Genomic DNA, 54,920 nt, shown 5'->3' on the forward strand with positions numbered 1-54,920 from the left:
TCTGACGGCTGTCGGGCTCGGCGTCGGCGCTGTGGTGGAGCGCTTTCCTGCGCTCCACACCCTGCTCAAAGTCGTGGGCGGTGCCTATCTTCTCTATCTCGCCTGGAAGATCGCAATGTCGCGTGCGCTGCACGAGGAAAGCGCCGGGCAGGGGCCGCTCACCTTTCTGGAAGCAGCGCTCTTCCAATGGGTCAATCCGAAGGCCTGGATGATGGGGCTCGCGGCCATGGCCGCGTACACCGACCCTGACCATTATGCACTGACGCTCGCCATCGTCGTCTCCGTCTTCTGCCTCGTGGGCATTCCTTCGGCGTCGATCTGGGCAGGTTTCGGGTCAGCCCTGAAGGATTGGCTCAACCATCCCGTCCGCATCAAATGGTTCAACATCGCGATGGGGCTCGCGCTCGTCGCCTCGCTCTGGCCGATGCTGAAGTGAGGGCCGCAGTGTCATTTTGAGAGTAAATGTCATCTTGAAAGCGAATTTCTCCGGCATCACGCTTCGAGCGATCGGCGCGCCCGGCATGGGTGGCGGCTGTGGGGGAATGACATGCGCAGTTCTTTCGGCAAGATCTTTTCGCCAATCATAATCAGGGGAGCGGTTGCGGCGGGCAGCATCGTTGCTGCCGCTCCGGCGCTTGCGGGTGATCCCTGCCTCGACATCGCCTTCACCTGCCGCGGGGCGGAGCCTTTTTGGAGCTTCACGACCGGTGTCGATGCCGCGGGGCGCGAAGTGGTGCGGTTCTCCGACCCGGAAAATCCCGGCTATCAGGAGAGCCCGCTCGTGATGGAAGGCTGCGTGGAGCAAGGCGCGCCGAACGATTTCGAGCTGACCACAGACGAACCTCTCGATCTCATCGCCAGCATCGTCGGCCAGAGCTGCACCGAACCGAGCGGCGAGACGACCGACTTTTCCGTGATGGTGTCGTTCAAGCAGGGTGCGCAGACGGCCATGCCGCGAGAGGTAACCGGCAAGGGCTGCTGCGTGCGCGAGAAATAAGAGGCGCGATTTTCACAGCTCGCGTGTTCTTATTGTGTTCTTGTTGATGTCGGGCTAGCCTCTCGCCGTTGGGGTCGTTTTCTGTCCAGCGGCATGCGAGTGTCCGCGGCAGAATCCCCCGAGAGCACGACACCCGAAAGACGATGCAGTTTTCCCCGCAGCAGGAACAGGCGCTGAAGGCCGTTTCGAAATGGCTGAAGAAGCCTGACCAGCAGATTTACCGGCTGTTCGGCTATGCCGGCACCGGCAAGACGACGCTCGCCCAGCATCTCGCCGAAGGCGTCGACGGCGAAGTGCTGTTCGGAGCCTTCACCGGCAAGGCGGCGCAGGTTTTGCGCGCCAAGGGCGCGGAGAACGCCCGCACCATCCATTCGCTCATCTATCGGCCCCGCGGCGAAGAGGCCGTCGAGGACGAGGAGAGTGGAAAAACCAAAGTCTCGCCGACCTTTTCGTTGAACCGCGGCAGTCCGGTGGCGCAGGCGGCCCTCGTCGTCATCGATGAATGTTCCATGGTCGACGAGGCGCTCGGGCGTGATCTTCTTTCTTTCGGCACGCCGATTCTGGTGCTCGGCGATCCGGGTCAGCTGCCGCCGGTCAAGGCGGGCGAGGGGGGAGGTGGCTTCTTCACTGAAGCCGAGCCGGACATGCTCCTCACCGAGGTGCATCGCCAGGCGCGCGACAACCCGATCATCGATCTCGCCATGCGGGTGCGCGAAGGCGAGCGCATCGATTACGGCTCCTATGGCGAAAGCCGCGTCATCTCCAAGAACGATGTCGATCAGGACATCGTCATGTCGGCCGATCAGGTGCTTGTCGGGCGCAATCGCACGCGCCGCCTCTACAATCATCGCCTGCGGACGCTGAAAGGCTTTGACGGCGCGTTGCCGGAGGCGGGGGACCGGCTCGTCTGTCTCAGGAACGATCCGAAGAAGGGCCTGTTGAACGGCTCGCTGTGGGACGTCGCCTCCGTCGGCACGCCGCGCGGTCCCGGTCTGCAATTGATGGTGAAGGCGGTCGATGAAGTGCCGCGCTCGCCGACGGCGAAGATCAAGGTCTTGAAATCGGCTTTCGAAGATCCCGATTCCGATCCCGGCTGGGCTGTGAAGCGGCGTTTCGACGATTTCGATTACGGCTATGTCCTGACCGTGCACAAGGCGCAGGGGTCGCAATGGGACGAGCTCGTGCTCTTCGACGAGAGTTTTGCCTTTCCCGATACGCGCGAGCGCTGGCTTTATACGGCGATCACCCGCGCGGCGGAGAAGATCACCATCGTGAAGTGATGGCGCTGGAACAGGGGCGGTGCCCGCCGGTGTGAGAGCTGTCGGCGGGGCGAGGGGTGGCTGCCTATTGCGGCACCTTCTCCGAGCATGGCGGCAGACAGAAGCTCGTTTCCTTGTCCACCTTCTGCACGCCTTCCACCTTGGCAAGGCTCGCCAGCAGCGTTTCGTCGCCCGAGCCGTAGATGACGCCGATCTCAGGCACGATCGATTCCACGCGCATGCCGGCCTTGACGGCCGATCGGCTCACCATATCGGTCTTGCCGATATGCGCCTCGTCGACAACGACTTTCAAGGCAATGTCCGCCATGGCGACCTCGTATCAGATGGCCGTCTCGCCACCTGTCTTTCGCTACGCACTAACATAGGGCGGCGGCAGCTCAGACGCCAGCTTGGCCCTGCGGCGCTTGAACGAGGCCCGCACCGACGTCGCGCGCCGGAGCGTCGAGCCCGCGGGCTGTCCCCGTTAGCTTGTCCCACAACGCCTGGCCGCGCAGTTCCGGGTCGGTCTCGGCCCAAAGGGCTGCGACGCCCGCAACATGCGGGCACGCCATGCTGGTTCCCTGCATCTTCCTGTAAAGCTCGGGCTGCGGGGTCGCGGAAAGGATGCCGACGCCCGGGCCGGCGATATCGATCTCGCCGCCACCCGGGTTGATGGCGCCGCAGGAAAATTCCGCCACCTCCAACGACTGGTCGACGGCCGCCACGGCCATGATTGAGGGCGCATTCGCAGGCGCGCCGACGGGTGCGATGAAGCCATAGCGGCGGGAGCTTTCGTTGCCCGCCGCGGCGATGAGGAGCGAGCCCTGCTGAAGCGCCAGCCGGCCGATGCGCTCATATTCGGGGGCCGGTTCTTCGCCGGGCTGGACGGGGCGGCCGAGCGACATGGAAACGACGGCGCAGCGCTGCTGAATGGCCCAGATCATGCCTGCGATGATGTCGCGCTCGCGCCCCGAACCGGCATTGTTGAGCACCTTGCCGACATAGAGTTCGGCATTGGAGGCAATGCCATAGCGAAACTGGCTCTGTGCGGCCCGACCACCCGCAGCCGTGCCCGCGCAATGCGTGCCGTGGCCATGGCCGTCCTGCACGCCCTGTCCCGGAACGAAGCTCCGCTGGACGATGTTGCGGCCGGCAAAGTCGGGATGCGTCAGATCAAGGCCGGTGTCGAGAACCGCGAGGCGGATACCTTCGCCTCTCTCTTCGATCCTCTGCGGGCTGTCGAGGGCACCGACCGCACGGACGCCCCAGGTCGCTTCCGCCGTGTCTCCGAAGGTCTCGATCGCGAACATATAAAATTCCGGCCGCACGTTCTGCACGCATTCGGTGTCCATCAGCTTGGCCCGGATCGAGCTCGTCGCCTCCAGCCCGAAGCGTTCGGAGACGAAGGCGACGCCGAGTTCCTCGAACACAAGGGCAGGTTCGCTGTCGAGCGCGTTGATCTCGGCCGCATCCGACAGCCCCACGGAACGCACCCCCGAGCCGATGGCATTCTCCAGGGCCGAAACCTCGTCGCGGCCGGCGCGCTCTGCAAAGGAGACAACAAGGCCGCCGGTCGCCTTGGGTCGCAGAAGATCGAGGACGGAGTTGCCATCCGTCGCTGGTTCGTCCGTAGCTGCCATGTTTCCCCCTCGTGTCATGGCCCGCGCTTGTCGTGCGCATGTTCACGGAGAGGAATCTAGGAGCATCCAGACTTCGATCAAAGTATAAATGAATGGAGTCGGCTATTTGAGGTGTGTTTTCATCTAAAGAGTATTTGATGCAATCGGTTGAGGTACGAGTCCGAATAGAGATTGTATTTTTTGTTTTGTTTTATGCGAGTCTTGACTCGCCTGGGGTGGTCGCCTTTGCGGGGAAGGTCGCCGTCGTGACGTGAGGACGGGCGGCGCATGATCTGTCCTCCACTCACTGTTGCGCAAAATTCCGGGTCGTGCCGATGCCGGGGCGACCCTTCCGGTCTCTCCCGTGCGGTGCAGAGGAGGTCCGCCGCTTTTTTTTCGGGGCGCTTTGTTCTATGCGGGGAGGGGGCGGCCTTTGGGCCGTCGCTGGTTCAAGACCCCATCGCCGGACCCCGTCTTGCCTTCGTTCTTCTCGCCCAACCCCTGGATTTCGTTGCCTGCCCTGAGAGGGCGGTGGGGGTGACGTTCTTTCTCCTGACCTGTGTCCTCGTCTTTCTGGGTGGTGCTATCGGCGGCCTCGGCCGCTTTTATGTGTCGGGTCTCGTGGCGCGACGGTTCGGTGAGACATTTCCGTGGGGTACGCTCACCGTCAATGTGATCGGCTGTGCGGTGATCGGCATCTTTGCCGCCCTGTTTTTCGATCCGGCGAGCGAGGGTCCGTCGGACCTGCCGCTCTGGGCGCTGTTCGTCACGGGCGGCCTCGGGAGTTTCACGACCGTCTCTTCCTTTGCATTGCAGACATTGGCGCTGGCGCGGGCGGGCGAGCCGCTCGATGCCGTCCTCAACATCGCAGTGTCGCTTGCCGCCTGTCTTCTCGCGGCCGCGTCCGGCTTCGGCGGCGCCTATGCGCTGCTGGGGAGCTGAGGTCATGCCGCGCCAGGCGCGCCTCCTCATGGCCGTGGCGCTCGGCGCCGGCAGCGGCTCGCTGTTGCGCTATCTCTCATCCTTGGCCGCGCTTGCGCTTTTCGGCTCGGGTTTTGCGTGGGGGACGCTCTTCGTGAACGTCGTCGGCTCGTTTCTGATCGGGCTTTACTCCACCCTGACGGAGCCTGACGGGCGCATCATGGCGGGGCCGATCCTGCGCCAGGGGGTGCTGACCGGCTTTTGCGGCGGCTTCACAACCTTTTCCGTTTTCAGCCTGGAGACGTTTCTCTTCCTTCAGGCGCATGCTTTCGGATTGGCCGCGCTCAACGTCGCGGCGTCCGTCATTCTCTGGCTCGTCGCCGTTTGGATAGGTTACCGTATCGGCGTGCGCCTCAACCGTCTGAAAGGAAGCTGAGCCATGCCTGATACCAAGGATGCGCGCATCCTGCGCCTTTTCATCGGCGAAAGCGACGAGCATGAAGGCCGCCCACTTTATGAGGCGATCGTTTTGAAGGCGCGCGAGATGGGGCTCGCCGGCGCGACGGTTCTGCGTGGGCCGATGGGGTTCGGCCGGTCGAGCCGGCTGCACACGTCGAAGATCCTGCGTCTTTCCGAGGATCTGCCGCTCATCATCGAAATCGTCGACACGGCTGAGAAGATCGAGAGCTTCGTTCGTGCCGCAGAGCCGATGCTGGGCAGCGGTCTCGTCACGCTGGAGAAGGTCGAGGTCGTGCGCTACGGCCACGACGCAGGGCTCGAGTAAGCCTCTTCTTTCCGCCGTTTTCGGTTTGGCTCGAGCGCCCTTGCGACGTAAGGGAATGCTGGTTCTGCGGGGCTCTTCGCCGGTTTATTCGGCGCAGACCCGGCATCGGGCGCGCGCGTGGTTGCCCGCCGCCCTTCTGCCCGCTAGAACGCCGCGATTATCTTTTTGAGGCTCGCCGCGACGCGAGCCCCTCTCATCTGCAGGAAGGGTGCCGGAAATGCGCGTTTACTACGACCGCGATGCGGACGTGAATCTCATCAAAGACAAGAAGGTCGCCGTCGTCGGTTATGGCAGCCAGGGCCATGCCCATGCGCTCAATCTGCGCGATTCAGGCGTCAAAGACGTGGCGATCGCTCTGCGCGAAGGCTCCTCGTCCGCCAAGAAGGCGGAAGGCGCGGGCCTCAAGGTCATGTCGGTTGCCGATGCCGCCGCCTGGGCCGACCTCATCATGATGTGCACGCCCGATGAGCTGCAGGCCGACATCTACAACGAGCACATCGCCGCCAACATCAAGGACGGTGCTGCGATCGCCTTCGCCCACGGTCTCAACGTGCACTACAATCTGATCGAGCCGAAGGCGAGCCTCGACGTGATCATGATCGCGCCGAAGGGCCCGGGCCACACGGTGCGTTCGGAATATCAGCGCGGCGCTGGCGTTCCCTGCCTGGTCGCCGTCCAGCAGGACGCAACCGGCAATGCGCACGACGTTGCGGTCGCCTATGCGTCGGCCATCGGCGGCGGACGTGCCGGCATCATCGAGACGACCTTCAAGGAAGAGTGCGAGACCGACCTTTTCGGCGAGCAGGCCGTTCTGTGCGGCGGTGTCGTGGAGCTGATGCGTGCCGGTTTCGAGACGCTGGTGGAAGCCGGCTACGCGCCGGAGATGGCGTATTTCGAATGCGTCCACGAGATGAAGCTCATCGTCGACCTCATCTATGAGGGCGGCATCGCCAACATGAACTACTCGATCTCCAACACCGCCGAATACGGCGAGTACATGTCCGGCCCCCGGGTGATCACGGACGAGGCCCGGCAGGCGATGCGCGCGGTCTTGAAAGACATCCAGACCGGCAAGTTCACCTCTGATTGGATGACGGAGTGCCGCGCCGGCCAGCCCCGCTTCAAGGGCACGCGCCGCATGAACGACGCGCATCAGCTCGAGGCGACCGGCGCCAAGCTGCGTGAGATGATGCCCTGGATCAAAGAGAACCAGCTCGTCGACAAGGCGAAGAACTGAGGCTGCGGCGAGGGGGATACTCCTCGCCTTGCGTCACGGTTTCGAGGGGGTCGGCATGCCGGCCCCCTTTTGCTTTGGTCTCTCGTGCCTCAGTCGGCCTGTTCGCGGATGAACTGCACGCCGACCTGGTCGCCCTTGCGCCAGATCACTTCGGCCTTCAGCATCACATTGTCCGATTCCAGGAGAAGCTCGAAGCTCTCCGGGACGGCGACAGGGTTGGTCACTTTGAGTTTTGCCCCGCCCTTCGACAGGTCCCGCACCACACAATCGATCGTCGAGTGGCGGTCGTTCAAGACGATTTTCGCGGATTTGAGGGCCCGTTTGCGGTGCTCGGACCGCTTTTCCTGATCTTCCATCCTTGTCAACCCAGGGTTTCTCCGGCCAAAAATACCTTTCACCCGTTCATCAGGCGTAACGCAAGCCCTCTCGCGCGACGATCTGAAAGGGGTCTGGCTGACCGGATCGGGGTTGCGATTGCCAGGAAAACCGATGCTCAGCCTCTTCGACATTTCTGCCCTTCTGCTCGTGCTTTCGGCCCTCTTCGGATGGGTCAATGTGCGCTTCATCCGCTTGCCGCACACGATCGGAATGCTGCTGATGGCGCTTTTCGCCTCGCTCGCCATCGTGGCCTTCGACGTGGTGATCCCTGGCTCGCATGTGCGCGAAGCCTTTACCCAGACGATCCGGCAGATCGATTTCTTCGATACCTTGATGCACGGCATGCTGGCGTTTTTGCTTTTTGCGGGCGCGCTGCATGTCGATTTCGGGCTTTTGAAGTCGGAACGCTGGGCCGTCGGTCTGATGGCGAGCCTCGGCGTCCTCATCTCGACCGTCATCATCGGCTTCGGCTTCTATTTCGGGGCGAACCTTTTGGGCGTCGACCTCTCGCTTCCCTGGGCATTCGTCTTCGGCGCTTTGATCAGCCCGACCGACCCGGTTGCGGTGCTGTCGTTGTTGAAGTCCGTTCGCGTGCCCGAATCGCTCGAGGTCAAGATCGCCGGCGAGAGCCTCTTCAACGATGGTGTCGGGATCGTCGTGTTTACCGTGCTTCTCGCGATTGCGGCCGGGGGAGGCGAGATCGAGCCGCTCCATATCGGCGAGATCTTCCTGCTGGAGGCGGGTGGGGGCGCGCTCCTCGGCTTCGTCGGCGGGTGGATCGCCGTCCGGCTGATGCAATCGATCGACCATTATCCGGTCGAGATCCTCTTAAGCCTCGCGCTGGTGACCGGGCTTTATGCCGTAGCGCTCGCGCTTCACATGTCGGGACCGATCGCCGTCGTCGTGGCAGGCCTCCTCGTCGGCAATCGGGGCCAGCGCACGGCCATGAGCGAGGAGACGAAGACCTATCTGTTTCATTTCTGGGAGGTGATCGACGAGCTTTTGAACTCGGTCCTGTTCCTCCTCATCGGGCTTGAGGTTCTGATCGTTGCGATGGATCCGGAGCTTGCGCTTTTCGCCGTGGCCACGATCCCGCTCGTGCTTGTGGCACGTCTCATCTCGGTCTTCCTCCCGATCACGCTCCTGTCCTTGAAACGCACCTTCACGTCCGGGTCGATCGCCGTGCTCACCTGGGGCGGTGTGCGCGGTGGTATCTCAGTTGCGCTTGCGCTGTCGTTGCCGGACGTGCCCGCGAAGCAGCCGATTCTCCTGACCACTTATGCGGTGGTGATTTTCTCCATCGTGGTGCAGGGTCTGACGATCAGAAGCCTCATACGCCGTGTCGTGTTCACTTAGGAGGGGATGTGGAACGCCGTTACAAGATCTACGACGTCTTTACCGACAAGGCCTTGGCCGGAAATCCGCTGGCGATCGTCCTCGATGGGGACGGGCTGGAGACCGACCAGATGCAGGCGATCGCGCGCGAATTCAATTTGTCGGAGACGGTCTTCATTCTCTCTGCGGACAATCCGGCGCATTCGGCCCGGGCTCGCATTTTTACGCCTTTCAGCGAATTGCCCTTCGCCGGACATCCGACCGTCGGTGCGGCCGTCTGCCTCGCCTCGGCGCGTTTCGGCGAACAGCCTGCGGGCCAGGACGCCGTCGTCGTTCTGGAAGAGGGCATTGGGCCGGTGCGTTGCGGCGTCAAGCTTTCCGAACAGGCAGGCTTCGCCGAGTTCGACTGTCCGAAGCTTCCCGTGGAAATGGGGCCTGCCCGTGAGATCGACGAAATCGCCGCGGCCTGCGGGCTGACGACGGGCGAATTGCTGTTTGAAAATCACAAGCCGATGGTGTGGTCGGCGGGATTGCCGTTTCATTTCGTGCCGGTGCAGGACCGCGCCGCACTCGCTGCCATCGATCCGGCGCATCCTGCCTGGGCCGAAACCTTCAGCCAGGACGGCGTCTATCTCTATTGCCGGGATCCGGAGGGGCGGGACAACCAATTTCGGGCGCGCATGCTCGCCCCCTCGCTCGGGATTGCGGAAGATCCGGCGACCGGTTCGGCCGCGGCGGCCTTCGCCGGCCAGCTCCTCAAGTTCGACCAATTGCCGGACGGCGATCATGCCGTGCGCATCGAACAGGGTTTCGAGATGAGCCGGCCTTCCATCATCCGCCTCGAGGTCAGCGTCACGCGTTCCACCATCACGGCGGTGCGAATCGGCGGGTCGGCCGTGCAGGTGATGGAAGGTATGCTTCAGGTTTGATGAGGCCCCGCGTGCGTACCAAATTCGCGGCACCAATGCGCGGTTTCGATGTGGGTGGGGCCCGGCGGCCTCACTGGTATTTGCTTTTGCTCGACGCTGCGGTTAAAAAGCCAGCTGTGTTGACGTTGTGGAACGCCATTCGAATGCGCTCGCCGACGAAGCATTGCGACATTTCCTTCTCCCGTGCCCCTTCGGGCGCGGCGCTGTCGCTTACCCTCCTTTCCCTCGACCTTCTCCTTAGGCGCCCCTGAGCGTCGACAGCCCGGGCCGGTTTCGACCGAGCCGCACAGGGCGGGCACTCAGGGGAGACGCGAACAAGCCGAAACGTTCAGCGCCTCGATGAGGCCAGCCGGGAGACCGGCAAGGAGAATTTCAGATGACCATTACCGACGAAGTCCGATCCGAAGGCGACCGCGTCGTCATTTTCGACACCACTTTGCGCGACGGCGAGCAATGCCCCGGCGCGACGATGACGTTCGAGGAAAAGCTCGATGTCGCCGCCTTTCTCGACCAGATGGGCGTCGACATCATCGAAGCGGGTTTTCCGATCGCCTCGCCGGGTGATTTCGAGGCGGTCTCGGAGATCGCCCGCCGCTCGAAGAATTCCGTCATTGCAGGTCTCGCGAGAGCCAATCCGGGCGACATCGACCGGGCGGGAGAGGCTGTGCGGCATGCAAAGCGCGGGCGGATCCACACCTTCATCTCCACCTCGCCGGTGCATATGAAGTTCAAGCTGCAGAAGGAGCCGGAACAGGTTCTGCAGCTCGTCACCGATTCCGTCGCTCGTGCGCGCAATCTGGTCGACGACGTGGAATGGTCGGCCGAGGACGGCACGCGCACGGAGTTCGATTTCCTGTGCCGCTGCGTCGAGGCGGCGATCCGCTCTGGCGCCGGGACGATCAACATCCCCGATACCGTCGGCTACACCACGCCGGACGAATACCGTGATCTCTTCATTCGCCTGCGTGAGGCGGTACCCAATTCCGATCAGGCGGTCTTCTCCGTTCATTGCCACAACGATCTCGGCATGGCGGTGGCGAATTCGCTCGCCGGCGTCACCGGCGGCTGCCGCCAGATCGAATGCACCGTCAACGGCATCGGCGAACGGGCCGGCAATGCGGCGCTGGAAGAGATCGTCATGGCGATCGAAACGCGCCGGGACGTGCTGCCCTATCACACGGGCATCGATACGAAGATGCTGACGCGCGCCTCCAAGATGGTGTCGTCGGCCACCTCGTTCCCCGTGCAGTTCAACAAGGCGATCGTCGGGCGCAACGCTTTTGCGCATGAGAGCGGCATCCACCAGGACGGCATGCTGAAGCATACCCAGACCTACGAGATCATGACGCCGGAATCGGTCGGTGTGCAGAAGACCTCGCTGGTCATGGGCAAGCATTCCGGCCGCAATGCCTTCCGCTCCAAGCTGAAGGAGCTCGGCTACGACCTGGGCGACAATGCCTTTGAGGATGCCTTCAACCGCTTCAAGGCGCTGGCCGATCGCAAGAAGCATGTGTTCGATGAGGACATCGAGGCGTTGGTCGACGAGAAGCTGGCGAATGCGGCCGACCGTATTCGGCTGGAAGCATTGACGATCATCGCCGGCACGATGGGCCCGCAGGCTGCGACCTTGACGGTCAGCCAGGATGGGCAACATCGCACCTTCCAGGCGACGGGCAATGGCCCGGTCGATGCAACCTTCAATGCGATCAAATCGCTCGTCCCGCATGAGGCGAGCCTGGCGCTCTATCAGGTGCATGCGGTGACCGGCGGCACGGACGCGCAGGCGGAGGTTTCTGTGCGTGTTGAAGATCGTGAGGGCCGGGCGGTGACCGGCCGCGCCTCCGATCCCGACACGCTCGTGGCCTCGGCAAAAGCCTATCTCGCCGCGGTCAACAAGCTGATCGCGCGCGGCGAACGTCTGCACGCGCAGGCCGGCTGACGCGGCTGCCCTTGGCACACGAACACACGCACGAAAGCATCACCGGTCCGGCAGAAACGCCGGACCGGATTGTTTTGGACGAAAAGGGCGCCTCGATCGGCGAAAAGGCCGGGCGTATCGATCCGGCGGCTGCCGGCGCGCGGCTGCCTCGGCTTGTCTGGATTGACGTTTTTCGAGGCATCGCTCTCGTGGCGATGGCCGTCTACCATTGCTCCTGGGATCTTGCCTTCTTCGGGTTTTCCGATGCGGGCGTGGCAAGTGCGCCGGGCTGGATCCTGTTCGCACGCATGATCGCCGGATCGTTTCTCTTCCTCGTCGGCGTGAGCCTCGCGCTCGCCCATCATTCAGGGCTTCGCTTTCGGCCTTTCCTCAAGCGTCTTGCGATGGTCGCGGGCGGCGCCGTGGCGATCACCGTCGTCACCTATCTGGTCTTTCCCGAGGCCTATATCTTCTTCGGCATTCTGCACGAGATCGCGCTCGCAAGCGTGCTCGGCCTTCTCTTCCTGCGGGCGCCGTTATGGCTCGTCGTGGCCGTGGCGGCCTTCTTCCTGTTCGGGGCCGATGTCCTTGCGGGACCGGCTTTCAACGGTCGCTATCTGCAGTTTCTCGGGCTGATGACCTATCGCCCGTTCACCAACGATTACGTGCCGCTCTTTCCGTGGTTCGGCGTCGTCCTGTCGGGTCTGGTCGGTGGGCGCCTGCTTTTGAAAAACCAGCAGGTTATAAGGCTTCTGGCAAAGCCCGTGCGGGATCCGATCTCGCAGGCGCTCGCCTTCGGCGGGCGGCATTCGCTCGCCTTCTACCTCATTCATCAGCCGGTGCTGTTCGGCCTCGTCTATGCGGCCGCCTGGGTGATGATGCGCTGAGCCCTCACCCCTGAGACCCGAACCCGAAGCGCAGACAAGGCTCGCTTCGACATTCGTTATCTGGGAGTGAGCATGGCATGCATCGGCCGAAGGGGACTATCCGCGCTCCCGGCGCCTCAGGCTCAAGAACGCCCTGCATAATCGGCGATTACCGCCACGAAGGCGTCGCCGTAGCGATCGAGCTTCGCCTGGCCGACACCGGGAACATGGCCCATCTCGGCGCGCGAGCGGGGGCGGGCTGCCGCGAGCTCGATCAGGGTCTTGTCGTGAAAGATCACATAGGGTGGCACGTTCTGCTGCCGTGCAATCTCGAGCCGCTTTTCTCTGAGCGCCTGAAAGAGAGCGCGATCGGCTTCCGGCACGACGGACTGGGTCGTGCTTTGCCCGCCCTTGCCGCGCCGGCTTCGGCGAGGCGGCGGCACGCGCAGCTTGAGGGTCGGCTTGTCGCGCAGGAAGTCCCGACCCTGGGATGAGATCGACAGGCCCCCATGGCCGGCAAGGTCGACGTCGACGAGACGCAGCGCGATCAGCTGGCGCAGGATCGCACGCCACAGGCGGCTGTCGTGCTCTTTGCCGATGCCGAAGGTGGAGATGCGGTCATGGCCGAACTGGGTGATGCGCTCACTTTCCACGCCCAGAAGAACATCGACGATGTAGGCCTGCCCGAAGCGCTCGCCGGTGCGGTAGATGCAGGAGAGCGCCTTTTGAGCCGCGATCGTCCCGTCGAAGAGCTGTGGCGGCTCGGCGCAGGTGTCGCAATTGCCGCAAGGTTCGCAATGATCGCCGAAATAGGAGAGGAGCACCTGGCGGCGGCAACCGGCCGTCTCGGCCAGACCCAGGAGCGCATCGAGCTTCTGCCGTTCCGTGCGCTTGCGCTCGTCCGGCGCATCCGATTCCTCGATGAAGCGATTGCGCAGCGCGACGTCTTCAGGGCCGTAGAGCATCAGCGTCTCGGACGGCAGGCCGTCCCGCCCGGCGCGGCCGGTTTCCTGGTAGTAGGCCTCCAGGCTGCCCGGCAGGTCGATATGGGCGACGAAGCGCACATCCGGTTTGTCGATGCCCATCCCGAAAGCGATGGTGGCGACCATGACCACCGCTTCGCCATGCTGAAAGCGCTGCTGGTTGGCCTCTCGCTCGGCCTTGTCCATGCCGGCGTGATAGGCGAGGGCGTCGTAACCCTCGCCGCGCAGCCAGGCGGCCGTTTCCTCGCACTTGCGCTTGGAGAGGCAGTAGACGATGCCGCTCTCGCCTTGATGGCGTTTGAGAAAATCCTTCAGCTGGGCGCGGGGATTGTCCTTTTCGGCGATGGCGTAGCGGATGTTGGGGCGGTCGAAGCCCGCGATGAAGGCGTCGGCTTCGGCGATCTGGAGATGCGACAGGATCTCCGCGCGCGTCGGCGCATCCGCCGTTGCCGTCAGGGCCATACGCGGCGTCTGCGGGAACTGGCGCACGAGCACATCGAGCTGACGGTAGGAGGGGCGGAAATCGTGGCCCCATTGCGACAGGCAGTGGGCCTCGTCGATGGCGATCAGCGACAATCTTGTCCGGCCGAGCCGCTCCAGAACCCCGCCGCGCAGGAGCGTTTCGGGCGCGACATAGAGAAGGTCGAGCGCGCCGGCTTCAATATCGCTCCACAAGGCGCGCCGCTCTTCCGGCGGAAGATCGGAGTTGAGCGCGGCGGCTTTCACCCCCGCCTGGCGCAAGGCCGCGACCTGATCGGCCATCAGGGCCAGAAGCGGGGAGACGATCAGCCCCATGCCGGGGCGGGCGATCGCCGGGATCTGGTAGCAGAGCGATTTTCCGCCGCCGGTCGGCATCAGCACGAAGGCGTTATGCCCGGCGATCACATGCTCGATGATGCGCGCCTGCGGGCCACGAAACGCATCATAGCCATAGACGGCCTTGAGGATTTCGACGGCGTTCGTGGGCATTTGAGGTTCGTATGAAGAATCGCGGGAGCGCTCTCCATAGCAGCTTCGCCCGGGGCGCGATCAATGGGCCGTGTCGACGGCGGAGGATTCCTAATAAGGCGCTTCGACCTTTCCGAGATTGACGTAGACGCTTTTCCGCTCGGTGTAGAAATCGAGCGCGGCGAGGCCGTTCTCGCGGCCGATGCCGGATTGCTTGGTGCCGCCAAAGGGCATGGCGATCGGCGTCAGATTGTAGGAATTGACCCAGATCGTGCCCGCCTGCAGCGCGGCCGCGACGCGGTGGGCGCGGGCGAGGTTCTGCGTCATCAGTCCGGCCGCGAGGCCGAAGGGCGTCGCATTGGCGCGGGCGACGACGTCTTCCTCTTCGGTGAAGGAGAGCACGCTCATCACGGGGCCGAAAATCTCCTCGCAGACGATCGTCATGTCGTCGCGTGTCTCTGAGAAGATCGCCGGCCGCATGAAGAAGCCGTTCTTGAAGGCGTCCGTCGTCAGCCGCTCGCCGCCGGTGACGAGTTTTGCGCCTTCGGCAACGCCCTTTTCGACATAGGAGAGGACTTTTTGAAGATGCGCTTCGGAGATGAGCGGGCCCATCTGCGTGTCGGGATCGAGCGGGCCGCCGATGCGGATTTTTTCCGTGCGCTCCGTGAGCCTTGCGAGGAATTCCTCGCGAAGTGATTCATGCACGAAGACACGTGTGCCGTTGGAGCAGATTTCGCCCTGCGTATAGAAGTTTGCAAGGAGCGCCGCAGAAACCGAATCATCGATGTCGGCGTCCTCGAAGACGATAAGCGCCGATTTGCCACCGAGCTCCATCGTGACGTGTTTGAGGGTCTCGGCCGCGGCCGCCATGATGCGCTTTCCCGTCGGCACGGAGCCGGTCAGAGACACTTTGGCGACGCCGGGATGAGCGGTCATCGCGGCCCCCGTTGCGCCGGCGCCGAGCACCACGTTCAGGAGGCCTTTCGGAGCGCCGGCCTCTTCGACGATCTCGGCGAGCTTGAGCGCGGTGATTGGCGTCAATTCGCTCGGCTTGAAGATCATGGCATTGCCGGCGGCAAGCGCCGGCGCCGTTTTCCACGAGGCGATCTGGATCGGGTAATTCCAGGCGCCGATGCCGGCGCAGACGCCAAGCGGCTCGCGGCGGGTATAGGCGAAGGCATCCTCGCCGAGCGGCATATGCTCGCCATGGACGATCTGGGTGAGCCCTGCGAAGAACTCGAAGCAATCGGCGGCGGAGCCGATATCGGCCTCCGGGGCTTCCTGGATGGGTTTGCCGGTGTCGAGAACTTCCAGGCGAGCAAGTTCGTCCGTGCGGGCGCGCAGGAGATTGGCGACACGGTTGAGGATGCGACCGCGTTCAGCCGACGGCATAGCGAGCCATTCCCGCTGCGCGGCCTGAGCTGCGGCGACGGCGCGGTCGATTGTCGCGCTGTCGGCGGCCGCGAAGCGGGCGAGGATCGTGCCGTTCGCGGGATTGATCGTGGCGATCTCTTCGCCACCGCCGGCCACCTTTTCTCCGGCGATATGGGAGGCGAGGTCGGGCATAAGCGTATCGGGCGCGGTCATCGGCATCACACGGTTTTTGGGGGTGGAAGGGGCGCAAGCCGGCGTCGCCGTCATTCAGGCGGGTGCCGGCAGGGGACAAATATCCTGACGAAAATCGATGCGTTGTGCAATTCTGCACCGATGCCGCGCCTGATGGCTTGCACAGCGCGGCTGGCGCCACTATACAGCGCCCACGCTTCGGGTGTGTAGCTCAGTTGGTAGAGCAGCTGACTCTTAATCAGCGGGTCCAGGGTTCGAGTCCCTGCTCACCCACCAATCTTTCAAAAACGATTGAGCGCGCTGTGGAGAGCCTTCTCCATCTGGTGCGCCTCGGCACAAAAAACCCGGCCTCGCGGCCGGGTTTTTCGCGTTTTGGGGTGTGAGCGACGCCGATCAGTTCGACCGTGCGGACGCCATCTCGCTGCGCAGCGCGCGTCCATCGTCGAGCTTTGTATAGATATTTGCCACGATCGCGCCGGCGATGTTGTGCCAGACGCTGAAAATCGCGCTCGGCACCGCGGCGAGGGGTGAGAAATGCGCGCTGGCGAGTGCCGCCCCCAGCCCGGAATTCTGCATGCCGACCTCGATCGAGATCGCCTTGCGCTTGGCCATCGGCATGCCGCTCATGCGCGCGAGCCAATAGCCGAGCGCCAGTCCGATGCCGTTGTGGAGGGCGACGACGGCAAAGATCAAAAGCCCGGTCGTGGCGATTTTCTCCTGATTGACCGCAACGACGGCGGCGATGATGAGGACAATGCCGGTGACGCTGACGAGAGGCAGCGCCGGAAGCGCGACGCGCACCAGCGACGGCGCCAGCTTCTGCATGGCGAAGCCGAGGCCGAGCGGCAGAAGAATCATCTTCACGATGGAGATGAACATGCTCACGGCATCGACCGGCAGATACTGGCTGGCGAACAGCCAGACGAGGAAGGGGGTGACGATCGGCGCCGCCAGGGTCGTGACGCTGGTGCAGGCAACGCTCAACGCCACGTCGCCGCGGCACAGATAGGTCATCACGTTGCTGGCCGTTCCTCCCGGGCAGCAGCCCACCAGGATGACGCCGGCCGCCACTTCCGGCGACATCGGAATGATCGATGTGAGGGCGACGGCAACGAGCGGCATGATGAGGAATTGCGCGCCGACTCCGATCGCCACGTCCTTCGGCCGACGAACGACCTCGCGGAAATCCTTCAGCGAGATCGTCAGCCCCATGCCGAACATGATCATGCCGAGGAGCGGGACGATATAGGGGACAAGGGTTCGGAAGACGTCGGGCAGGACGAATCCGAGGACCGCGAAGGCGATGACCCACAATGCAAAGGTGCGCCCAAAGAACGCGGACACAAGCGCAATAGCTCTCACTGTTTCCTCCTGATGGCAGCAAATGCTGCGGGAGCTGCCAATGGCTTGCTTCTAAAAGCAAAATCCGATGATGAGCGGTCATGCACCCGCTCATACGGTCATGTCTACCGGAGGGACGAATTAGGCCGATTTTTGCCGGTGGGGCGAAAAATATGTTTTCCCGAGGCTCGGAATCCTGCCCTCTACGGGGAAATTTTTCAGGTAAGGGTATCCTTCGGAAACGGAAGTTTTCCCGCCCCTGTCTCGGCGTCGGCGTTTTCGGCCGGTGCACAAAAGAACGTGTCTCAAAAGAAGGGCCCGAAGTCTTCCTGCGTCTGGCACGGAATATGCAAAGAAGATCCGTAGAATGGCTCTATGGAAGCCGCATGGCTCTTATGCAAAGCGTGTTTTCGCGGTTTTCTTTAGGGTCCGACAAAAGTCGAACCTGTGCGAGCCTTCGCATTGGTCTAACTATTTAGCAGATGCAACATAGGTAGGCGGAATCTTGGAAGGTTTGGGGGCCTTCCGGCCTGCGTATTCGATGCATGCGCGTCGAGATCGTCATGGAGGGCGGAGACCGTGACAGTGCACAGCCCCGGAAACGGTACACATGGGCGGACAAGCCGCGCCGATATCGAGCTCATTGGGATCTACGAGATATCCAAGGTCCTCAGCGCGCCGAACCGGCTTGAGACGACGCTCGCTGGCGTGCTCACTTTGCTGTCGAGCTTTCTCGATATGCGGCACGGTTTGATTGCGCTTCTTGACGGCGATGGGGAGCCGGAGATCGTCGTCGGGTCGGGATGGAGCGAAGAGAACGCCAAGCGTTATTTCAAGCGCCTGCCCGAGCAGGCGATCGGGCAGATCGTGGCTACCTGCATGCCGCTGGTGGTGCCGGACGTGCGCAGCGACCAGCTGTTTGCGGGAACCGATCTCGATGGCTGGGGCTCGGAGGACGGCAAGCCGTTTTCGCTCATCGGTGTGCCGATCAAGAACGGCGAGGCGGTCGCGGGGACGCTCACCATCGACCGCAGTTACGAATTCGCCGACCAGACGCCGTTCGATCAGGATGTCCGGTTCCTGACACTTGTTGCCAATCTTCTCGGCCAGACGTTGCGCCTGCACAAAGCGGTGGCACGCGACCGCGAGCGGCTGATGGCCGAACAGCGGCGGCTCGAAAAGCAATTGTCGGCGGGGCGTGACGACGGCGTGGCCTCAGGCAAGATCGAAGGCATCGTCGGCGAGAGCCCGGCTTTGCGTGCGGCCCTCGACAAGGTGCGGATCGTGGCGCGTAGCCGTTCGACCGTGCTGCTGCGCGGCGAGTCGGGCACCGGCAAAGAACTCTTCGCCTCGGCGATCCACGATCTGTCGCCGCGCAGTTCCGGCCCCTTCGTCAAACTCAATTGTGCGGCACTTCCGGAAAGCGTGCTCGAATCTGAGCTTTTCGGTCACGAGAAGGGCGCCTTCACCGGCGCGATCCAGCAGCGCAAGGGTCGCTTCGAGCTCGCCCATGGTGGCACGCTCTTTCTCGACGAAATCGGCGAGATTTCCGCCGCCTTTCAGGCCAAGCTCTTGCGGGTGCTGCAGGAGGGTGAGTTCGAGCGTGTCGGCGGCACGCGTTCGCTCAAGGTCGATGTGCGGCTCGTATGCGCCACCAACCGAGATCTGGAGGCCGCCGTCAGCAAGGGCGAATTCCGTGCGGATCTCTATTATCGCATCAGCGTCGTGCCGATCTTCCTGCCGCCCTTACGCGAGCGGACCGGCGATATCCCGCTTCTCGCGCAGGAGATCCTGCAGCGCTTCAACAAGGAGCACAGCACCGATCTCACTCTGACGGGCGAGGCGCTTCGGGCGCTCTCCGGCTGCTACTTCCCCGGCAATGTGCGGGAACTGGAAAACTGCATCCGGCGCACGGCCACGTTGGCGCGTGACCGGACCATTGTGGCGCACGACCTCGCTTGCCAGAATGACGGATGCCTTTCCTCCGTTCTCTGGCAGGGAAGCCAGAGGGCAACCCATTCGCCGGGCTTCCAGCCGCTGCCGGTCATTCAATCGCAGGCGCAGATGGGCGGAACGGCGGTTGCCGAGGCGGAGAGCATGAGCTCGGCTTCGACGCCGCAAGCCTGCCCGTCACCCGGTGCCTGTCCGGTTCCCGGAGGGGATACGCGCTCGGAGCGTGACCGTCTGATCGAGGCGATGGAGACGGCGGGATGGGTGCAGGCGAAGGCGGCGCGCATTCTCGGCATGACGCCGCGCCAGATCGGCTATGCGCTTCGCAAGCATTCGATTCCGATCAAGCGTTTCTGAGCGGGGCGGTGTGGCGCCCGCAATGTCGGAGACCCGACACGATGTCGGAGCCGCGACAGGGATTTGTCTCCGCCTGGATGATGCCAAACCCTTGTAAATACGTCATTTTCGTTCTGGCATGGGGCTTGCTCCACGGTTCCTGAAAGACGCTTTGGACGTGTGTCGCGGAGGGATCGATTGGCTCAGCTCATCTCGCTTGGCAGCCTGAAGGCGCCGACATCTGCCGCCAAAATGCGGGCATCGCTCGCCAAGTCCGGCTGCGCCTCGTCAAGCTGCGGTTCCTCCGACGGCCCCGCCGATATGTCTCCGGAAATGTGGGAGCGGGTGAAGGACCACCCCTGCTATTCGGAAGAGGCGCATCATTATTTCGCGCGCATGCATGTCGCCGTCGCGCCTGCCTGCAACATCCAATGCAATTACTGCAATCGGAAGTACGATTGCGCCAATGAAAGCCGACCGGGCGTCGTCTCCGAGCGGCTCGACCCCGATCAGGCGGTCAAGAAAGTCATCGCGGTCGCCAACGAGGTGCCGCAGCTTTCCGTCCTCGGCATCGCCGGCCCCGGCGACGCCTGCTACGACTGGCGCAAGACGAAAGAGACGTTTGAGCGGGTTTCCAAGGAAATCCCGGACCTCAAGCTCTGCCTGTCGACCAACGGTCTGGCGCTGCCCGATTATGTCGACGAGATCGCCGACATGGCGATCGATCATGTGACGATCACCATCAACGCCATCGATCCTGAGATCGGCGCGAAGATCTATCCGTGGGTCTTCTACGATCACCGGCGCTGGACCGGTGTGGAGGCGTCTCGGATCCTGCTGGAGAGGCAGATGCTTGGCCTGGAGATGTTGGTCGCGCGCGACATCCTGGTGAAGGTCAATTCCGTCATGATCCCGGGGATCAACGACGCGCATCTCATCGAGGTGAACAAGGCGGTGAAGGAGAAGGGCGCCTTCCTTCACAACATCATGCCGCTCATTTCCGATCCCGCCCACGGTACGCATTTCGGGCTGACGGGCCAGCGCGGGCCGACGCCGATGGAGGTGAAGGCGCTGCAGGACAAGGTGGAGGGCGGCACCAAGCTGATGCGCCATTGCCGCCAGTGCCGCGCCGATGCGGTCGGCATCCTTGGCGAAGATCGCGGCCAGGAATTCACCATGGATCAGCTGCCCGAGACGGTTTCCTACGATCCGGCGCGACGTGAGGAATATCGCTCGGTGGTCGCGACGGTGCGCGGTGAGCACGCCGCGACCAAAGAGGCGGCCAAAGCAGATCTCGCCGAAGTGCGGGATGCGCCGGTGCTTCTTGTCGCGGTGGCAACAAGAGGTGGCGGGCGTATCAATCTACACTTCGGTCACGCACAGGAATTCCAGGTTTTCGAAGTTTCGCCTGGTGGCGTGACCTTCGTGGGGCATCGCAAAGTCGAGCAATATTGCCATGGCGGACACGGCGAGGAGAGAGCCTTCGACGGCATTGTCGAAACGCTGCAAGGCGTCTCCACGGTGTTGTGCGCGAAGATTGGCGAAGCCCCAAAAGATCGACTGGAGAAGGTCGGCATCAAGGCGAGCGACGCCCATGCTTTTGACTGGATCGAGGCTGGGATTGCTGCCTGGTACGCCGCCGAATACGGCACCCAGCCTGCAATGCTGACAGCCTAACCGAGAGGAGAAATCAAATGGCCTACAAGATCATCAAGTCCCAGTGCACCGTTTGCGGCGCCTGCGAATTCGAATGCCCGAACGCGGCGATCAAGTTCAAGGGCGACACCTACATCATCGACCAGGACAAGTGCACCGAATGCGAAGGGCATTTCGATGCCCCGCAATGCGTCGCCGTCTGCCCGGTCCCGGATACGTGCGTGCCGGCCTGAGTTGAATTGGCCGCCGGCGGGTCGGGTTCGGCCCGCCGGCGCTGTCTTTTGCGCCCCGGACGGATCACCGCCGACCTGACATTCGCCATGTCGCGAAGGAGACTGCGATGGGACTTGCCCGCGAAGAAGAGGTGGAGATCTACGATCAGCCTCTCTTCATGCCCGGCGCCAAGGTGCGTTCGCGCAAGGCCGTCAAGAACGACGGGACGATGCCGGGTTGCGAGATCGGCGAGATTGTCGTGCGCAAAGGTGACGAAGGATATGTGCGCGACGTCGGCACCTATCTGCAGCGGTTTTACATCTACGCGGTCGAGTTTCTCGATTGCGGCAGGATCGTCGGCATGCGCGGGCGCGAGCTGATCGCCATCGACGCGGGCGACGCAGCGGCGAGCGACATTTCGGACGAGCAGGAGACAGCAGCATGAAAGTGATGATCCGCAGCACGCCCAAGGGGCTTTCCGCCTATGTCGCGAAGAAGGATCTCGAAGAGCCGATCGTCGAATGCGAGCACGAGGCGCTGTGGGGTGGCTGGGTAAAGCTGAAGAACGGCTGGATTCTCGAACTGCCGGAGATGGAGGCCGACACCAAGCTCCCGATCACGGTCGAAGCGCGGCGCCGCCCGGAAAGCGTTTCATGAGTGCTGCTGCGGCTTTGGATGAGGTGGTTGTCCGCAACGCCGAGCCGATTCTTGACGATATCGTCCGTCGCCTGAAGGGCGGTGGCATCATTCCTTATCTCGGCCCCGGCACGGTGCCCGTCGATGCAAGCGTTCCAGCGAGCTATGCGCAACTGGCCGATTTCTTCACCTCGAAGGTTGCGTTGCCGAAACGTGCGCGCGGCAATCCCTGGGCTTCGGCGCAGTTCATCGAAGGGCGCAAGCACCGCAAGACGCTCGACGCCCTGATGGCGGAGGCGTTTGCCACGCCCGTGACGCCGACGGCGCTTCACCAGGCGCTCGCTTCCTGTCCGCACATCCCGATGATCGTCGACAGCTGGTATGACGGGGCGATGCGGTCTGCGCTCGCTCAATGCACCAGCCGGGGCGCCGATTGGGGCGAAGTGCAGGGGATCACCCGCGCCGGCATCGGCGAATTTCTCTGGTTTCGCTTTTACGATGCCGCGGGAGAAGAGGTGGGCGCGCCGCAAGATGAATGGCGGACGCTTCTCTATAAGCCGCATGGCGGCGTGGCGCCGGCCCACAATTATCTCATCGCCGATTCCGATTATGTCGAAGTGCTGACGGAAATCGACATACAGACGCCGATCCCTGAGATCGTACGTGCGCGACGGACGAATTGCGGGTTTCTGTTCATCGGCTGTCGCTTCGACGACCAGATGCTCCGGCTCTATGCCCGCCAGATCATGAAGCGCTCCAAGGGGCCTTATTTTGCGCTGGTGGAGCCCGAAGGGCTCACGCGCAACGAGCTGCGCTTCTTTGAAACGGAAGCGATCACGCCGCTTGCCGTTTCCCCGGCAAAATTTGCCGAACGCCTCGCAGAGCTCGCCTGAGCCTCTTCTTTTCCTGACATGACTTTTATGCGGCCGACCGTTCGGCGGCGCTTTGGCCTGTCGCTGCGCCAGGTCACGGCGAAACGCGACATCCGCAATGTCGTGTCGGTTTTGTCGGTTGTTCGGCTCGCGTCCCACTGTCGTCTTTTGTCGGAGATCGGACAGCGACTGTCGGACGTTCGGCTCTCTCAAAAATCTCGCAAGCTCTTAATAAACAAAGGAAATTTCGTTTTCTCCAAGTTGGCACGCCCTTTGCGTAACTGAGGGTACGCGGCCGAGAGCGCCCGCTGGAACAGTTTTGAACCGGACAACCTGGAGAGACACTATGAGTTCACTTCGCCAGATTGCGTTCTACGGGAAGGGCGGCATCGGCAAGTCGACCACTTCTCAGAACACCCTCGCGGCACTTGTCGAAATGGGGCAGAAGATTCTGATTGTGGGTTGCGATCCGAAAGCGGATTCCACCCGCCTCATCCTCAACACCAAGATGCAGGATACCGTCTTGAGCCTCGCGGCCGAGGCGGGCTCTGTGGAAGATCTCGAGCTCGAGGACGTTCTGAAGCTCGGATACAAGGGCATCAAGTGCACCGAATCCGGTGGTCCTGAGCCCGGCGTCGGCTGTGCCGGCCGCGGCGTCATCACCGCCATCAACTTCCTCGAAGAAAACGGTGCCTATGACGATGTCGACTACGTCTCTTACGACGTGCTCGGCGACGTCGTCTGCGGCGGCTTTGCGATGCCGATCCGCGAAAACAAGGCGCAGGAAATCTACATCGTCATGTCCGGCGAGATGATGGCGCTTTATGCCGCCAACAACATCGCCAAGGGCATCTTGAAGTACGCCCATTCCGGCGGCGTGCGTCTCGGCGGCCTCATCTGCAACGAGCGCCAGACCGACCAGGAGCTGGAACTGTCGGAAGCGCTGGCTGAGAAGCTCAATACCAAGCTCATCCATTTCGTGCCGCGCGACAACATCGTCCAGCACGCGGAGCTGCGTCGTCAGACGGTCATCCAGTACGCCCCCGATTCCAATCAGGCGAAGGAATACCGGACGCTGGCGGAGAAGATCCATGCGAATTCCGGGCAGGGCACGATCCCGACGCCGGTTTCCATGGACGAGCTTGAGCAGATGCTGCTCGATTTCGGCATCATGAAGACCGAGGAGCAGGCGCTCGCCGAACTCCAGGCCAAGGAAGCCGCGAAGGCCGCTGAAGCCGCGGCCTAATTGTCCCGCCCGGCCGCCGCGGGGCGGTGGCCGGGCTCATCTTCAACATTGTTCGATGAGGAGAGCGCTATGAGCCTCGACCACAAGAACGACGCCGAGTTCCACGCCAACCTCATTGAGGAGGTGTTGAAGGCCTATCCGGACAAGGCCCAGAAGAAGCGGAGCCGGCATCTGAGTGTCGCCAAGCCTGCGGACGCATCCGAAGAGGGCGGCGAACAAAATCTGTCGGAATGCGCCGTCAAATCCAACATCAAGTCGATCCCGGGCGTCATGACGATCCGCGGCTGCGCCTATGCCGGATCCAAGGGCGTGGTCTGGGGCCCGGTGAAGGACATGGTCCATATCAGCCATGGTCCGGTCGGCTGCGGCCAGTATTCCTGGGCTCAGCGCCGCAATTATTATACCGGCACGACCGGCGTCGACACTTTCGTGACGATGCAGTTCACCACCGATTTCCAAGAGCGCGACATCGTCTTTGGCGGCGACAAGAAGCTCGAAAAGGTGATCGACGAGATCAACGAGCTTTTCCCCCTCGCCAACGGCATCTCCGTGCAGTCGGAATGCCCGATCGGCCTCATCGGTGACGATATCGAGGCCGTGGCACGCAAGAAAAAGAGCGAAACCGGCAAGACTGTCGTGCCGGTGCGCTGCGAGGGTTTCCGCGGCGTGTCGCAGTCCCTCGGCCACCACATCGCCAACGACACGATCCGCGACTGGGTGCTCGACAAGAGCGAGCGCGAATTCGAGGCGACGGATTACGACGTCACCATCATCGGTGACTACAATATCGGTGGCGACGCGTGGGCCTCGCGCCGGCTTCTGGAAGAGATGGGCCTCAGGGTCATCGGCAGCTGGTCTGGTGACGGCACGCTCGCCGAACTCGAGCAGGCGCCGAAGGCGAAGCTCAATCTCATCCATTGCTACCGGTCGATGAACTACATCTGCCGCCATATGGAAGAAAAGCACGGCGTGCCGTGGACGGAGTACAATCTCTTCGGCCCGACGCAGATCGCCCAGTCGCTACGCCATATCGCCAGCTATTTCGACGATACCATCAAGGAAGGTGCCGAGCGCGTCATCGCCAAGTACCAGCCGCTCGTCGATGCCGTCATCTCAAAGTACAAGCCGCGTCTCGAAGGCAAGACGGTGATGCTCTATGTCGGCGGCCTGCGTCCGCGCCACATCGTCAATGCTTATGACGATCTCGGCATGGAAATCGTCGGTACGGGTTATGAATTCGCCCACAACGACGATTATCAGCGCACCGGACATTACGTGAAAGAAGGCACGCTGATCTACGATGACGTGACCGGCTACGAGCTGGAGAAGTTCATCGAGCAGATCCGACCCAATCTCGTCGGCTCCGGCATCAAGGAAAAGTACCCGGTGCAGAAGATGGGCATCCCGTTCCGTCAGATGCATTCCTGGGACTATTCCGGCCCCTATCACGGCTACGACGGTTTCGCGGTTTTCGCCCGCGACATGGACCTCGCCATCAACAACCCCGTCTGGGATCTGTTCGACGCTCCCTGGACCAAGACCGAGCCGCTGGCGGTCGCCGCCGAATAGCGCGCGCGCCCCGAGCCTCAAGAAGGAATGGACCCATGCCACAATCTGCAGAGAAAGTCCTCGACCACAGCCTTCTGTTCCGGGAGCCGGAATACAAGGAGATGTTCGCCAAGAAGCGCGCGGACATGGAAAACATGCCTGCCACCGAGAAGGTGCAGGAAACCGCCGACTGGACGAAGAGCTGGGAGTATCGGGAGAAGAATTTCGCCCGCGAATCCCTCTCCATCAACCCGGCAAAGGCCTGTCAGCCGCTCGGCGCGGTCTTTGCGGCGGCGGGTTTTGAGAAGACGCTGAGCTTCGTGCACGGCAGCCAGGGCTGCGTCGCCTACTACCGCTCGCATCTGTCCCGCCATTTCAAGGAGCCGTGCTCGGCGGTCTCCTCTTCGATGACGGAAGATGCGGCCGTGTTTGGCGGTCTCAACAACATGGTCGAAGGCCTGAAGAACGCCTATGCGCTCTACTCGCCGAAGATGATCGCGGTGTCGACGACCTGCATGGCCGAGGTGATCGGCGACGATCTGCAGTCGTTCATCATCGGTGCCAAAGACAAGGAATCGGTGCCGCAGGACTTCCCGGTGCCCTATGCCCACACTCCGGCGTTCGTCGGCAGCCACACGACCGGCTACGACAACATGCTGCGTGGTATTCTCGAAGGCTTCTGGGCCAATGCGGAGGTCACGAAGAACGAGACGATCAACATCGTTCCGGGCTTCGACGGGTTCGCGGTCGGCAACAATCGCGAGCTGAAGCGCATTCTCGACCTGATGGGCGTGGAATACACGATCCTGTCCGACGTTTCCGATCAGTTCGACACGCCTTCGGACGGCGAGTTCCGCATGTATGACGGCGGCACGACGCTGGAGGCGGCGAAGAACGCGGTCAACGCCAAGGCGACGATCAGCCTGCAGCAATACTGCTCTACGAAGACGCTCCAATACGCGAAGTCCTTCGATCAGGAGACGGCGAGCTTCCACTACCCGATGGGCGTGGCCGCGACCGACGAATTCCTGATGAAGGTGTCGGAGATCACCGGCAAGGAGATCCCGGAAGAGCTTCGGATGGAGCGCGGGCGTCTCGTCGATGCGATGGCCGACAGCCAGGCCACTCTGCACGGCAAGACCTACGCCATCTACGGCGATCCGGACTTCGTCTATGCGATGGCCCGCTTCGTGCTGGAATTCGGCGGCGAGCCGCGCCACTGCCTGGCGACCAACGGCACCAAGCCGTGGGCGAAGAAGATGCAGGCCCTGTTCGACTCTTCGCCCTTCGGCGCGGAATGCAAGGCCTATCCGGGCAACGATCTGTGGCACATGCGGTCGCTTCTCGCCACGGAGCCGACGGACTTCCTCATCGGCAATTCGCACGGCAAGTTCCTGGAGCGCGACACGGGCGTGCCGCTCATCCGGCTGACCTTCCCGATCTTCGACAGGCACCACCATCACCGCTTCCCCGTCTGGGGCTACCAGGGCGGATTGCGGGTTCTGGTGACGCTTCTCGACAAGGCGTTCGACGCGCTCGACGCGGCCGGGCTGGAGCCGGGCGGCGACATTTCCTTCGATTTGACCCGCTAAAAGGCGGGCGGCGCCGGGAGGCGATCATGGGCGAAGTCTTGAGGTCGAAAACAGCCGAACTCTTCAACGAGCCGGGCTGTGCGAAAAACCAGGCCAAGAGCGAAAAGGAGCGCAAAAAGGGTTGCTCCAAGCCTTTGGTGCCGGGCGCCGCCGCAGGCGGTTGTGCCTTCGACGGTGCCAAGATCGCGCTGGAGCCGATCGTCGACGTCGTGCATCTGACGCACGGGCCGTCGGCGTGTGAAGGCAACAGCTGGGACAACCGCCATGCCGCCACCTCGGGGCCGAGCACCTATCGGCTCGGCCTCACCACCGATCTCTCCGAGCTCGACATCGTCATGGGCAATGGAGAAAAGCGACTGTACCGGGCGATCAAGGACGCGATCGCCCGGTACGACCCGCCGGCCGTCTTCGTCTATCAGACCTGCGTGCCGGCGATGATCGGCGACGACATCGAGGCCGTCTGCCGGCATGCGGCGGAGAAGACCGGCACGCCCTGCATCCCGGTCCTGTCGGCCGGATTTTCGGGCAAGAAGAATTTCGGCAACAAGCTCGCCGGCGAGGCGCTGTTCAAGCACGTCATCGGCACCATCGAGCCTGAATATACGACGCCGACGGACGTCAATATTCTCGGCGAATACAACATCGTCGGCGAGATCTGGCAGATTAAGCCGCTTCTGGAAAAACTCGGTATCCGGCTTCTCGCCAACATCACGGGCGATGCGCGCTACCGCGATCTCGCCGGGGCGCACCGCGCCCGCGTCAACATGATGATGTGCTCGGCGGCTCTCATCAATCTGGCGCGCCAGATGGAGGAGCGCTGGGGCATCCCCTATTTCGAAGGGTCCTTCTACGGCATCGCCGACACGTCGGCGGCGCTGCGCACGCTCGCCCGCATGCTGATCGAGCGCGGAGCTCCCGAAGATCTTCTGGAGCGCACGGAAGCGCTCATCGCGGCGGAGGAGGCGCGCGCCTGGGCGCGCATCGAGCCTTACCGCGAGATCCTCAAGGGCAAGCGCGTCATTCTCTATACGGGCGGGGTCAAATCCTGGTCGATCGTCTCCGCGCTGCAGGAAATCGGCATGAAGATCGTCGCCACTTCGGTGCGCAAATCGACCGAAGGCGACAAGGAGCGGATAAAGGAGATCATGGACGATCCGCATATGGTCGGCTCGGTGCCGGCCCGTGAGATGTATGCGAAGCTCGCCAATGACGAGGCGGACATTCTCCTGTCGGGCGGCAAGACGCAATATGTCGGCCTGAAGGCGCGCAGACCCTGGCTCGATATCAACCAGGAGCGCAACTATGCCTATGCCGGCTATGACGGCACCGTGGCACTCGTGGCGGAACTCGCCAAATCCTTGTCCAATCCCGTTTGGGAGGAGATCCGTCGGCCTGCGCCCTGGGAAATCTCTGCCGATATCGTGCCGCTTGATTGCGGACCGCAATCGCGTTCCGGCGTCGGGGAGGCGTAGATGGCCATGCTCTTGCAGCCGAAAAAGAACGGCTCGATCAATCCTTTGAAGTCCTCAGCGCCGCTCGGCGCGGCGCTTGCCTATCTCGGCGTCGATGGCGCCGTGCCGCTCTTTCATGGTGCGCAGGGATGCACTTCCTTCGCCCTGACGCTCGCGGTCCGGCATTTCCGCGAAGACATGCCGATGCAGACGACGGCGATCGCTGAGGTCGAGACGATTTTGGGTGGCGCCGACAATCTGGAGGAAGCGCTCGTCAATCTGCAGTCGCGGATGAACCCGAAGTTCATCGGCATCGCCTCGACGGCGCTCATCGAAACGCGCGGTGAGGATATCACCGGAGATCTTCTGTCCATCATGCAGCGTCGCCACGAGCTGGCACGCACGGCCATCGTCTACGCCTCGACACCCGATTATGTCGGGGCGCTCGAAGACGGCTGGGCGAAGGCGGTGACGGCGATCATCGATGGCCTCGTCGTCCCGGGCGAACGCCGGCAGAAAAGCCTGCGGCAGATCAACATCCTGCCGGGGGTGCATCAGACGGCGGCCGATATCGACCAGGTGCGCGATATGGCGGAGGCCTTCGGTCTCAACGCGGTTGTTCTGCCGGACCTTTCCGGTTCGCTCGACGGGCACGTGAACGCTGAATTCACGCCGATCACATCAGGTGGCACGAAGCTTGAAGAGATCGCCGACATGGGCGAGGGGCTCGCCACCATCGCGATCGGCCAGCATATGACCCCGGCGGCAGAGGCCCTCGAAGGGCTGACCGGCGTGCCGAGCACGGTTCTTTCGAACCTGACGGGCCTTGCGGCGAGCGACGAACTCGTGGCGCTGCTGTCGCGCATCTCGGGCGTTGCGGTCCCCGAAAGCCTCAAGAGGCGCCGCAGCCAGCTCGTCGACGCGATGCTCGACTGTCATTTCTATCTCGGTGGCAAGCGCATCGCGATCGCGGCCGATCCGGACCTCGTTTATCAGCTCTCTGTCTTCTTCAAGAGCCTCGGCGCGGAGATCGTCACGGCGGTGACGACCACCAATCATTCGCCGCTTCTCGAGAAAGTACCGGCTAAGGAGGTCGTCGTTGGCGATCTCATGGATTTCGAAGAGCGGGCGGCCGCCGCACAGGCCGATCTCCTCGTCACGCACAGCCATGGACGACAGGCTGCGGAACGTCTCGGCCTGCCGCATCTGCGCGTCGGGTTCCCGATCTTCGACCGGCTCGGCGTCCAGCACCGCTCGATGATCGGCTACGCGGGAAGCCGCGATTTTCTCTACGAGGTGGGAAACATCTTCCTCAGCCTCATCAAAGAGAAGACGCCCGAGGATTTCGCCTCGGCCGAAGTGCCTCCCTTTAAGGTTCAGGAGAAGCGCGATGTCGGTCAGACACTTGCAATTGGTTGAACGGGAGGAAGTCATGTCGGTGACCGCTGAAAGCGACGAGCCGAAGCTGCGCGTGGCGATCGCCACGCAGGATATGAAGGGGCTCAACGCGCATTTCGGCTCGGCCCGCAAATTCGCGATCTACGATGTGACGCCGACGGCCTCGCGCTTCGTCTCCGCGGCCGCTTTCGACGATGTGTCGGATGAAAGCGGCAAACATCGCCTTGAGGGCGACGACCGCATCGGACCGAAGATCGAGGCTTTGAACGGCTGCCACCTTCTCTTCTGTCTGGCGATCGGCGGGCCTTCGGCCGCGAAAGTCATCAATGCGCGCATCCATCCCGTCAAATTGCCGGGGCCGGAGCCGATCGACGGCCTCATTGGGCGCGTGCAGACGATGATGTCGACCAATCCGCCGCCCTGGCTGCGAAAAGTGATGGGCACAGCGCAGCCGCGGTCGATGGATTTTCTCGACGAGGAGGATTGAGAATGGCGGAAACGCTGATGTCCGCTGCGGAAGCGGACGATAAGGCCATGGGCTCGCCTTTCATGAAGTCGCTGGTCGCTATCTACCGGGCTGAGGATTCCTATGGCGCCTGGGAGAGCAAGAGCGATGCCGAGCTCCTCGAGGAGTTCATCGTGACCGCCGAAGAGCGGCGGGCAAAGCCGATTATCGACGATCCCGACCCCGATCTTCTCGACCGCGTCGACAAGTTCTATCGCGCCATCGGTCTGACGGTCGAGCGCGAGACGGGGCTCATGGCTTCGCCGATGATGAGCATGCATTGGGAAGGGTTCGGGCGCGTCATCCTGACGGCCGGCAAGCTCGTGATCTTCGCGAAGTCGCTTCGCGACGTGCATCGCTTCGGTTTCGAAAGCCTTGGTGATCTCGCCGAGGCCGGCATGAAGGTCGTGCGCCAGGCGCGCGAGACGATCGACACCTATCCAGAGGTGGCCCGCGCCTGAGGCGTGGCCGACGACAGGGCTTGGGTGAGCCCGGGGGGACATGATGAGTTTCGTGACGCGCGATGGCCGGGAATGGACGCCCGAATATCTTGTTTCGATCGATCCGAAGAAATGCATCGGCTGCGGTCGCTGTTACAAAGTGTGTGCGCGCAGCGTGATGACGCTGCGCGGCGTCACGGAGGACGGCGAATTCGTCGACCTCGATGACGAGGATGACGACGAGCTGGAGCGCAAGGTAATGGTGCTCGGTGACGCCGGAAATTGCATCGGCTGCGGCGCCTGCGCCAGGGTGTGCCCGACGGGCAGCCAGACGCATGCGGCCGAGGCGCTCGCGGCCTGAGACGATGGAAGCGGCGGAGGTCTACGATTTCCTGATGGAGGGCGGCGAGCGGCCGCTCTGCAATGCGTTCGACGCACATGTCCTCGCCTCCGTGCTGGCGCTCGCGATCGCCGAGAGCCGCAAGGAGGAGGTTTCCGTCGTCGAGACGCTCGGTCTCGACAGCGACAATCTGAAAGACCTTGTCGTTGCGCTCTTTCCGCATGCGGCTGCGATTTTCGACGGCCTGCCGGCCGATGTTGTGCCGGCGAGAAGCGAAGACGAGGCCTGCCTTCTCGACCTCTTGATGAGCGGTACGACCGAGGACAGCTCTCTTGAAATGCGGTTCGCCGAGATCATCGCGCGACGCTGTCAGCGGCCGAACCATCTCTGGCAGGATCTCGGGCTTCGAAACCGGCGTGAACTCGGCTGGCTGATGGAGCGGCACTTTGAGATGCTGTCGGAGGCGAACAGTCAGGACATGAAGTGGAAGAAGTTCTTCTACCGCATGATCTGTCGCGATACGGGCTATCAGATCTGCACGGCGCCGACCTGCAACGAATGCGACGACTTCGAGACGTGCTTCGGCGATGAGAGCGGCGAAAGCCTGCTTGCCCGCGTCAAGCGTGATGCCGAGAAGGCGTCCTGAGGGAGCACCGATCCTTCCCGCTGTTGCGAAGACGCCTGTCGGCTTTGTGACATTGGTGCGGAATGCGACATTCCGTCAATCCGGCAATATCCATTGAAAACAATAAGTTAGGGTTTGGCACGCGGCTTGCTCCGCTCCTGGCAACGAAGGAGCGAGGCATGATCCAACTGACCGAGGCCGCCGTAGATGCGCTGCGCACAGCGATCGCCGGGTCCGATGAACCGGTCGAGGGCCTGCGCCTGATGGTCGAGAGCGGCGGCTGTGCCGGCCTCAAATACATGATGGGTCTCGTCGGTGAGGCCGAGCCGAGCGACGTGCTGGTGGAGCAGGCGGGCATCAAGGTCTTCGTCGACCCGATGAGCATCGCCTACCTCGAAGGCACCACCGTTGATTTCGTCACAAGCCTGGAGGGCGCCGGGTTCACCTTCGACAATCCGAAGGCGACCTGGAGCTGCTCCTGCGGCAAGTCCTTCGGATGATGGAGAGCCCCATGACTGATTTTTCCCCCCTTTATCAGGATGAGCTTCTTGAGGCCGCCGCCGACGAGCGTGTGGAGCGCTGCGAAGGTGCGGCCGGTCCGGGTGAGAAGCCGATGGTGCGGCTGACGCTTCTCAACCGCACGCAGATGCCGAAAAGGCCTGCGTCGTCGCCCGAGGCGCGTTCTCAGAGCGCCGACGGCGAGGCCGGTTCGCGCAAGGCGGCGACCTTCGGGCTCGGTCTTACCCGCGAGGAGAAATTCGCTCTCGTCGAGGACGCGCTGCAGGATATCCGCCGCTACATCGCGGGCGATGGCGGCGACTGCCAGCTCGTCGATATCGAAGACAACAAGATCATGGTGCGGCTGACCGGTGCCTGCGTCGGCTGCCAGCTTGCCGGCGTCACCATCGGCGGCATTCAGATGCGGCTGATGGCGAAGCTCGGCGCGCCCGTGCGCGTCATCCCGGTTCAGCCGAGACATTGAGGAGGCGGTGATGCGGCCCGTCTATCTCGATGCCAACGCAACCACACCCGTCGATCCCGACGTGCTGGCGACGATGCTGCCGTTCTTTACGGAGCATTTCGGCAATCCCTCTTCACCGCATGGCTTCGGAGCCGTGGTCGCCGCGGCCGTGAAACGGGCGCGCGGGCAGCTCCAGTCGCTGCTTGGGGCAGAATCCGACCAGGAGATCATCTTCACCTCCGGCGGGACGGAATCCGATACGACCGCCATCCTGTCGGCGCTCGCCACGCAGGAGGGCCGCAACGAGCTCATCGTCTCTGCGGTGGAACATCCGGCGGTGCTTGCGCTAGCTCAGGATCTGGCGAAACGGGCTGGGGTGGTCGTCCACGTCATTCCGGTGGACGGGCGGGGGCGGCTCGATATCGATGCCTACGAGAAGGTGCTCGGTCGTCAGACGGCTCTCGTCTCCATCATGTGGGCGAACAACGAGACCGGCACGATCTTTCCAGTCGAACGGTTGGCTGCGATGGCGCACGAGGCCGGCGCGCTCTTCCATACCGATGCGGTGCAGGCAGTCGGCAAGATCGCGATGGATCTTCAATCCGGCGCGATCGATATGCTGTCCCTCTCCGGACACAAGCTGCACGGCCCGAAGGGGATCGGCGCGCTTTATGTCCGTCGCGGCGTGCCGTTTCAGCCGCTCATCCGCGGCGGGCGTCAGGAGCGGGGACGCCGTTCGGGCACGGAGAACGTGCCGGCGATCGTCGGTCTCGGCAAAGCTGCGGAACTTGCCGCGTTCCATCTCTATGACGAACAGACCCGTGTGCGCGAGCTGCGCGATCATCTGGAAGCCGGCGTGCTGGCGGCGATCGACAAATGCATCGTGACCGGTGACGTGGACAATCGGCTGCCGAATACGAGCAACATCGCCTTCGATGGCGTCGAAGGCGAGGCGATCGTGCATCTTCTGTCGCGCGATGGCGTTGCCGTCTCGTCCGGCTCGGCGTGCAGCTCCGGCGGCATGGACGCCTCGCATGTGATCCGTGCGATGCGTCTGCCCTTTACCGCTGCACATGGCGCCGTGCGTTTCTCCCTGTCGCGCGACAACGAGAAAGCCGATGTCGATCGGCTGATCGAGATTTTTCCCGACATCATCGAAGAGCTGCGCGCCGTGTCGCCGTTCTGGCGAAAGGCACGGCAGCCCGCAAAGCCACAGGAGCGTCTCTATGCTTGAGGAGCGCATCGTCCCCCGTCACATCGCCTTCAATGATTCCACGCTTCGCGATGGCGAACAGGCGCCGGGCGTCGCCTTTTCGATCGATGAGAAGGTGGCGATTGCGCGGGCCCTCGATGCGGCCGGCGTCGACGAGATCGAGGCGGGCACGCCGGCGATGGGGGAGGCCGAGATCGACAGTCTTGCGGCGATCGGCGAGGCGGTGACGGGATCGCGCGTCATCGCCTGGTGCCGGATGACCAAGGGCGATGTCGATGCCGCGCTGAAGAGCGGTCTCAAAGAGGTCAATCTTTCGGTGCCGATGTCCGATCGGCAGATCAAGGCGAAGTTCGGCACCGATCGCGCCGATGTCCTCGACCGCATTCGCAGCGTCATTCCCTATGCCCGTGCGCATGGGCTCCGGGTCGCGCTCGGCGGGGAGGATTCAAGCCGCGCCGATCTCGACTTCATTCGTCGGGCCATTGCGGTCGCGCAGGAGGCGGGCGCCGTCAAATTCCGTTTCGCCGACACGGTCGGCATCCTCGATCCGTTCACGACCTTCGCCGTCTTTCAGCGGTTGCGGGCGATGAGCGATCTCGATCTGGAATTTCATGGCCATGACGATCTCGGCCTCGCCACCGCGAATACGTTGGCGGCGATCCGTGGTGGGGCGACCCACGCCTCCGTCTGCGTTCTCGGTATCGGCGAGCGCGCCGGCAATGCGGCGCTCGAAGAGGTGGCGACCGCGCTCGACCATATCGGCGCCCATAAGAGCGGGGTCGACCTCATGCATTTGACGAGGCTCGCCGAACTCGTGGCGGAGGCTGCGGGCCGTCCGATCCCGGAATCGAAGCCGATCGTCGGTGCCGCCGCGTTCATGCACGAATCCGGCATCCACGTTTCCGGCCTTCTGCGTGATCCAGCGACCTATGAGGGCCTCAATCCGGAACGGCTCGGGCGGGCGCGTACCATCGTTCTCGGCAAGCATTCCGGCATTTCCTCCATGCGCCATGCGCTCGAAACTCTGGGGCTTGCCGCAGACGAGACGCAGACGCGCACGCTTCTCGACCTGGTCCGCGCAGAGGCCGCGAAGGCCAAGCGCGCGGTCGGTCTTCACGAAGTTGCCGCCCTTTATGCGGCGCTGACGGCGCGCGAACTCGCGGCCTGACCGGTCTCAACGAAAAGCGCGGCCGTAAGGCCGCCGCTGCGGAGGATATCATGGGCGTTCTGGACGAATTGCGGGAGCTGTCGGCCGCGGAAGAGTTTTTCGAGTTTCTCGACGTGCCGTACGATCCGAAGGTGGTGCATGTCGCACGCCTGCACATTCTGCGACGCATGGGCGAATATCTCGCCGCCGACCATCTCGACGACCTCGATGATGACGCGGCGCGCGCGGCATGTCGTACGCATCTGGCGCAGGCCTATGAGGATTTCACCCGGTCGTCACCGCTCGAACAGCGTGTCTTCAAGGTGCTGAAGCAGGCCGCCGGTGGCCCGAGGCCGAAATCAAAGCCTTTTGTGGCGCTCAACACCCTGACAGGACGCGCCAGCCAGTGACACTTCTGTCGGGTTTGCGACAGCTCCCGTCCGCTTTTGGCCGTGTCGCGCAAACCCGACAATCCGTAAAAGCAAAATAATATCAGGTAATTACGGGATTTTCGAGATTGGCACGCTGCTTGCGAAAGGCCTGATGAGGTCTTGAATTCGGCACCGGCCACCAGACGCAAGCTGGCTCCGGTGCGCATGAGGAAGGCAGGAACGATGCAGATCGTCGTGTGTATCAAGCAGGTTCCGGACAGCGCCCAGATCCGCGTTCATCCGGTCACCAACACCATCATGCGCCAGGGTGTGCCGACCATCATCAACCCTTACGATCTTTTCGCGCTCGAAGAGGCTTTGCGGCTGCGCGACAAGTCCGGCGGAGAGGTGACCGTTCTCTCCATGGGCCCGCCGATGGCCGAGGATTCGCTGCGCAAGGCGCTGACTTTCGGTGCCGATCGTGCGGTCCTCCTGACGGATCGCTTCTTTGCGGGCTCCGACACTCTGGCGACGAGCTTTTCGCTGTCGCAGGCGATCAAGAAGATCGGCGAGGTTTGGGGCGCACCCTCGATCGTGTTCACCGGCAAGCAGACGATCGACGGCGATACGGCTCAGGTGGGGCCGGGGATTGCGACGCGCCTCAACCTCAATCAGCTCACTTACGTCGCCAAGATCGGTCCGATCGACCGTGAGGGCGGCACGATCGAGGTGGAGCGCCGCGCGGAAGGCGGTGTGCAGGTCCTGCAGACGAAGCTTCCCGTTCTCATCACCATGCTCGAAGGCACCAACGAGATGCGGCGCGGCTCACTGTCGGCCGCGCTCTCGGCCGCAAAGGCCGATGTGACGGTGTGGAATGCCGCCGATATCGGCATCGAGGACGTCACCAAATGCGGCCTGCGCGGCTCGCCCACGGTCGTCAAGCGCGTCTTCGCGCCGACGCCGCGCGAAGAGAAAGCCGAGCAGCTTCCCGTCGGCGGCAAGAGCCCCGATGAGATCGCCGACACGCTCATGAACGAGATTTTCAGCCGGCATCAGACGATCGAAGACGATCTGATGAATTTCGCGGCCGGGCAGTAGGAGGCAAAGCCGATGGCAAACGCGCCAAAGCAGCAAGCCCGCCCCGCAGGTGGCCGGGCCGGCATGAAGAAGGAACTGCCGGAGCACTTCAAGGCCTACCGGCATGTCTGGGTCTTCATCGAATACGAGCACGGACATGTGCATCCCGTGTCGCTGGAGCTTCTGGGAGAGGGCCGCAAGCTTGCCGAGAAGCTCGACGTGGAGGTCGTGGGCGTCCTTTTGGGCGGCGACAAGAGCGAGCTCGAAGCGGCTGCGACGGAAGTCTACGAGCACGGTGCCGACGTCCTTTATCAGGTCGCCGATCCGATGCTCGCGCATTACCGCAACGAGACCTACACGAAGTGCCTGACGGATCTTGTCAACACCTACAAACCGGAGATCCTGCTTCTGGGCGCGACGACGCTCGGCCGCGACCTCGCCGGTTCGGTGGCGACGACGCTGGCCACGGGCCTGACCGCCGATTGCACGGAGCTTGCGATCGACGACGATCGCTCGCTTGCGGCGACGCGGCCGACCTTTGGCGGATCGCTGCTGTGCACAATCTACACGCTGAATTTCCGCCCGCAGATGGCGACGGTGCGGCCGCGCGTCATGGCGATGCCGAAACGCGAGCCGGGACGCACGGGACGCCTGATCGAGCACCCGCTCAACATGGCCGAAGAGGATGTCGTCACCAAGGTTCTGCGCTTCGTTGCGGACCGTGATTCCAACAAGGTGCAGCTCGCCTTCGCCGACATCGTCGTTGCGGGCGGGCTCGGGCTTCGCTCGGCTGAGAATTTCCAGCTGGTGAAGGATCTCGCCGAAGTTCTCGGTGCCGAATACGGCTGCTCACGGCCCCTCGTGCAGAAGGGATGGGTGCCCGCCGAGCGCCAGATCGGCCAGACCGGCAAGACCATCCGGCCGAAGCTCTACATCGCCGCCGGCATATCGGGCGCGATCCAGCACCGCGTCGGTGTGGAAGGGGCGGACCTCATCGTCGCCATCAACAGCGACCCGAACGCTCCCATTTTCGATTTTGCTCATCTCGGCGTGGTGGCCGATGCCCTGGAAGTGCTTCCGGCGCTGACACGGGCATTCGCAAAGCACCTCTCCGTCAACCGCCTGGCAGGCTAAGGAGGCAGCCATGGTCGAACAGCGTTTCGATGCGATCGTTGTTGGTGCAGGGCCCTCGGGCAACGCCGCCGCCTACACACTGGCGAAGGAAGGATTGAACGTCCTGCAGCTGGAGCGCGGCGAATATGCCGGCTCCAAGAATGTTCAAGGCGCGATCCTCTATTCCGATGCCCTCGAGAAGCTCATTCCGAGTTTTCGCGAAGATGCACCGCTCGAGCGCCACGTCATCGAGCAGCGTCTGTGGATGCTCGACGACGCGTCCTACACCGGCATGCATTACCGCTCGGAGGAGTTCAACGAAGAGAAGCCGAACCGCTACACGATCATTCGCGCACAGTTCGACAAATGGTTCAGCCAGAAGGTGCGCGATGCCGGCGCGACCGTCCTTTACGAGACGACGGTCAAGGAGCTCATTCGCAACACATCCGGCAAGGTGATCGGCGTTCAGACCGACCGCGAGGATGGTGCGGTGATGGCCGATGTCGTCATCCTTGCGGAAGGCGTCAACGGTCTCGTCGGCCAGCGTTCGGGGCTGCGCGATGAGCTGAAGCCGGATACCGTGGCTCTCGCGGTCAAGGAAATGCACTTCCTGCCGCGCGACGTCATCGAAAGCCGTTTCAACCTCAAGGGCGACGAAGGCGTCGTCATCGAGGCGATGGGCAGCGTGACGCTGGGCATGACCGGGACCGCCTTCCTCTACACCAACGAGGAATCGATCTCTGTGGGCATCGGCTGCCTCGTTTCCGACTTCAAAGAGACGGGCGCAAAGCCCTACGAACTCCTGGAGAGGTTCAAGTCGCATCCGGCGATCGCGCCGCTCCTGGCGGGTTCGGAGGTGAAGGAATATGCCGCCCATCTCATCCCTGAAGGCGGCTACAATGCCATCCCCTCGCTCTTCGGCGATGGCTGGCTGATGGTGGGCGACGCCGGTCATTTCGTGAATGCCGTCCACCGCGAAGGCTCCAACCTTGCCATGACCACGGGCCGCGTTGCCGCGGAAACCGTCGTGCGGCTCCACCGCATGCGCAAGGAGATGACGAAAGCCAATCTCGCCGAATATCAGGAGCGGCTGGAGAAGACGTTCGTCCTCAAGGACATGCGCAAATATCGCAAAATCCCGGCCTTCCTGCACGGCAACAAGGAGACGCTCTTCGGCCTCTATCCGCGTCTCTTGAGCAAGGCGGCGCAGACATGGTTCCGCGTCGACGGGCTGGACAAGAAGGCGAAGGAGAAAGCGATCGTCTCCTCGTTCCGCCAGGCGCGGACATTGAGGGGCATGATCGGCGACGCATTCAAACTGGCGAGGGCCTGGCGATGAGCACGGAGACAGATAGCGTGAAGGTTGAGGAGAAGCTTTACTACAACCGATACGTGGTGGATGCCGGCCGTCCGCACGTCAAGGTCCGCCCGCATGAGGTGCCGTCTCAGGCGCTTCTGGCGCTGACGAAGATCTGTCCGGCGGGCTGTTATGCCCTCAACGACAAGGGACAGGTCGAGGTGACGCCGGACGGCTGCATGGAATGCGGCACCTGCCGCATCGTCTGTGCCGATACGCACGACATCGAGTGGAATTATCCGCGCGGAGGTTTTGGCGTCCTGTTCAAGTTCGGCTGAGGCTCGCCTCGGCCGGGCAGGCTGTCATGGACGGTGCCAGGGGGCTTCGGCCGGACATGCAGCCTGCCTATCTTTTCCGTGCGCGAGGCGGCCGATCCGAGGGAGGTCGGCAAGGGGGCGGCTGATTTTGCGGAGCCTCACCCTATATCGCGGGCATGGCCTTTTTCTCTGCAGCACGAACTGACCCGCAACACGCCGTGCCTGACGGATGCCGCGTCTATGCGATCGGCGACATCCATGGGCGGTTCGACCTGCTCCTCGACCTCCAAGAGCAAATCAAAGCCGATCTGGAGGCTTTTCCTCCAGAAGAGAGTGTCGAGATCTTTCTGGGCGATTACATCGATCGCGGCCCCGATTCCCGCGCTGTGCTGGAATATCTCTTCGCCGGCGAAAAGCTCTGCGACCGCCGCGTCTGCCTCAAGGGCAACCATGAGGCCGTGCTTCTCGATGTTCTCTCCGATCCGAGCATGCTGCCCTATTGGTGCGGGCAGGGCGGGTCGGCGACGTTGCGCTCGTTCGGCGTCGCGCCGCCGTCGGGTGGAGATCAACGCTCGCTCGTCACCTGCCATCAGGCTTTGTTGCAGGCGCTGAGCGGCGGGTTTGAGCAATTCCTGCGGTCGCTCGCCCTTAGCGAGAGCGTGGGGCATTACTTCTTCGTTCATGCCGGGATCGATCCGAGACGCCCGATGCGGGCTCAGCGGGAGGAGGATCTCGTGTGGATCCGCGAGCCGTTTCTCTCAAGCGGACGGGATTTCGGCTTCTGTGTCGTGCACGGGCACACGCCGCGCGACGAGGTCGATATCCGCCCCAACCGCATCGATATCGACACGCGCGCCTTTGCCTCCGGCCGTCTGACCTGCCTCGTTCTGGAAGGCGGCGAGCGCCGCTTTCTGCAGACGCAGGACGTGGCCGAGCCCGAAACCGTCAGGCGGCGGTGAAGATCAGACCAAGGCTGACGGTGAGACAGAGCGCGGCCTGAACCGAGGCGGTTTGTCCGAGACAGCCGTTGAAATCGGCGGGCGTCGTGGCATTGCGGAAAGCCAGGTGCGCCTTCCAGGCAAGCGGAATGCAGATCAGGCCCAGGAGAGCGCCGGTCAGGTGTTCGCCGACGAGGGCGAGAAGGGTGATCATCACAAAGCTCGCGGCCAGGAGACGGCCGTAAAGCCGTCCGGCGCCGAGAGGCCCGACGCGGATCGCGAGCGTCTGACGGCCGGCCAACGTATCGCTTTCGCGGTCGCGCGTATTGTTGACGAGGAGGACGGCGGCTGCCGGCAATCCGATCGCCACTCCGAGAAGGATGGCGGGGACGTCGATAAAGCCTGTCTGCAGATAGAAGGTCCCGTCGACGGCGACGAGACCGAAAAAGGTGATGACGAAGGCCTCGCCCCAGGGGCTGCGCGAGATCGGCCACGGCCCGGACGAATAGGCATAGCCGGCGATCAACGACAGGATGCCGACGATGAGGATCGGAATGCCTCCGGCCTGGATGAGATAAAGGCCGCCGAGGGCGGCAATAAAGAAGGCCAGATGCGTGGCGTGGAAGACCTCGCGCGCCGTCGCCCAGCCCTTCTGCGTCACCCGGGGCGGGCCGATGCGACCGGAATCGTCTGTCCCGTTCAAAGCGTCGACGGCGTCGTTGTTGAGATTGGTGCCGATCTGGATGGCCACGGCTGAGATCAGGGTCACCAGCGCCAGAAGCAGATGAAAATCGCCGTTCTCGGCCCATGCGAGCGTCAGGCCGGCAACGACCGGCGAGACGGAAAGCGCCAGCGTGCGCGGACGAATGGCGTACCACCAAATGGCGAAAGGAGACGGTTTTTCCGGGGTCATCGCATCGACCATAACCATCATGCTGTCGCCGGGCTGTGGGCGGCGCCGATGGTATTTGTATTGCAAGATTGGCCCGGTGTAACGAGCCGTTGACACCAGGGTCAACGGCTCTTTCTGTCCTTTAGGGTGCGGCCCTTTGGAGCGCCGCAGCAGCCGACACTCAGCTCAATCGACCGTTCTGGCGCAGGTAAGCGATGATTTCATCGGCGAGTTCTTCCGGCGAAGCCGAGGTCGTGTCGACGGTGATTTCAGCGTTTTCCGGCATCTGATAGGGCGAATCGATGCCCGTGAAATTTTTCAGCTGTCCGGCGCGGGCCTTCGCATAGAGCCCCTTGGGGTCACGCTTCTCGGCAATATCGAGCGGGGTGTCGACGAAGACTTCGACGAATTCGCCTTCCATCATCAGCTGACGAGCCATCTGCCGTTCGGACCGGAAGGGCGAGATGAAGGAGACGAGGACGATGAGGCCTGCATCCGTCATCAGCTTCGCCGTCTCGGCGACGCGGCGGATGTTCTCCACCCGGTCGGCGTCGGTGAAGCCGAGATCGCGGTTGAGGCCGTGGCGGACATTGTCGCCGTCGAGCGTGATCGTGTGCCGGCCGGCCGCGTAGAGTTTCTTTTCCACCCAATTGGCGACGGTCGACTTGCCGGCGCCGGAGAGGCCCGTGAACCACAACACCGTCGGCTTCTGGTTCTTGAGACGCGCGCGGGCATTGCGGTCGACGTCGAGCGACTGCCAGTGGATGTTGGCGGCGCGCCGCAGCGAGAAATCGACCATGCCTGCGGCGACCGTCGAATGGGTGAAGCGGTCGATCAGGATGAAGCCGCCGGTTTCGCGGTTCTCGCCGTAAGGATCGAACGCGATCGGATGCGCCAGCGACAGGTTGGCAAACCCGATCTCGTTCAATTCCAGGACCTTGCCGGCCGTCTCTTCAAGTGTGTCGACGGAAAGGTGATGCTTGAGTTCGCTCACCTGCGCAGAGACCATGCGGTTGGCGGCTTTCAGCCAATAAGGCCGGCCCGGCAGAAGCGGCTCTTCCGCCATCCAGACGAGATGGGCGGCGATTTGATCCGTCACCTCCGGCCGGTTTTCCGCCGGCACCAGAACGTCGCCGCGGGCGATATCGACCTCATCGGCAAGCCTCAGCATGATCGACTGGCCGGCGACGGCCTCCTGCAGCGCATTCTCGCCGATGTCGATCGCCGTCACGCGGCTCTTTTTGCCGGAGGCCGCCACCACGACTTCATCGCCGACGGCGATGCGCCCGGACGAGATCGTGCCAGCATAGCCCCGAAACGTGTGGTCGGGACGGCACACCCATTGCACGGGAAAGCGCAGCGGTGTTTCGACGAGACCCGGAGCGGACGGCGCTTCCTCCAGGAACGGCAGGAGGGCCGGACCCTTCCACCAGGGGAGGCGGGGGCTCGGGCCCGTGACGTTGTCGCCTTCGCGCGCCGAGAGCGGGATCGGCGTGACGCTTTCGATGCGCGTGCGCCCGGCAAAAGCTGCGAAATCTGCCGCGATCTTCTCGAAAACGGCCTCATCGTAGCCGACGAGATCCATCTTGTTGACAGCGAGCACGACCTGCTTGATGCCCATCAGCGAGCAGATCAGGGCATGGCGGCGCGTCTGCCGCGACAAGCCCTTTTCGGCATCGACCAGGAGAATGGCGAGCTCGGCCGTCGAGGCGCCGGTCGCCATGTTGCGGGTGTACTGCTCGTGGCCTGGCGTATCGGCGATGATGAAGCGCCGGCGGGGCGTCGCAAAGAAACGCCAGGCGACATCGATCGTGATTCCTTGTTCGCGCTCGGCCTCGAGCCCGTCGACGAGAAGTGCAAAATCGATGTCGCCGCCGGTCGTGCCGTGGCGGCGGCTGTCACGCTCCAGATCGGCGATCTGGTCCTGCAAGAGGAGCTTGGAATCGTAAAGGAGGCGACCGATCAGGGTCGACTTGCCGTCATCGACGGAACCGCAGGTCAGAACACGCAGGGTGTCGGGCGCGGCAAGCGTGCCGGCGAGTGTCTGCATGCTCGCGGGATTGGTGTCGGCGGTATCCATCAGAAATAGCCTTCCCGCTTCTTGCGCTCCATGGAAGCCGAGGCCTCCCGGTCGATGGCGCGGCCGCCGCGCTCCGACTGGGTCGCACCCATCGTCTCCATGACCACTTCGGCAAGCGTGGTTGCCGACGATTCCACAGCGCCGGTCAGCGGATAGCAGCCGAGCGTGCGGAAACGGATGAGCCGCTGTTGCGGGACTTCGCCCGGCATCAGCCGCATGCGCTCGTCATCGACCATGATCCATTGGTCGTCGCGCTTCACGACCGGCCGTTCGGCCGCAAAGTAAAGCGGCACGAGCGGGATGTTCTCGCGCTCGATATAGGTCCAGATATCGAGCTCGGTCCAATTGGAGAGCGGGAAGACGCGCATCGATTCGCCCTCATGGATGAGAGTGTTATAGAGGCGCCAGATCTCCGGGCGTTGGTTGCGCGGATCCCAGCCATGGCTCTTGGAGCGGAAGGAGAAGATCCGCTCCTTGGCGCGCGATTTTTCCTCGTCGCGACGGGCGCCGCCGAAGGCCGCATCGAAATGGTGCCTGTCGAGCGCCTGCTTCAGACCCTCCGTCTTCATGACGCGCGTATAATTGGCGCCATGGTCGAACGGGTTGAGGCCGGCGGCGACGCCTTCCTGATTGACATGGACGATGAGCTCCATGCCCGCTTCGGCCGCCATCCGGTTGCGGAAGGCGTACATGTCACGAAACTTCCAGGTCGTGTCGACATGCAGGAGCGGGAAGGGAGGCGGAGCCGGATGGAAGGCCTTGCGCGCGAGATGCAGCATGACCGACGAATCCTTGCCGATCGAATAGAGCATCACCGGGTTGCGGCATTCGGCTGCCACTTCCCTGAAAATATGCAGGCTTTCTGCTTCCAACCGGTCAAGGTGGGACAGATTTGCGGACATGGGTCTTACAGTTCGAGAAATCTCAGGAGGATACAAGACGCGGACGTGCCGGGCTCGTGGGCTCGGCAGCACGCGGTTTGCGGCCAACGCTGTGATAGTTGAAGGCGTGAGGTGCCACTTCTTCGGGCGGATAGATGTTTCGCAGATCGATTAGGACATCGCCCCGCATCGTCCGCGAAAGCGTGGCGAGATTAAGGGCGCGGTACTCGTTCCACTCCGTCATGATGACGAGGCCGTCAGCCCCTTCTGCGGCGGCATAGGGCGACGCGCACCAGGTCACGCCCGGAAGCAGCGGTTTTGCCGCCTCGGCCGCCTGGGGATCGTGGGCGCGAATGGTGGCTCCCGCCGCCTGGAGCGCGGGAATGGCGGTCAGGCTTGGGGCCTCGCGGATGTCGTCGGTGTTCGGCTTGAAGGCGATACCGAGCACGGCGATCGTCTTGCCTTCGACGCTGCCGCCATGTGCGGCGATCACCCAATCGGGGATCGCGCGGATGCGCTCCTCGTTGACGGCAATCGTGGTTTCGACAAGCCGGATGGGGCTGCCGAGACGGCGCGCGGTCGCAGCAAGCGCCCGCGTGTCCTTCGGGAAACAGGAGCCGCCATAGCCTGGCCCCGGATGCAGGAATTTCGGTCCGATACGATTGTCGAGGCCGATGCCGCGGGCGATGTCCTGGACGTTGCCGCCGACGGTCTCACAAAGATCGGCGATCTCGTTGATGAAGCTGATCTTCATCGCGAGGAAAGCGTTCGCGGCGTATTTGGTGATCTCCGCGTTTTCCAGGCTGGTGAAGACGATCGGCGTCTGGCGCAAATTGAGCGGGCGATAAAGCGCCTTCAAGATTTGTTCGCCGCGCTCGTCTTCCACGCCCACGACAACGCGGTCCGGGCGGAGAAAATCCTCGATCGCCGCACCTTCGCGGAGGAATTCCGGATTGGAGGCGATGGAGAATTCCTTGTCCGGCGCCGTCTCTTCGATGATGCGGCGGACTTCGCGGCAGGTCCCGACGACGACCGTCGATTTGATGACCACGACGGAGCCGGAGCGCATGGCTTCGCCGACTTCGCGGGCTGCGGCATAGACATAGGAGAGGTCGGCTTCGCCGTCGCCTCGGCGTGTCGGTGTACCGACCGCGATGAAGATGACGTCGGCGTTCTCGACGGCGCCGGGAAGGTCGGTGGTAAAGTTCAGCCTTCCGGCGTTTTTGACCATCAGCTCCGAGAGGCCGGGTTCGTAGATCGGTACGTCGCCGCGTTGCAGAGCCGCGATCTTTGCCTGGTCTTTGTCGACGCAGGTGACGTCGAAGCCAAACTCGGAAAAGCAGACACCAGAGACCAAGCCTACATAGCCGGTCCCAATCATCGTGATGCGCATGGCGGTCTTCCTCGCGAACGCGGCTCTTAAGCCACGTCGGGCCGGTTATTGCAATTGCGAGAAAGACACAAAAAGGGCCGGCACGAAGCCGGCCCCGGACTTGTTTGTCCTATAGCTCGACCGTCTTAGTGACGAGCGAGCCAGTCGTCGATTTCGCGCTCGGCCTCATCCTTGGCGACGCCATAGCGTTCCTGGATTTTGCCGGCGAGCACTTCGCGGTTGCCTTCGACCTGGTCGAGCTCGTCGTCGGTGAGCTTACCCCACTGAGCCTGAGCGTTGCCTTTGAACTGTTTCCAGTTGCCTTGAACACGATCCCAATTCATCTCGTTCTCCTGTTAATTACGATGTCAGGAAAACGAGGATCGCCGTCACGCGGTTCCACGCCAGGGTCGTCGGTTAAGGAAAACCTCTTACCCCGGCTAATAGATGTCGGCTATTTTATTTCTTCCTTGACCTGTGCGTAAGCGAGGAGGGCGAAGAGTGCCGTTCCGCCTAGGATGTTGCCTATTAATACGGGCACAGTGAAGTCCCATATCATCGTGAAGATGCTGATATCGCCATGCGCGACGAGCAGGAATGCCTCCACGCTGCCGGCAATAATGTGGGTGAACTCGGCGATCGCGATAATATAGGTGAAGAGCACGATGACGAGGAATTCGCTGCCGGAAGCGCTCGGCAAAATCCACACGATCGCCGCGATGAGAAAGCCGGCACCGATGGCGCGCACGAACATCGTGAACCAGCTCTTGTCCATCATCTCCCGGCTGATCTCCAGCATCGCCTGGAAAACCTCGGGGTGGGTGCCGGGAAGAGCTGCATTGAAGAGCGCGACGCCGAGTGTGCCGACCATATTGGCGATGAAGACCACGCTCCATAAGCGCATGACACAGAGGACGTTTTTGCGCGTGAATTCCGCTGCGAGCGGCAGGATCGGGGCGATGGTATTTTCGGTGAAGAGCTGCTGGCGAGCGAGAATGACGAGCAGGAATCCGACGCAATAGCCAAAATTATCGACCAGCGGTCGCCAGGGAGCGTCGGGAAGGTGTTCGCGCAAGGCCGCTTCGGCCACGAGCGAGAAACCGATCGACAATCCCGCTGCGATGCCCGACCACCAGAGGGAGGAGGTGGGGCGCTCCATTTCCTCCTCGCCCTCCTGCCGCACCACTTCGTAAATCGCCGGCACGGACAGGCGCAGTCTCTTCTCGACGGTCTTGGCTTCGCGTTGCGTGAGGCCGCGCGAATCCTGGGCGCGTTCGGCCCCTCGGCTCGCGCGCTCCTCATTTCGCTTCGTCGGCTTTTCGTTTTGTTCGTTCTGAGTGTCGCTCATCTTCGCTCGATTCCGCTTCTCGCCATAATCCCGTCACCGGTGGATCAAGATTGCGCTGCAAGAGCGCGCTTCAAGGTGGCGTGGTCAATCACCGCGAGGTGAGGGCCCGCTGCCCTGTGTGGGAACTCAGCAGCCTTCGGGGACATTCACTGGTCATGGAGGACGACATGATAAACCGTCTCGATGGGCCTGGAGTGCCTTTCTCGTCGGACTACGCCGTTGGCGGCGATGCGGATGAGCCGGGCCTCGCCCAGCCGATCACCACAGACGATCTCGATGCGCTTGCGCATTCCGCACGTGGAACGGTCGAGGAGCGCCGCGAAGCGCTTCGCGAGGCGCTTGATGAACTCGAAGCGCGCCGTTCCATGGATGTTTCCCACGATGTCGACGGCGTCATCGCCTACGGCCGAGATCTGCTTAAAGCTCTTTCGGGAACCTCTCCGGTCTCCACTGTTGAAACCGGAGATCCGGAGGCTTTCGGCTTTGCTCCTGAAGACCGGCTAGATCAGCCGGATGAAATTTTGGAGCGGGCGCAAGATTCGGTCAAGGAAGAAGGCGCAGAACGCGAGTGAATATGGCCGCCATGCCGGCGGAGATGAAAGAGGTTTTGAAGAAGAAAATGGCGCAAACCTATCGCAAGGGTGAGAGCGTTGAGTGGCGGTTCGGTGGCTGGACCAGCCGAGGCCGGATCGTGGAAGTCTTCACGCGTCCCGTCGCGCGCAGCCTGGAAGGCCACGAAATCGTGCGCAATGCGGATGCCGAGAACCCGGCCTACCTGATCGAACAGGACGACGAGAGCCGGGTGATGAAGTCGCATTGCGAACTGAGCGGCCTTCGCTGAGAGACCGTTTGAGCGTCTCAGCAGACGCTGGCGTTGGGGGCGAGCGTCGCAATGACCGGGACTGAAAAAGACTCCGCCGCGGCGTCCGAGAAACTCGGGCGCTCGAGTGGCTCGATGCGCCTTGCTCTCGTTCTCAACAGCGATTCCGGGACTCTGCGCACCTGCGAGCCGTCCGCTGGCGAAGAAATCGCGGATATTTTCCGGCAGGCCGGGCACGACGTGACCCTTCACTGGAAGGCGGGCAAGGAGGCTATTGCCGCCATCGAGGCAGCCTTCGCCGACGCCGCCTATGACACGGTCATAATCGGTGGCGGGGACGGCAGCGTGTCCTTTGCCGCCTCACAAGCCTATCAGAACGGCAAAGTGCTCGGCATCTTGCCGCTCGGCACGATGAACCTTTTCGCCCGCGCTTTGGGCGTTCCGCTCGACATGCATGAGGCGGCGAAGGTGCTCGCCGCGGGTGAAGTCTCTCGCGTCGACATTGCTGAGGTGAACGGGCGGCTCTTCGTCCACCATGTCACGCTCGGGCTGCATCCGAAGATGATCCGGCTGCGCCAGGAGCTCGATTACGGGTCGCGCTTCGGCAAGCTCATGGCGAGTGCCAAGGCCCTGCGTCTCGCTTTGCGGCGGCCACCGATCATTCGCGCGCGTCTCTCCCTTGCCGATGAGGAGATTGACGTTGAGACCGCGGCTCTCGTGGTCAGCAACGGGCCACTCGGGGATGGGCATCTTCCCTATGCCGACGATCCCTGCGCAGAGACGCTCGGCATCTATTTCGCCACGTCGCGCAAATGGACCGACCTTTTAGAACTCGCGGCGGCTTTCGCGCTCGGTCGTATGAGCGACAACCCGATCCTGTCGATGCGGCGCTCTCAGGCCGTCACGATTTCCATGCAGCGTGCGGAAGCGCGGGCATCCGTCGACGGGGAAGTGGTGACGCTCCGACCGCCGCTCAAAATCCGGCAATATCCCCGCGGGCTCACCGTTCTGGCGCCCGCGGGAGATGTCGCGAAGGACGTTTCGGCTCAGTAGCGCGTCAGGGCCGCCACCGGCCCAAGGCTCTCGGCTGTTTCGCCTTCCATACTGTAGATCGATCCGCCTGCCTGGAGAGCTCTCACGGCCACGAAATCGATGAGGTCGGATTGTCCAGGTCCCGGTTCTTCGACGACATGCACGGCATGCTCGTCGGAATTGTAGGTTCCCCACAAATGGGCGGAGCGGGCGATGAAGACGGCTTCCAGGCGTCCTTCGATGGAGGCTCGTGCGATTTCGTTGATGTCGCGCAGCGCGCCGTCTGAGCTCTTGTCCTTGAGGCGTGCTTTCAGGCGCTCCAGCGCATCGCGCCGATCACCCTCGACTTCCGGCTGCATCAGCGACCAGGAGGCCTGGTGCAATTGCGGCTCGCTCTTGGAGGCTGGATCGACTTTGAGGTTCTCCTCCGAGGCGCCTTTGTAGTGCAACTTGTTTTGCAGGTGACCCAAGGTGCGCGGCTCGGCCGCGATCACCAGCGGCGCGCCGGCACCGCCCAGCTTGTGATCGACCGCCTTGGCGATCTGCCCCAGAAATTCGTCAAGCTCGACCTCGTTGTAATCTTCCGGGCTCGGCCCGAGCGAATGGTATTGCGGCACGCCAGCCGACCCGCCCTGCTGGCCGCCGGAGGCATTGGAATGAAAGCCGACATTGCCGTCGAACTCCGTCATGCCGCGAAATTTGGCGAGACTTTTCGGCATGTTCGGCACGTCGACAGGTCGAAGATCGTGCTTGCGCACCTTGTAGAACTGCACGTCGTCGCGCGTGACGCACAGAAGGTAGCCGTGGCCGGCGGATGAGAAGATGCGGATCAGCGGGCGGAGATAGAAGCGCTCGCCGACGAGCGAGAGCTCTTCGACTTCGCCCGGGAGCTTGATCCATTGCGTGCCGCTTTCGTCGATCAAAACGGCGAGCGACTGGTCCTGGTTCTGCCAGAAGTCGAAATCTTCCAGCCGTTCTTCGGCCGGCCCCAACAACGCGTCGGCGTCGCTTCCTTCCTCTGCCTCCTGCAGCTTGCGGCGCGCTTCCGCGAGCGCGTTTTTGAGGCGGGTCGGGTTTTGCAGAGTTTCAGCACTGCGCATCTCCATCGGCAGGTAGATGCTGATCTTGGGAAAGCCCGTGCGCTCCGCCAGGTCGCGTATCCAGTCGCGTTTCATTGTTATCTCCCTGTGGGTTGCAGCTTTCTGGGGAATGGTCGCCGGGCTCCACCGGTTCCTTGGCGCGCCGGTGCACGTTGTCACATTTCTTTCGCAACGCATGGCGGCCTCCATCGTTGTGTCCCCAAATGGCAACGTGAGCAGAACCGATGGCGAAAAATCACGGAAACCAGATCAAAGACGACAAGCTCTATGAGGATCTGCGCGATCGCGGCGAGTCCAAGGAGAAAGCCGCCCGGATCGCCAATGCGCACGCAAATCCATCCATGCATCCCTCCAAGACGGGCGGGAAGAATCCGCCCTATGAGGAATGGAGCAAAGAGGACCTTTACGAGCGGGCGCAGGAACTCGGCATCGACGGGCGCTCGAAGATGGACAAGTCCGAGCTCATCGACGCCCTGCGCAATCACTAGTTTTGCGCAACATCAAAGGAGGCAGACCGAGAGAGCACTGTCCCTTCAACCCACGGCACTTTTGAGGAGCGCATATGCCCCGCGATGACATGAACGAAGTCGAAGCGACGCAGGCGGAGGAGAGAAACACCAACCGCCATGTCCTTATCTGGGGGACGGTGTTGGCGATCGTCGCTCTGGGCGCCATTGCGCTGTGGTTTGGGCTTTAGATCTGCCAATTTCTCGAAGCGCCGGTTTCCATTTTGTTGCCAGACGCCTTTGCTGCAACGCCAAATTCGGCCGCATTTGTGTTTGACAAGCGGCGTGAAGTCGTGGAAGCCGAGTCCATAAACGGCCTGCTAACCTTGATCATGGTAAATGCCTTTTAGGTTCAAGACTGTGGTTGATGTCGCTTTCCGACGGGATGCGACGCGGCCGTCCGGCACTCCTGCATCCGACCCGAGCGTCGGGGTGCGGCGTTTCTTACCGGAAACTTCTTTGCCGGAACAAAACCCGAGCATCCGAATTAACCTCGTGACGGAGTTGAAGTGACATGGATCAATCTGACCGGGAGGGCAGCGGTCGCTCGCAGGAGGATATTATGTTGGCGGACAGCAACGGCCGCGAAAATGGAATGCACCCTCTGGTTCAGTCTCAGATCGGGAAGCATTTGCGCGCCGTGTACGACGATGTGGTGAACGAGCCGGTTCCGCAGCGCTTCCTCGATCTTCTGGAGCAGCTGGAAGAATCCACAACCAAAAACCGTCGCAGTTAGGCCGAGCCCATATGGCCGTATCCGAGGCTCTTCGACAGGAGCTCCTGTCAGCAATTCCCAATCTTCGTGCTTTTGCCGTCTCGCTTTGCGGCAATGGCGAGCGTGCGGACGATCTCGTCCAAGAGACGCTCATGAAGGCATGGGCCAAGTTTCACACCTTCCAGGAAGGCACCAACCTGCGGGCCTGGCTTTTCACCATCTTGCGCAACGAATTCTATTCGCAGGTGCGCAAGAAAGGCCGAGAGGTCGAGGACGCCGAAGGCGCATATGCCGCCAAGCTCGCATCCCAGCCAGCCCAGAATGGGCATATGGATCTGCGCGACTTCAACGAGGCGCTGTCACAGCTGCCGGACGACCAGCGTGAAGCGCTCGTGCTCGTCGGCGCATCCGGCTTCTCCTACGAAGAAGCCTCCGAGATCTGCGATTGTGCGGTCGGCACGATCAAGAGCCGGGTCAGTCGCGCGCGTACGCGTCTCGCCGAACTTCTCGCCTTGGAGGAGGGGGAGACCTACGGCTCCGATCCGATGGCGACAACGGTGATCACGCGCAGCTTCAGCTGATTGGAAACGAGAATTTAAAAAGGGCCGCTTCGATCGAAGCGGCCCTTTTTTGTTGTCATCCGACCCGCGGTCTGGCGGGCCGACGTTGCCTAAAGAGCAACCTTGCGGTTTTCACCCAGATGCGGCTCCTCGCCCGCCTGTTTCGCCTTGATCAGGTTCCAGCGCCGCTGCAAGGCGTTGAAGCCCTCCCAATATTCGCCGCTCGACGGCACCACTCGGATGACGGCGACATCCGGATCTTCCTTGCCTCCGGGAAACCAGCTTTCGGCATCGTCGAACCAGACAGCATCGATGAGCCGCTTGTCTGTCGTGAGGTAAGCCTGCCCCGAGACCGAGACGTATTCTTTCCGTCCGGGCCGTGCGAAAGAGAGATTGACCTCCGGATGCGCGGCAAGCTCATCGGCCTTGTGCGACGATTTCCGCGTCAAGAGATGAAATTCGTGGGTCGACTTGTCGACGTCGAAGCCCATCGGACGAGAGCGCAGCTCGCCACCGTCGCGGCTTGTCAACATGCAGACGGTCACGTCTTCGATGAGATCGAAGAACTCCTCGATCGGCGCATCTGTCATCAGCGTATCTCCTTGTTTCTCGGACGATTCAACGCCCGGTGTCCGGCTCATGTTCCCGCTTCATACGTGCGTGTTCGGCCTCCAAAAATCGCATGAGAGCGGTCTCGGCCGCTGAGAGATGCGTGCGGTGCGGTCCGCGCAAAAGGTTGGCGTCGAGGCGTTCCTCCTGGAAGGCCTGGACGACCAGTGGGTGCACGTAACTGGACCGGCATACGGCCATGGTATTGGCGAGCTTGTCGCTGACTTCGCGCATCACGGAGGCGATAGCGCGTTTGCGTGCGGCCTCGCTTTCCGGTTTCTCGCTTGTCACGAAGAGTTCAAGAGCTGCCGCGCTCGCGGCGAAGGTGCGGAAATCCTTCGACGTCACCTGCGCTCCGGCAGCGTTCTTCAGATATTGATTCAAGTCCCGGGCGCTCAGATAGGCGCGGGTTCCGTCGCTCTCGCGATAGGCGAAGAGGCGCCGCTTGCCGATCGCCTTGAGCTTGCGCAGCCGCGACGGAAGATAGGTGTCGGGGATCACCTTGCGGATCCTCTTGCCGGATTTGCCAATGAAATCGAGCGTTACGGTGCGCCCGTTCAACCGCACATCCCTTTTCAGGAGGGTGGTGGCTCCGCGGGCGCTTTCGCAATCGGCCGGGTCGCCTCGGTGGCCTGAACGCAACAAGGCCCGGTCGACGAGGCGCGCCGCGACGGCGGCCGAAAAACATCGGTCCGTCCGGCGTCGGTCAAGATCGCGGGCAATCCGTTCGCGGATTTTCGGCAAAGCACGGCCGAAGCGTAAGAGACGCTCGGCCTTGATGGCGTTGCGGACCTCCGTCCAATCCTCGTGATAGCGGTATTGCAGGCGGCCTTCCTGGTCGCGTCCCACGGCCTGCAGATGCGCATGCGGGTCCTCGGCGATGCAAACCGAGGTCCAGGCGGGTGGGATGACCAGATCCTCCAGGCGCCGGCGCAGGCGGCGATCGCGGATGGTCTTGCCATCACATCTATAGGTGAAGCCACGCCCGCTGCGGCGGCGCTCGATCGTGAGGTTCTCCGCGCAGACGTAGTTGAGCCCACACAATTCGGCTCGTTCCTGAAGCGTGTCGGCCATCGTGCCTCCAAAGGACGGGCACGAAACGGGCAGGAGAGAGCCCTGGTTCCGCGGTTGGGCACAGGGCTTCCTAAGCCGGCAATCCTATGTTTCTCAGCGGCTTACCAAGATTGGGCCGGTCTTGTCGCTCAGTTCGTATAGCCGCGGCCGGCCGGTGAACGCGCCAGCCTCTGGCCGCGTCTCGCTTCGCGATGGATCGTGTAGAGCGCGGCCGCGATGACAATGCCGGCGCCGATGAAGGTGCGCATGGCGGGGATCTCGCTGAAGATCAGGATGCCGAGGATCGTCGCCCAAAGGAGGCGGGCGTAATCGAGTGCCGCCAACACGGTCGCTTCCCCGGCACGAAACGCCTGTATGTTACAGCTTTGTGCGGCGACCGAGACAAGTCCGATCGCGACGAGCAGCCCGAATTCGCTCCAGCTCGGCCAGACCCATTGCCAGATCGCGAGAGGTGTCAGCAAAACACCCACGAAAACCGTCTGATAGGCGAGGATGGTGATGGCGAGATCGGAGCGCGACAGAAGCCGAATGATCACCATGACGAGAGCCGCTGAGGCCGCGCCCGCAACGGCGAGAAGCCCATAGCCGTCGATGCCCGCACCGGTCGGGTTGAGCATGACCATGACGCCGATGAAGCCGACGATGATCGCACCCCATCGGCGAGGCCCGACTGCCTCTTTGAGGATGACGATGGCAAAGAGCGGGATGAAAAAGCTCTTGGCGAAGGCGATCGCCGTTGCATCTGCGAGCGGCAGATGAACAACCGCCGTGAAGCCGCAGAACATGGCAATGACGGCGAAGAGAATGCGTCCCGCGTGAAGGAGAGGGCGCCGCGTCGTCAGCGAACCCGGGAAGCCCCGAATGATGAGCGGCAGAGCGGTGAGAAACATCACCGACTGACGCACGACCAGGATCTCGGCGACCGGAAGCCTGGTGCCGATGAGTTTGATCAGCGTCATCATGATCGTGAAGAGAACGGTGGCGACGATGATCCAGGCAGCACCGCGAAGATTGCCAGGCAGTGCCTGAAACCGTTTCGTCAGTCCGGCAGATGTTTCGCCGAACCGGCCCGTTCCATCCATGGCTGTCTATTGACGCTTCGTCGCATTCTCCGTCAAGCTGTGGGCGTTCTTTGGTTCGTCGGCGCAGGCTTCCCGCCCGCGCCTGTCTCCCCTGCTTTCATGACGGATATTTGCGCTAATGACCGATCTGGCACCGCCAAAGTTTGGCATGGGGGCGCGGGTGCGCCGTGTCGAGGATGACGCTCTCATTCGCGGTGAGGGCCGTTACACGACCGACGTGAAGCCGGCTGGCACGCTGGCCGCCTTCGTCCTGCGTTCGCCGCTTGCGCATGCGCGCTTCGACACGCCGCGTCTGGAGGCGGCGCAAAAAGCGGAGGGCGTGAAGCTTGTCTGGACCGCAGCGGATGTCGCCGACATGGCCGCCATGCCCTGTCTCGGATCGGGGCCGGCCAAGGGTGAAATGCACAAGGCCGAGGTGCCTGTCCTCTGCGATGGCGTGGTCCGGCATGTGGGAGATGCTGTCGCTTTTGTTGTCGCCGATACAATCGAGAATGCGCGCGCAGCGGCGGAATTGATCGAGATCGAT

The 54,920-nt window shown here is 62.6% G+C and carries 60 protein-coding genes and 1 tRNA gene (2 of these 61 running past the window's edge); 45 read left to right on the forward strand and 16 right to left on the reverse strand.

Going from position 1 to position 54,920, the window contains the following annotated elements:
* From BLP76_RS07395 to BLP76_RS07405, 3 genes are all read left to right on the forward strand, one after another.
* Positions 1–436, forward strand: the 3' portion of a protein-coding gene (locus BLP76_RS07395) for a LysE family translocator (RefSeq protein ID WP_092811101.1). The gene continues 158 nt to the left of window position 1, outside the view; the window shows 436 of its 594 coding nt (coding positions 159–594); its start codon lies beyond the left edge, outside the window; it ends in the stop codon at positions 434–436.
* 111 nt (positions 437–547) lie between these two features.
* Entirely contained in the window at positions 548–997 is a 450-nt protein-coding gene (locus BLP76_RS07400; RefSeq protein WP_092811103.1) for a hypothetical protein, read from the forward strand.
* Between the two features lie 143 nt (positions 998–1,140).
* Positions 1,141–2,277 carry an ATP-dependent DNA helicase gene (locus BLP76_RS07405; protein ID WP_092811105.1) on the forward strand — a complete coding sequence of 379 codons (1,137 nt, stop codon included), beginning with the start codon at positions 1,141–1,143 and terminating at the stop codon, positions 2,275–2,277.
* 64 nt (positions 2,278–2,341) lie between these two features.
* Here the strand turns inward: BLP76_RS07405 and BLP76_RS07410 are convergent, their stop codons facing one another.
* Complete coding sequence (locus BLP76_RS07410) at positions 2,342–2,584, reverse strand: hypothetical protein (protein ID WP_092811107.1); 243 nt, start codon at positions 2,582–2,584, stop codon at positions 2,342–2,344.
* Between the two features lie 70 nt (positions 2,585–2,654).
* On the reverse strand, positions 2,655–3,896 hold the full coding sequence (locus tag BLP76_RS07415) for a S8 family serine peptidase (RefSeq protein ID WP_092811109.1): 1,242 nt from the start codon (positions 3,894–3,896) through the stop codon (positions 2,655–2,657).
* 516 nt (positions 3,897–4,412) lie between these two features.
* Between BLP76_RS07415 and crcB the strand changes: the two genes are divergently transcribed.
* From crcB to ilvC, 4 genes are all read left to right on the forward strand, one after another.
* Positions 4,413–4,817, forward strand: a complete 405-nt coding sequence (gene crcB, locus BLP76_RS19060) for a fluoride efflux transporter CrcB (protein ID WP_244514490.1) — start codon at positions 4,413–4,415, stop codon at positions 4,815–4,817.
* A gap of 4 nt (positions 4,818–4,821) precedes the next feature.
* Entirely contained in the window at positions 4,822–5,232 is a 411-nt protein-coding gene (locus BLP76_RS07425; RefSeq protein ID WP_092811113.1) for a fluoride efflux transporter FluC, read from the forward strand.
* 3 nt (positions 5,233–5,235) lie between these two features.
* The gene (locus BLP76_RS07430) at positions 5,236–5,580 is read left to right on the forward strand and encodes a DUF190 domain-containing protein (protein ID WP_092811115.1); all 345 of its coding nucleotides are present in this window, start codon (positions 5,236–5,238) and stop codon (positions 5,578–5,580) included.
* Positions 5,581–5,797: 217 nt separating this feature from the next.
* Entirely contained in the window at positions 5,798–6,817 is a 1,020-nt protein-coding gene (ilvC, locus tag BLP76_RS07435) for a ketol-acid reductoisomerase (RefSeq protein ID WP_092811117.1), read from the forward strand.
* A gap of 89 nt (positions 6,818–6,906) precedes the next feature.
* On the opposite strand, the gene BLP76_RS07440 is transcribed toward ilvC, so the two are convergent.
* Positions 6,907–7,173 carry a PilZ domain-containing protein gene (locus tag BLP76_RS07440; protein WP_092811119.1) on the reverse strand — a complete coding sequence of 89 codons (267 nt, stop codon included), beginning with the start codon at positions 7,171–7,173 and terminating at the stop codon, positions 6,907–6,909.
* A gap of 133 nt (positions 7,174–7,306) precedes the next feature.
* Between BLP76_RS07440 and BLP76_RS07445 the strand changes: the two genes are divergently transcribed.
* The 4 genes from BLP76_RS07445 (at position 7,307) to BLP76_RS07465 (ending at position 12,264) form a co-directional block, all read left to right on the forward strand.
* Positions 7,307–8,551, forward strand: a complete 1,245-nt coding sequence (locus BLP76_RS07445; protein ID WP_092811121.1) for a cation:proton antiporter — start codon at positions 7,307–7,309, stop codon at positions 8,549–8,551.
* A gap of 8 nt (positions 8,552–8,559) precedes the next feature.
* On the forward strand, positions 8,560–9,459 hold the full coding sequence (locus tag BLP76_RS07450; protein ID WP_092811123.1) for a PhzF family phenazine biosynthesis protein: 900 nt from the start codon (positions 8,560–8,562) through the stop codon (positions 9,457–9,459).
* Positions 9,460–9,835: 376 nt separating this feature from the next.
* On the forward strand, positions 9,836–11,398 hold the full coding sequence (locus BLP76_RS07460) for a 2-isopropylmalate synthase (protein WP_092811127.1): 1,563 nt from the start codon (positions 9,836–9,838) through the stop codon (positions 11,396–11,398).
* Positions 11,399–11,409: 11 nt separating this feature from the next.
* Positions 11,410–12,264, forward strand: a complete 855-nt coding sequence (locus BLP76_RS07465) for an acetyltransferase domain-containing protein (RefSeq protein ID WP_092811129.1) — start codon at positions 11,410–11,412, stop codon at positions 12,262–12,264.
* Positions 12,265–12,386: 122 nt separating this feature from the next.
* Here the strand turns inward: BLP76_RS07465 and recQ are convergent, their stop codons facing one another.
* Positions 12,387–14,195 carry a DNA helicase RecQ gene (gene recQ / locus BLP76_RS07470; protein WP_092811131.1) on the reverse strand — a complete coding sequence of 603 codons (1,809 nt, stop codon included), beginning with the start codon at positions 14,193–14,195 and terminating at the stop codon, positions 12,387–12,389.
* A gap of 90 nt (positions 14,196–14,285) precedes the next feature.
* Positions 14,286–15,767 carry a betaine-aldehyde dehydrogenase gene (gene betB, locus BLP76_RS07475; protein ID WP_338081419.1) on the reverse strand — a complete coding sequence of 494 codons (1,482 nt, stop codon included), beginning with the start codon at positions 15,765–15,767 and terminating at the stop codon, positions 14,286–14,288.
* A 173-nt stretch (positions 15,768–15,940) separates the two neighbouring features.
* Between betB and BLP76_RS07480 the strand changes: the two genes are divergently transcribed.
* Positions 15,941–16,016, forward strand: a tRNA-Lys gene (locus BLP76_RS07480).
* Positions 16,017–16,133: 117 nt separating this feature from the next.
* Here BLP76_RS07480 and BLP76_RS07485 read toward each other — a convergent pair.
* Complete coding sequence (locus BLP76_RS07485) at positions 16,134–17,102, reverse strand: bile acid:sodium symporter family protein (RefSeq protein WP_092811135.1); 969 nt, start codon at positions 17,100–17,102, stop codon at positions 16,134–16,136.
* 558 nt (positions 17,103–17,660) lie between these two features.
* Between BLP76_RS07485 and nifA the strand changes: the two genes are divergently transcribed.
* The 25 genes from nifA (at position 17,661) to BLP76_RS07610 (ending at position 40,344) form a co-directional block, all read left to right on the forward strand.
* Complete coding sequence (nifA, locus tag BLP76_RS07490; RefSeq protein WP_092811137.1) at positions 17,661–19,388, forward strand: nif-specific transcriptional activator NifA; 1,728 nt, start codon at positions 17,661–17,663, stop codon at positions 19,386–19,388.
* A gap of 231 nt (positions 19,389–19,619) precedes the next feature.
* Positions 19,620–21,044, forward strand: coding sequence for a nitrogenase cofactor biosynthesis protein NifB (nifB, locus tag BLP76_RS07495; RefSeq protein ID WP_092811393.1), 1,425 nt, complete (start codon positions 19,620–19,622; stop codon positions 21,042–21,044).
* A gap of 17 nt (positions 21,045–21,061) precedes the next feature.
* Positions 21,062–21,256, forward strand: coding sequence for a 4Fe-4S dicluster domain-containing protein (locus BLP76_RS07500; RefSeq protein ID WP_092811139.1), 195 nt, complete (start codon positions 21,062–21,064; stop codon positions 21,254–21,256).
* 107 nt (positions 21,257–21,363) lie between these two features.
* The gene (locus BLP76_RS07505) at positions 21,364–21,681 is read left to right on the forward strand and encodes a nitrogen fixation protein NifZ (RefSeq protein ID WP_092811141.1); all 318 of its coding nucleotides are present in this window, start codon (positions 21,364–21,366) and stop codon (positions 21,679–21,681) included.
* Positions 21,678–21,893 carry a putative nitrogen fixation protein NifT gene (gene nifT, locus BLP76_RS07510; protein WP_092811143.1) on the forward strand — a complete coding sequence of 72 codons (216 nt, stop codon included), beginning with the start codon at positions 21,678–21,680 and terminating at the stop codon, positions 21,891–21,893. The genes BLP76_RS07505 and nifT overlap by 4 nt, the downstream gene beginning before the upstream one ends.
* Positions 21,890–22,765, forward strand: coding sequence for an SIR2 family NAD-dependent protein deacylase (locus BLP76_RS07515; RefSeq protein WP_092811145.1), 876 nt, complete (start codon positions 21,890–21,892; stop codon positions 22,763–22,765). Before nifT ends, BLP76_RS07515 begins: the two co-directional genes overlap by 4 nt.
* Before the next feature lie 325 nt (positions 22,766–23,090).
* The gene (gene nifH / locus BLP76_RS07520; RefSeq protein WP_092811147.1) at positions 23,091–23,990 is read left to right on the forward strand and encodes a nitrogenase iron protein; all 900 of its coding nucleotides are present in this window, start codon (positions 23,091–23,093) and stop codon (positions 23,988–23,990) included.
* 69 nt (positions 23,991–24,059) lie between these two features.
* Positions 24,060–25,559, forward strand: coding sequence for a nitrogenase molybdenum-iron protein alpha chain (nifD, locus tag BLP76_RS07525; protein ID WP_092811149.1), 1,500 nt, complete (start codon positions 24,060–24,062; stop codon positions 25,557–25,559).
* Between the two features lie 35 nt (positions 25,560–25,594).
* Positions 25,595–27,130 (forward strand): nitrogenase molybdenum-iron protein subunit beta, encoded by a 1,536-nt coding sequence (nifK, locus tag BLP76_RS07530; protein ID WP_092811151.1) that lies wholly within the window; start codon positions 25,595–25,597, stop codon positions 27,128–27,130.
* Positions 27,131–27,156: 26 nt separating this feature from the next.
* Positions 27,157–28,602: a nitrogenase iron-molybdenum cofactor biosynthesis protein NifE gene (nifE, locus tag BLP76_RS07535; RefSeq protein WP_092811153.1), complete on the forward strand. Its 1,446-nt coding sequence runs from the start codon at positions 27,157–27,159 to the stop codon at positions 28,600–28,602.
* Positions 28,603–30,000 carry a nitrogenase iron-molybdenum cofactor biosynthesis protein NifN gene (gene nifN / locus BLP76_RS07540; protein ID WP_092811155.1) on the forward strand — a complete coding sequence of 466 codons (1,398 nt, stop codon included), beginning with the start codon at positions 28,603–28,605 and terminating at the stop codon, positions 29,998–30,000.
* A gap of 13 nt (positions 30,001–30,013) precedes the next feature.
* Positions 30,014–30,466, forward strand: coding sequence for a nitrogen fixation protein NifX (gene nifX / locus BLP76_RS07545; protein WP_244514491.1), 453 nt, complete (start codon positions 30,014–30,016; stop codon positions 30,464–30,466).
* Positions 30,467–30,468: 2 nt separating this feature from the next.
* On the forward strand, positions 30,469–30,945 hold the full coding sequence (locus BLP76_RS07550) for a NifX-associated nitrogen fixation protein (RefSeq protein WP_092811159.1): 477 nt from the start codon (positions 30,469–30,471) through the stop codon (positions 30,943–30,945).
* 43 nt (positions 30,946–30,988) lie between these two features.
* On the forward strand, positions 30,989–31,285 hold the full coding sequence (gene fdxB, locus BLP76_RS07555; protein ID WP_092811395.1) for a ferredoxin III, nif-specific: 297 nt from the start codon (positions 30,989–30,991) through the stop codon (positions 31,283–31,285).
* Positions 31,260–31,910 (forward strand): nitrogen fixation protein NifQ, encoded by a 651-nt coding sequence (locus tag BLP76_RS07560; protein WP_200170523.1) that lies wholly within the window; start codon positions 31,260–31,262, stop codon positions 31,908–31,910. The genes fdxB and BLP76_RS07560 overlap by 26 nt, the downstream gene beginning before the upstream one ends.
* A gap of 158 nt (positions 31,911–32,068) precedes the next feature.
* Positions 32,069–32,389, forward strand: a complete 321-nt coding sequence (locus tag BLP76_RS07565) for a HesB/IscA family protein (protein ID WP_092811161.1) — start codon at positions 32,069–32,071, stop codon at positions 32,387–32,389.
* An 11-nt stretch (positions 32,390–32,400) separates the two neighbouring features.
* Complete coding sequence (locus BLP76_RS07570; protein ID WP_200170522.1) at positions 32,401–32,871, forward strand: NifU family protein; 471 nt, start codon at positions 32,401–32,403, stop codon at positions 32,869–32,871.
* A 10-nt stretch (positions 32,872–32,881) separates the two neighbouring features.
* Positions 32,882–34,084 carry a cysteine desulfurase NifS gene (nifS, locus tag BLP76_RS07575; protein WP_092811165.1) on the forward strand — a complete coding sequence of 401 codons (1,203 nt, stop codon included), beginning with the start codon at positions 32,882–32,884 and terminating at the stop codon, positions 34,082–34,084.
* Entirely contained in the window at positions 34,077–35,231 is a 1,155-nt protein-coding gene (gene nifV, locus BLP76_RS07580; RefSeq protein WP_092811167.1) for a homocitrate synthase, read from the forward strand. The genes nifS and nifV overlap by 8 nt, the downstream gene beginning before the upstream one ends.
* A complete protein-coding gene (gene nifW / locus BLP76_RS07585; RefSeq protein ID WP_274605701.1) occupies positions 35,228–35,620 on the forward strand; it encodes a nitrogenase stabilizing/protective protein NifW in 393 nt (130 codons plus the stop codon). Before nifV ends, nifW begins: the two co-directional genes overlap by 4 nt.
* A gap of 204 nt (positions 35,621–35,824) precedes the next feature.
* Positions 35,825–36,679, forward strand: coding sequence for an electron transfer flavoprotein subunit beta/FixA family protein (locus BLP76_RS07590; protein WP_092811171.1), 855 nt, complete (start codon positions 35,825–35,827; stop codon positions 36,677–36,679).
* Between the two features lie 12 nt (positions 36,680–36,691).
* On the forward strand, positions 36,692–37,792 hold the full coding sequence (locus tag BLP76_RS07595; protein WP_092811173.1) for an electron transfer flavoprotein subunit alpha/FixB family protein: 1,101 nt from the start codon (positions 36,692–36,694) through the stop codon (positions 37,790–37,792).
* Between the two features lie 10 nt (positions 37,793–37,802).
* Positions 37,803–39,110, forward strand: a complete 1,308-nt coding sequence (locus tag BLP76_RS07600) for an FAD-dependent monooxygenase (RefSeq protein WP_092811175.1) — start codon at positions 37,803–37,805, stop codon at positions 39,108–39,110.
* Positions 39,107–39,406, forward strand: coding sequence for a ferredoxin family protein (locus tag BLP76_RS07605; protein WP_092811177.1), 300 nt, complete (start codon positions 39,107–39,109; stop codon positions 39,404–39,406). Before BLP76_RS07600 ends, BLP76_RS07605 begins: the two co-directional genes overlap by 4 nt.
* 197 nt (positions 39,407–39,603) lie before the next feature.
* Complete coding sequence (locus BLP76_RS07610; RefSeq protein ID WP_244514492.1) at positions 39,604–40,344, forward strand: metallophosphoesterase family protein; 741 nt, start codon at positions 39,604–39,606, stop codon at positions 40,342–40,344.
* Here the strand turns inward: BLP76_RS07610 and menA are convergent.
* The 6 genes from menA to BLP76_RS07640 all read right to left on the reverse strand — a co-directional run bounded on the left by menA (position 40,331) and on the right by BLP76_RS07640 (position 46,896).
* The gene (gene menA, locus BLP76_RS07615; protein WP_092811181.1) at positions 40,331–41,257 is read right to left on the reverse strand and encodes a 1,4-dihydroxy-2-naphthoate octaprenyltransferase; all 927 of its coding nucleotides are present in this window, start codon (positions 41,255–41,257) and stop codon (positions 40,331–40,333) included. The two genes, BLP76_RS07610 and menA, sit on opposite strands and share 14 nt — an antisense overlap.
* Before the next feature lie 139 nt (positions 41,258–41,396).
* Positions 41,397–43,295: an adenylyl-sulfate kinase gene (gene cysC, locus BLP76_RS07620; RefSeq protein ID WP_092811183.1), complete on the reverse strand. Its 1,899-nt coding sequence runs from the start codon at positions 43,293–43,295 to the stop codon at positions 41,397–41,399.
* A complete protein-coding gene (gene cysD, locus BLP76_RS07625; RefSeq protein ID WP_092811185.1) occupies positions 43,295–44,197 on the reverse strand; it encodes a sulfate adenylyltransferase subunit CysD in 903 nt (300 codons plus the stop codon). Before cysD ends, cysC begins: the two co-directional genes overlap by 1 nt.
* A 22-nt stretch (positions 44,198–44,219) precedes the next feature.
* Complete coding sequence (locus tag BLP76_RS07630) at positions 44,220–45,569, reverse strand: UDP-glucose dehydrogenase family protein (protein WP_092811187.1); 1,350 nt, start codon at positions 45,567–45,569, stop codon at positions 44,220–44,222.
* 125 nt (positions 45,570–45,694) lie between these two features.
* Positions 45,695–45,892: a CsbD family protein gene (locus BLP76_RS07635; protein WP_092811189.1), complete on the reverse strand. Its 198-nt coding sequence runs from the start codon at positions 45,890–45,892 to the stop codon at positions 45,695–45,697.
* A 110-nt stretch (positions 45,893–46,002) separates the two neighbouring features.
* The gene (locus BLP76_RS07640; protein WP_092811191.1) at positions 46,003–46,896 is read right to left on the reverse strand and encodes a formate/nitrite transporter family protein; all 894 of its coding nucleotides are present in this window, start codon (positions 46,894–46,896) and stop codon (positions 46,003–46,005) included.
* 167 nt (positions 46,897–47,063) lie between these two features.
* Between BLP76_RS07640 and BLP76_RS07645 the strand changes: the two genes are divergently transcribed.
* The 3 genes from BLP76_RS07645 to BLP76_RS07655 are packed head-to-tail and all read left to right on the forward strand — an operon-like array spanning position 47,064 to position 48,769.
* Positions 47,064–47,468, forward strand: coding sequence for a hypothetical protein (locus BLP76_RS07645; protein ID WP_139163717.1), 405 nt, complete (start codon positions 47,064–47,066; stop codon positions 47,466–47,468).
* Positions 47,469–47,470: 2 nt separating this feature from the next.
* Complete coding sequence (locus BLP76_RS07650; protein WP_244514493.1) at positions 47,471–47,737, forward strand: hypervirulence associated TUDOR domain-containing protein; 267 nt, start codon at positions 47,471–47,473, stop codon at positions 47,735–47,737.
* Positions 47,738–47,788: 51 nt separating this feature from the next.
* Complete coding sequence (locus BLP76_RS07655) at positions 47,789–48,769, forward strand: diacylglycerol/lipid kinase family protein (RefSeq protein WP_092811195.1); 981 nt, start codon at positions 47,789–47,791, stop codon at positions 48,767–48,769.
* Here BLP76_RS07655 and BLP76_RS07660 read toward each other — a convergent pair.
* Complete coding sequence (locus tag BLP76_RS07660; protein ID WP_092811197.1) at positions 48,763–49,923, reverse strand: baeRF3 domain-containing protein; 1,161 nt, start codon at positions 49,921–49,923, stop codon at positions 48,763–48,765. The two genes, BLP76_RS07655 and BLP76_RS07660, sit on opposite strands and share 7 nt — an antisense overlap.
* Positions 49,924–50,072: 149 nt before the next feature.
* Here BLP76_RS07660 and BLP76_RS07665 point away from each other — a divergent pair, with 149 nt between their 5' ends.
* The 4 genes from BLP76_RS07665 to BLP76_RS07670 all read left to right on the forward strand — a co-directional run bounded on the left by BLP76_RS07665 (position 50,073) and on the right by BLP76_RS07670 (position 51,650).
* Positions 50,073–50,336 (forward strand): DUF7218 family protein, encoded by a 264-nt coding sequence (locus BLP76_RS07665; protein WP_092811199.1) that lies wholly within the window; start codon positions 50,073–50,075, stop codon positions 50,334–50,336.
* 74 nt (positions 50,337–50,410) lie between these two features.
* Complete coding sequence (locus BLP76_RS19160; RefSeq protein WP_274605699.1) at positions 50,411–50,545, forward strand: hypothetical protein; 135 nt, start codon at positions 50,411–50,413, stop codon at positions 50,543–50,545.
* 323 nt (positions 50,546–50,868) lie between these two features.
* Positions 50,869–51,090 (forward strand): NepR family anti-sigma factor, encoded by a 222-nt coding sequence (locus tag BLP76_RS18560; RefSeq protein ID WP_128291620.1) that lies wholly within the window; start codon positions 50,869–50,871, stop codon positions 51,088–51,090.
* 11 nt (positions 51,091–51,101) lie between these two features.
* Positions 51,102–51,650 (forward strand): sigma-70 family RNA polymerase sigma factor, encoded by a 549-nt coding sequence (locus BLP76_RS07670; RefSeq protein ID WP_092811201.1) that lies wholly within the window; start codon positions 51,102–51,104, stop codon positions 51,648–51,650.
* Positions 51,651–51,739: 89 nt separating this feature from the next.
* On the opposite strand, the gene BLP76_RS07675 is transcribed toward BLP76_RS07670, so the two are convergent.
* The 3 genes from BLP76_RS07675 to BLP76_RS07685 all read right to left on the reverse strand — a co-directional run bounded on the left by BLP76_RS07675 (position 51,740) and on the right by BLP76_RS07685 (position 54,394).
* Positions 51,740–52,219, reverse strand: a complete 480-nt coding sequence (locus BLP76_RS07675) for a pyridoxamine 5'-phosphate oxidase family protein (protein WP_170130446.1) — start codon at positions 52,217–52,219, stop codon at positions 51,740–51,742.
* 28 nt (positions 52,220–52,247) lie between these two features.
* On the reverse strand, positions 52,248–53,312 hold the full coding sequence (locus tag BLP76_RS07680) for a DNA topoisomerase IB (RefSeq protein ID WP_092811205.1): 1,065 nt from the start codon (positions 53,310–53,312) through the stop codon (positions 52,248–52,250).
* Positions 53,313–53,440: 128 nt separating this feature from the next.
* Positions 53,441–54,394 (reverse strand): DMT family transporter, encoded by a 954-nt coding sequence (locus BLP76_RS07685; RefSeq protein WP_092811207.1) that lies wholly within the window; start codon positions 54,392–54,394, stop codon positions 53,441–53,443.
* Positions 54,395–54,512: 118 nt separating this feature from the next.
* Here BLP76_RS07685 and BLP76_RS07690 point away from each other — a divergent pair, with 118 nt between their 5' ends.
* A protein-coding gene (locus BLP76_RS07690; protein ID WP_092811209.1) for a xanthine dehydrogenase family protein molybdopterin-binding subunit crosses the window boundary here: on the forward strand, positions 54,513–54,920 show its start. The gene runs 1,914 nt beyond the window's last position; only the first 408 of its 2,322 coding nucleotides appear in the window; it begins with the start codon at positions 54,513–54,515; its stop codon lies beyond the right edge, outside the window.

This window comes from Afifella marina DSM 2698 (genome assembly GCF_900102695.1).
In the GTDB taxonomy this organism is placed as follows: Bacteria; Pseudomonadota; Alphaproteobacteria; order Rhizobiales; family Afifellaceae; genus Afifella; species Afifella marina.

Coding starts and splice junctions, on each gene's coding strand:
- BLP76_RS07460 (WP_092811127.1), top strand. CDS start 9,836: ATGACCATTACCGACGAAGTCCGATCCGAAGGCGACCGCGTCGTCATT.
- BLP76_RS07560 (WP_200170523.1), top strand. CDS start 31,260: ATGCGGCCGAGGCGCTCGCGGCCTGAGACGATGGAAGCGGCGGAGGTC.
- nifV (WP_092811167.1), top strand. CDS start 34,077: ATGCTTGAGGAGCGCATCGTCCCCCGTCACATCGCCTTCAATGATTCC.
- BLP76_RS07680 (WP_092811205.1), bottom strand. CDS start 53,312: ATGGCCGACACGCTTCAGGAACGAGCCGAATTGTGTGGGCTCAACTAC.
- BLP76_RS07635 (WP_092811189.1), bottom strand. CDS start 45,892: ATGAATTGGGATCGTGTTCAAGGCAACTGGAAACAGTTCAAAGGCAAC.
- BLP76_RS07600 (WP_092811175.1), top strand. CDS start 37,803: ATGGTCGAACAGCGTTTCGATGCGATCGTTGTTGGTGCAGGGCCCTCG.
- BLP76_RS07670 (WP_092811201.1), top strand. CDS start 51,102: ATGGCCGTATCCGAGGCTCTTCGACAGGAGCTCCTGTCAGCAATTCCC.
- BLP76_RS18560 (WP_128291620.1), top strand. CDS start 50,869: ATGGATCAATCTGACCGGGAGGGCAGCGGTCGCTCGCAGGAGGATATT.
- nifB (WP_092811393.1), top strand. CDS start 19,620: ATGCGGGCATCGCTCGCCAAGTCCGGCTGCGCCTCGTCAAGCTGCGGT.
- BLP76_RS07415 (WP_092811109.1), bottom strand. CDS start 3,896: ATGGCAGCTACGGACGAACCAGCGACGGATGGCAACTCCGTCCTCGAT.
- BLP76_RS07650 (WP_244514493.1), top strand. CDS start 47,471: ATGGCCGCCATGCCGGCGGAGATGAAAGAGGTTTTGAAGAAGAAAATG.
- BLP76_RS07500 (WP_092811139.1), top strand. CDS start 21,062: ATGGCCTACAAGATCATCAAGTCCCAGTGCACCGTTTGCGGCGCCTGC.
- ilvC (WP_092811117.1), top strand. CDS start 5,798: ATGCGCGTTTACTACGACCGCGATGCGGACGTGAATCTCATCAAAGAC.
- BLP76_RS07685 (WP_092811207.1), bottom strand. CDS start 54,394: ATGGATGGAACGGGCCGGTTCGGCGAAACATCTGCCGGACTGACGAAA.
- nifE (WP_092811153.1), top strand. CDS start 27,157: ATGGGCGAAGTCTTGAGGTCGAAAACAGCCGAACTCTTCAACGAGCCG.
- BLP76_RS07565 (WP_092811161.1), top strand. CDS start 32,069: ATGATCCAACTGACCGAGGCCGCCGTAGATGCGCTGCGCACAGCGATC.
- BLP76_RS07595 (WP_092811173.1), top strand. CDS start 36,692: ATGGCAAACGCGCCAAAGCAGCAAGCCCGCCCCGCAGGTGGCCGGGCC.
- fdxB (WP_092811395.1), top strand. CDS start 30,989: ATGAGTTTCGTGACGCGCGATGGCCGGGAATGGACGCCCGAATATCTT.
- nifD (WP_092811149.1), top strand. CDS start 24,060: ATGAGCCTCGACCACAAGAACGACGCCGAGTTCCACGCCAACCTCATT.
- menA (WP_092811181.1), bottom strand. CDS start 41,257: ATGATGGTTATGGTCGATGCGATGACCCCGGAAAAACCGTCTCCTTTC.
- BLP76_RS07640 (WP_092811191.1), bottom strand. CDS start 46,896: ATGAGCGACACTCAGAACGAACAAAACGAAAAGCCGACGAAGCGAAAT.
- BLP76_RS07425 (WP_092811113.1), top strand. CDS start 4,822: ATGCCGCGCCAGGCGCGCCTCCTCATGGCCGTGGCGCTCGGCGCCGGC.
- BLP76_RS07550 (WP_092811159.1), top strand. CDS start 30,469: ATGGCGGAAACGCTGATGTCCGCTGCGGAAGCGGACGATAAGGCCATG.
- BLP76_RS07430 (WP_092811115.1), top strand. CDS start 5,236: ATGCCTGATACCAAGGATGCGCGCATCCTGCGCCTTTTCATCGGCGAA.
- nifS (WP_092811165.1), top strand. CDS start 32,882: ATGCGGCCCGTCTATCTCGATGCCAACGCAACCACACCCGTCGATCCC.
- nifT (WP_092811143.1), top strand. CDS start 21,678: ATGAAAGTGATGATCCGCAGCACGCCCAAGGGGCTTTCCGCCTATGTC.
- BLP76_RS07410 (WP_092811107.1), bottom strand. CDS start 2,584: ATGGCGGACATTGCCTTGAAAGTCGTTGTCGACGAGGCGCATATCGGC.
- BLP76_RS07505 (WP_092811141.1), top strand. CDS start 21,364: ATGGGACTTGCCCGCGAAGAAGAGGTGGAGATCTACGATCAGCCTCTC.
- BLP76_RS07400 (WP_092811103.1), top strand. CDS start 548: ATGCGCAGTTCTTTCGGCAAGATCTTTTCGCCAATCATAATCAGGGGA.
- cysC (WP_092811183.1), bottom strand. CDS start 43,295: ATGGATACCGCCGACACCAATCCCGCGAGCATGCAGACACTCGCCGGC.
- recQ (WP_092811131.1), bottom strand. CDS start 14,195: ATGCCCACGAACGCCGTCGAAATCCTCAAGGCCGTCTATGGCTATGAT.
- nifN (WP_092811155.1), top strand. CDS start 28,603: ATGGCCATGCTCTTGCAGCCGAAAAAGAACGGCTCGATCAATCCTTTG.
- BLP76_RS07570 (WP_200170522.1), top strand. CDS start 32,401: ATGACTGATTTTTCCCCCCTTTATCAGGATGAGCTTCTTGAGGCCGCC.
- BLP76_RS07590 (WP_092811171.1), top strand. CDS start 35,825: ATGCAGATCGTCGTGTGTATCAAGCAGGTTCCGGACAGCGCCCAGATC.
- BLP76_RS07630 (WP_092811187.1), bottom strand. CDS start 45,569: ATGCGCATCACGATGATTGGGACCGGCTATGTAGGCTTGGTCTCTGGT.
- nifK (WP_092811151.1), top strand. CDS start 25,595: ATGCCACAATCTGCAGAGAAAGTCCTCGACCACAGCCTTCTGTTCCGG.
- betB (WP_338081419.1), bottom strand. CDS start 15,767: ATGCCGATGACCGCGCCCGATACGCTTATGCCCGACCTCGCCTCCCAT.
- BLP76_RS07605 (WP_092811177.1), top strand. CDS start 39,107: ATGAGCACGGAGACAGATAGCGTGAAGGTTGAGGAGAAGCTTTACTAC.
- BLP76_RS07440 (WP_092811119.1), bottom strand. CDS start 7,173: ATGGAAGATCAGGAAAAGCGGTCCGAGCACCGCAAACGGGCCCTCAAA.
- BLP76_RS07665 (WP_092811199.1), top strand. CDS start 50,073: ATGGCGAAAAATCACGGAAACCAGATCAAAGACGACAAGCTCTATGAG.
- BLP76_RS07445 (WP_092811121.1), top strand. CDS start 7,307: ATGCTCAGCCTCTTCGACATTTCTGCCCTTCTGCTCGTGCTTTCGGCC.
- cysD (WP_092811185.1), bottom strand. CDS start 44,197: ATGTCCGCAAATCTGTCCCACCTTGACCGGTTGGAAGCAGAAAGCCTG.
- BLP76_RS07675 (WP_170130446.1), bottom strand. CDS start 52,219: ATGACAGATGCGCCGATCGAGGAGTTCTTCGATCTCATCGAAGACGTG.
- BLP76_RS07405 (WP_092811105.1), top strand. CDS start 1,141: ATGCAGTTTTCCCCGCAGCAGGAACAGGCGCTGAAGGCCGTTTCGAAA.
- BLP76_RS07645 (WP_139163717.1), top strand. CDS start 47,064: ATGATAAACCGTCTCGATGGGCCTGGAGTGCCTTTCTCGTCGGACTAC.
- BLP76_RS19160 (WP_274605699.1), top strand. CDS start 50,411: ATGCCCCGCGATGACATGAACGAAGTCGAAGCGACGCAGGCGGAGGAG.
- BLP76_RS07515 (WP_092811145.1), top strand. CDS start 21,890: ATGAGTGCTGCTGCGGCTTTGGATGAGGTGGTTGTCCGCAACGCCGAG.
- nifX (WP_244514491.1), top strand. CDS start 30,014: ATGTCGGTGACCGCTGAAAGCGACGAGCCGAAGCTGCGCGTGGCGATC.
- BLP76_RS07655 (WP_092811195.1), top strand. CDS start 47,789: ATGACCGGGACTGAAAAAGACTCCGCCGCGGCGTCCGAGAAACTCGGG.
- BLP76_RS07660 (WP_092811197.1), bottom strand. CDS start 49,923: ATGAAACGCGACTGGATACGCGACCTGGCGGAGCGCACGGGCTTTCCC.
- nifH (WP_092811147.1), top strand. CDS start 23,091: ATGAGTTCACTTCGCCAGATTGCGTTCTACGGGAAGGGCGGCATCGGC.